The 57,671-nt window shown below is 32.7% G+C and carries 60 protein-coding genes, 1 other RNA gene and 1 riboswitch (1 of these 62 cut by a window edge); of the genes, 52 read left to right on the forward strand and 9 right to left on the reverse strand.

All coding sequences use genetic code 11. From position 1 onward, the window contains the following. Positions 1 to 55 precede the first annotated feature (55 nt). From JOC75_RS04090 to JOC75_RS04110, 5 genes are all read left to right on the forward strand, one after another. Positions 56 to 1,006, forward strand: coding sequence for an aldo/keto reductase (locus JOC75_RS04090; protein WP_204952822.1), 951 nt, complete (start codon positions 56 to 58; stop codon positions 1,004 to 1,006). A gap of 277 nt (positions 1,007 to 1,283) precedes the next feature. Next, on the forward strand, positions 1,284 to 2,720 hold the full coding sequence (locus JOC75_RS04095) for a PQQ-dependent sugar dehydrogenase (RefSeq protein WP_204952823.1): 1,437 nt from the start codon (positions 1,284 to 1,286) through the stop codon (positions 2,718 to 2,720). A gap of 12 nt (positions 2,721 to 2,732) precedes the next feature. Next, positions 2,733 to 3,278: a hypothetical protein gene (locus JOC75_RS04100; protein WP_204952824.1), complete on the forward strand. Its 546-nt coding sequence runs from the start codon at positions 2,733 to 2,735 to the stop codon at positions 3,276 to 3,278. Between the two features lie 63 nt (positions 3,279 to 3,341). Continuing rightward, a complete protein-coding gene (locus JOC75_RS04105; RefSeq protein WP_204952825.1) occupies positions 3,342 to 3,935 on the forward strand; it encodes a hypothetical protein in 594 nt (197 codons plus the stop codon). A 93-nt stretch (positions 3,936 to 4,028) separates the two neighbouring features. Beyond that, a complete protein-coding gene (locus tag JOC75_RS04110) occupies positions 4,029 to 4,364 on the forward strand; it encodes a hypothetical protein (protein ID WP_204952826.1) in 336 nt (111 codons plus the stop codon). A gap of 49 nt (positions 4,365 to 4,413) precedes the next feature. Here the strand turns inward: JOC75_RS04110 and JOC75_RS04115 are convergent, their stop codons facing one another. After that, positions 4,414 to 5,376 carry an NAD(P)-dependent oxidoreductase gene (locus JOC75_RS04115; protein ID WP_204953499.1) on the reverse strand — a complete coding sequence of 321 codons (963 nt, stop codon included), beginning with the start codon at positions 5,374 to 5,376 and terminating at the stop codon, positions 4,414 to 4,416. A gap of 330 nt (positions 5,377 to 5,706) precedes the next feature. On the opposite strand from JOC75_RS04115, the gene JOC75_RS04120 reads away from it, so the two are divergent. From JOC75_RS04120 to JOC75_RS04205, 18 genes are all read left to right on the forward strand, one after another. Further along, positions 5,707 to 5,934 carry a DUF2187 family protein gene (locus JOC75_RS04120; protein ID WP_239589273.1) on the forward strand — a complete coding sequence of 76 codons (228 nt, stop codon included), beginning with the start codon at positions 5,707 to 5,709 and terminating at the stop codon, positions 5,932 to 5,934. A 661-nt stretch (positions 5,935 to 6,595) separates the two neighbouring features. After that, complete coding sequence (locus JOC75_RS04125) at positions 6,596 to 6,862, forward strand: hypothetical protein (RefSeq protein WP_204952827.1); 267 nt, start codon at positions 6,596 to 6,598, stop codon at positions 6,860 to 6,862. 272 nt (positions 6,863 to 7,134) lie between these two features. Then, complete coding sequence (locus JOC75_RS04130; RefSeq protein ID WP_204952828.1) at positions 7,135 to 7,485, forward strand: hypothetical protein; 351 nt, start codon at positions 7,135 to 7,137, stop codon at positions 7,483 to 7,485. Positions 7,486 to 7,528: 43 nt separating this feature from the next. Continuing rightward, positions 7,529 to 8,362: an SPL family radical SAM protein gene (locus JOC75_RS04135; protein ID WP_204952829.1), complete on the forward strand. Its 834-nt coding sequence runs from the start codon at positions 7,529 to 7,531 to the stop codon at positions 8,360 to 8,362. Positions 8,363 to 8,397: 35 nt separating this feature from the next. After that, on the forward strand, positions 8,398 to 9,282 hold the full coding sequence (locus JOC75_RS04140) for a hypothetical protein (RefSeq protein ID WP_204952830.1): 885 nt from the start codon (positions 8,398 to 8,400) through the stop codon (positions 9,280 to 9,282). A 299-nt stretch (positions 9,283 to 9,581) separates the two neighbouring features. After that, complete coding sequence (locus JOC75_RS04145; protein ID WP_239589274.1) at positions 9,582 to 10,424, forward strand: pentapeptide repeat-containing protein; 843 nt, start codon at positions 9,582 to 9,584, stop codon at positions 10,422 to 10,424. 168 nt (positions 10,425 to 10,592) lie between these two features. Beyond that, positions 10,593 to 10,916 carry a hypothetical protein gene (locus tag JOC75_RS04150; protein WP_204952832.1) on the forward strand — a complete coding sequence of 108 codons (324 nt, stop codon included), beginning with the start codon at positions 10,593 to 10,595 and terminating at the stop codon, positions 10,914 to 10,916. A 68-nt stretch (positions 10,917 to 10,984) separates the two neighbouring features. Next, a complete protein-coding gene (locus JOC75_RS04155) occupies positions 10,985 to 11,140 on the forward strand; it encodes a hypothetical protein (protein ID WP_204952833.1) in 156 nt (51 codons plus the stop codon). 173 nt (positions 11,141 to 11,313) lie between these two features. Then, positions 11,314 to 11,901 (forward strand): hypothetical protein, encoded by a 588-nt coding sequence (locus tag JOC75_RS04160; protein WP_204952834.1) that lies wholly within the window; start codon positions 11,314 to 11,316, stop codon positions 11,899 to 11,901. A 29-nt stretch (positions 11,902 to 11,930) separates the two neighbouring features. Continuing rightward, positions 11,931 to 12,107 carry a hypothetical protein gene (locus JOC75_RS04165; protein ID WP_168714502.1) on the forward strand — a complete coding sequence of 59 codons (177 nt, stop codon included), beginning with the start codon at positions 11,931 to 11,933 and terminating at the stop codon, positions 12,105 to 12,107. A 473-nt stretch (positions 12,108 to 12,580) separates the two neighbouring features. Further along, the gene (gene nikA / locus JOC75_RS04170) at positions 12,581 to 14,134 is read left to right on the forward strand and encodes a nickel ABC transporter substrate-binding protein (RefSeq protein ID WP_204952835.1); all 1,554 of its coding nucleotides are present in this window, start codon (positions 12,581 to 12,583) and stop codon (positions 14,132 to 14,134) included. A 108-nt stretch (positions 14,135 to 14,242) separates the two neighbouring features. Next, positions 14,243 to 15,193 carry a nickel ABC transporter permease gene (gene nikB, locus JOC75_RS04175; RefSeq protein ID WP_204952836.1) on the forward strand — a complete coding sequence of 317 codons (951 nt, stop codon included), beginning with the start codon at positions 14,243 to 14,245 and terminating at the stop codon, positions 15,191 to 15,193. Continuing rightward, positions 15,193 to 16,044, forward strand: coding sequence for a nickel transporter permease (gene nikC, locus JOC75_RS04180; RefSeq protein ID WP_204952837.1), 852 nt, complete (start codon positions 15,193 to 15,195; stop codon positions 16,042 to 16,044). The genes nikB and nikC overlap by 1 nt, the downstream gene beginning before the upstream one ends. Next, positions 16,041 to 16,877: an ATP-binding cassette domain-containing protein gene (locus tag JOC75_RS04185; protein WP_204952838.1), complete on the forward strand. Its 837-nt coding sequence runs from the start codon at positions 16,041 to 16,043 to the stop codon at positions 16,875 to 16,877. Before nikC ends, JOC75_RS04185 begins: the two co-directional genes overlap by 4 nt. After that, complete coding sequence (locus JOC75_RS04190; RefSeq protein WP_204952839.1) at positions 16,874 to 17,644, forward strand: ABC transporter ATP-binding protein; 771 nt, start codon at positions 16,874 to 16,876, stop codon at positions 17,642 to 17,644. The genes JOC75_RS04185 and JOC75_RS04190 overlap by 4 nt, the downstream gene beginning before the upstream one ends. A 24-nt stretch (positions 17,645 to 17,668) precedes the next feature. After that, the gene (locus JOC75_RS04195) at positions 17,669 to 18,163 is read left to right on the forward strand and encodes a GNAT family N-acetyltransferase (protein ID WP_204952840.1); all 495 of its coding nucleotides are present in this window, start codon (positions 17,669 to 17,671) and stop codon (positions 18,161 to 18,163) included. A gap of 151 nt (positions 18,164 to 18,314) precedes the next feature. Next, positions 18,315 to 19,658, forward strand: a complete 1,344-nt coding sequence (locus JOC75_RS04200; RefSeq protein WP_204952841.1) for an MATE family efflux transporter — start codon at positions 18,315 to 18,317, stop codon at positions 19,656 to 19,658. A gap of 425 nt (positions 19,659 to 20,083) precedes the next feature. Then, complete coding sequence (locus JOC75_RS04205) at positions 20,084 to 20,962, forward strand: SMP-30/gluconolactonase/LRE family protein (RefSeq protein ID WP_204952842.1); 879 nt, start codon at positions 20,084 to 20,086, stop codon at positions 20,960 to 20,962. Positions 20,963 to 21,125: 163 nt separating this feature from the next. Here the strand turns inward: JOC75_RS04205 and JOC75_RS04210 are convergent, their stop codons facing one another. Beyond that, positions 21,126 to 21,854, reverse strand: coding sequence for a MurR/RpiR family transcriptional regulator (locus JOC75_RS04210; protein ID WP_204952843.1), 729 nt, complete (start codon positions 21,852 to 21,854; stop codon positions 21,126 to 21,128). 344 nt (positions 21,855 to 22,198) lie between these two features. Here JOC75_RS04210 and JOC75_RS04215 point away from each other — a divergent pair, with 344 nt between their 5' ends. Next, positions 22,199 to 23,635 carry a glycoside hydrolase family 1 protein gene (locus JOC75_RS04215; protein ID WP_204952844.1) on the forward strand — a complete coding sequence of 479 codons (1,437 nt, stop codon included), beginning with the start codon at positions 22,199 to 22,201 and terminating at the stop codon, positions 23,633 to 23,635. 71 nt (positions 23,636 to 23,706) lie between these two features. Here the strand turns inward: JOC75_RS04215 and JOC75_RS04220 are convergent, their stop codons facing one another. After that, a complete protein-coding gene (locus JOC75_RS04220; RefSeq protein ID WP_204952845.1) occupies positions 23,707 to 24,147 on the reverse strand; it encodes a cell wall hydrolase in 441 nt (146 codons plus the stop codon). A 110-nt stretch (positions 24,148 to 24,257) separates the two neighbouring features. Further along, positions 24,258 to 24,713, reverse strand: a complete 456-nt coding sequence (locus tag JOC75_RS04225) for a hypothetical protein (protein WP_204952846.1) — start codon at positions 24,711 to 24,713, stop codon at positions 24,258 to 24,260. Positions 24,714 to 24,986: 273 nt separating this feature from the next. Between JOC75_RS04225 and JOC75_RS04230 the strand changes: the two genes are divergently transcribed. The 14 genes from JOC75_RS04230 (at position 24,987) to JOC75_RS04295 (ending at position 40,801) form a co-directional block, all read left to right on the forward strand. Next, the gene (locus JOC75_RS04230) at positions 24,987 to 25,187 is read left to right on the forward strand and encodes a cold-shock protein (RefSeq protein WP_060671790.1); all 201 of its coding nucleotides are present in this window, start codon (positions 24,987 to 24,989) and stop codon (positions 25,185 to 25,187) included. Positions 25,188 to 25,665: 478 nt separating this feature from the next. Continuing rightward, positions 25,666 to 26,619: a TRM11 family SAM-dependent methyltransferase gene (locus tag JOC75_RS04235; RefSeq protein ID WP_239589275.1), complete on the forward strand. Its 954-nt coding sequence runs from the start codon at positions 25,666 to 25,668 to the stop codon at positions 26,617 to 26,619. A gap of 266 nt (positions 26,620 to 26,885) precedes the next feature. Then, positions 26,886 to 27,032, forward strand: coding sequence for a lmo0937 family membrane protein (locus JOC75_RS04240; RefSeq protein WP_146950852.1), 147 nt, complete (start codon positions 26,886 to 26,888; stop codon positions 27,030 to 27,032). A gap of 82 nt (positions 27,033 to 27,114) precedes the next feature. Next, a complete protein-coding gene (gene cls, locus JOC75_RS04245) occupies positions 27,115 to 28,620 on the forward strand; it encodes a cardiolipin synthase (RefSeq protein WP_204952847.1) in 1,506 nt (501 codons plus the stop codon). A 168-nt stretch (positions 28,621 to 28,788) separates the two neighbouring features. Beyond that, positions 28,789 to 29,054, forward strand: an RNA gene (gene ffs / locus JOC75_RS04250) — signal recognition particle sRNA large type. A 169-nt stretch (positions 29,055 to 29,223) separates the two neighbouring features. Next, positions 29,224 to 29,502 carry a DnaA N-terminal domain-containing protein gene (locus JOC75_RS04255; RefSeq protein ID WP_204952848.1) on the forward strand — a complete coding sequence of 93 codons (279 nt, stop codon included), beginning with the start codon at positions 29,224 to 29,226 and terminating at the stop codon, positions 29,500 to 29,502. Positions 29,503 to 29,857: 355 nt separating this feature from the next. Beyond that, positions 29,858 to 34,939, forward strand: a complete 5,082-nt coding sequence (locus JOC75_RS24175) for a rhamnogalacturonan lyase family protein (protein WP_204952849.1) — start codon at positions 29,858 to 29,860, stop codon at positions 34,937 to 34,939. Positions 34,940 to 35,094: 155 nt separating this feature from the next. Next, the gene (locus JOC75_RS04265) at positions 35,095 to 36,264 is read left to right on the forward strand and encodes a serine hydrolase domain-containing protein (RefSeq protein WP_239589276.1); all 1,170 of its coding nucleotides are present in this window, start codon (positions 35,095 to 35,097) and stop codon (positions 36,262 to 36,264) included. 212 nt (positions 36,265 to 36,476) lie between these two features. After that, on the forward strand, positions 36,477 to 36,731 hold the full coding sequence (locus JOC75_RS04270) for a hypothetical protein (protein WP_204952851.1): 255 nt from the start codon (positions 36,477 to 36,479) through the stop codon (positions 36,729 to 36,731). Positions 36,732 to 36,831: 100 nt separating this feature from the next. Next, entirely contained in the window at positions 36,832 to 37,278 is a 447-nt protein-coding gene (locus tag JOC75_RS04275) for a DUF6376 family protein (protein WP_239589277.1), read from the forward strand. A gap of 249 nt (positions 37,279 to 37,527) precedes the next feature. Then, positions 37,528 to 38,061, forward strand: coding sequence for a small multi-drug export protein (locus JOC75_RS04280; protein WP_204952852.1), 534 nt, complete (start codon positions 37,528 to 37,530; stop codon positions 38,059 to 38,061). Positions 38,062 to 38,195: 134 nt separating this feature from the next. Beyond that, positions 38,196 to 38,753 (forward strand): sigma-70 family RNA polymerase sigma factor, encoded by a 558-nt coding sequence (locus JOC75_RS04285; protein ID WP_239589278.1) that lies wholly within the window; start codon positions 38,196 to 38,198, stop codon positions 38,751 to 38,753. Then, positions 38,746 to 40,236: a helix-turn-helix domain-containing protein gene (locus tag JOC75_RS04290; protein WP_204952853.1), complete on the forward strand. Its 1,491-nt coding sequence runs from the start codon at positions 38,746 to 38,748 to the stop codon at positions 40,234 to 40,236. Before JOC75_RS04285 ends, JOC75_RS04290 begins: the two co-directional genes overlap by 8 nt. A gap of 211 nt (positions 40,237 to 40,447) precedes the next feature. Then, on the forward strand, positions 40,448 to 40,801 hold the full coding sequence (locus JOC75_RS04295; protein ID WP_204952854.1) for a DUF6054 family protein: 354 nt from the start codon (positions 40,448 to 40,450) through the stop codon (positions 40,799 to 40,801). 57 nt (positions 40,802 to 40,858) lie between these two features. On the opposite strand, the gene JOC75_RS04300 is transcribed toward JOC75_RS04295, so the two are convergent. Continuing rightward, positions 40,859 to 41,149, reverse strand: a complete 291-nt coding sequence (locus JOC75_RS04300; RefSeq protein WP_204952855.1) for a sensor histidine kinase — start codon at positions 41,147 to 41,149, stop codon at positions 40,859 to 40,861. A 441-nt stretch (positions 41,150 to 41,590) separates the two neighbouring features. Continuing rightward, positions 41,591 to 42,781, reverse strand: a complete 1,191-nt coding sequence (locus JOC75_RS04305) for an MFS transporter (RefSeq protein WP_204952856.1) — start codon at positions 42,779 to 42,781, stop codon at positions 41,591 to 41,593. 60 nt (positions 42,782 to 42,841) lie between these two features. Then, positions 42,842 to 42,941, reverse strand: a riboswitch (purine riboswitch). Between the two features lie 149 nt (positions 42,942 to 43,090). Here JOC75_RS04305 and JOC75_RS04310 point away from each other — a divergent pair. From JOC75_RS04310 to JOC75_RS04320, 3 genes are all read left to right on the forward strand, one after another. Then, a complete protein-coding gene (locus tag JOC75_RS04310) occupies positions 43,091 to 43,675 on the forward strand; it encodes a hypothetical protein (protein ID WP_204952857.1) in 585 nt (194 codons plus the stop codon). A 111-nt stretch (positions 43,676 to 43,786) separates the two neighbouring features. After that, complete coding sequence (locus tag JOC75_RS04315) at positions 43,787 to 44,278, forward strand: GNAT family N-acetyltransferase (protein ID WP_204952858.1); 492 nt, start codon at positions 43,787 to 43,789, stop codon at positions 44,276 to 44,278. A 238-nt stretch (positions 44,279 to 44,516) separates the two neighbouring features. Further along, positions 44,517 to 45,845: a hemolysin family protein gene (locus JOC75_RS04320; RefSeq protein WP_204952859.1), complete on the forward strand. Its 1,329-nt coding sequence runs from the start codon at positions 44,517 to 44,519 to the stop codon at positions 45,843 to 45,845. A 215-nt stretch (positions 45,846 to 46,060) separates the two neighbouring features. Here the strand turns inward: JOC75_RS04320 and JOC75_RS04325 are convergent, their stop codons facing one another. Then, positions 46,061 to 47,338 (reverse strand): aspartate aminotransferase type Ic, encoded by a 1,278-nt coding sequence (locus JOC75_RS04325; RefSeq protein WP_420828000.1) that lies wholly within the window; start codon positions 47,336 to 47,338, stop codon positions 46,061 to 46,063. 324 nt (positions 47,339 to 47,662) lie between these two features. Between JOC75_RS04325 and JOC75_RS04330 the strand changes: the two genes are divergently transcribed. The 9 genes from JOC75_RS04330 (at position 47,663) to JOC75_RS04370 (ending at position 55,263) form a co-directional block, all read left to right on the forward strand. Further along, on the forward strand, positions 47,663 to 48,166 hold the full coding sequence (locus JOC75_RS04330; RefSeq protein ID WP_204952860.1) for a hypothetical protein: 504 nt from the start codon (positions 47,663 to 47,665) through the stop codon (positions 48,164 to 48,166). Positions 48,167 to 48,216: 50 nt separating this feature from the next. Then, positions 48,217 to 49,137: a WD40/YVTN/BNR-like repeat-containing protein gene (locus JOC75_RS04335; RefSeq protein ID WP_204952861.1), complete on the forward strand. Its 921-nt coding sequence runs from the start codon at positions 48,217 to 48,219 to the stop codon at positions 49,135 to 49,137. Next, entirely contained in the window at positions 49,124 to 49,984 is an 861-nt protein-coding gene (locus JOC75_RS04340; protein ID WP_204952862.1) for a hypothetical protein, read from the forward strand. Before JOC75_RS04335 ends, JOC75_RS04340 begins: the two co-directional genes overlap by 14 nt. Before the next feature lie 59 nt (positions 49,985 to 50,043). Beyond that, on the forward strand, positions 50,044 to 50,496 hold the full coding sequence (locus JOC75_RS04345; RefSeq protein ID WP_204952863.1) for a hypothetical protein: 453 nt from the start codon (positions 50,044 to 50,046) through the stop codon (positions 50,494 to 50,496). 133 nt (positions 50,497 to 50,629) lie between these two features. Then, complete coding sequence (locus tag JOC75_RS04350; RefSeq protein ID WP_146950146.1) at positions 50,630 to 51,589, forward strand: ribose-phosphate diphosphokinase; 960 nt, start codon at positions 50,630 to 50,632, stop codon at positions 51,587 to 51,589. Between the two features lie 203 nt (positions 51,590 to 51,792). Continuing rightward, positions 51,793 to 52,116 carry an avidin-fold protein gene (locus JOC75_RS04355; RefSeq protein WP_338036546.1) on the forward strand — a complete coding sequence of 108 codons (324 nt, stop codon included), beginning with the start codon at positions 51,793 to 51,795 and terminating at the stop codon, positions 52,114 to 52,116. Positions 52,117 to 52,290: 174 nt separating this feature from the next. Then, a complete protein-coding gene (locus JOC75_RS04360; protein WP_204953505.1) occupies positions 52,291 to 52,452 on the forward strand; it encodes a DUF3934 family protein in 162 nt (53 codons plus the stop codon). A 555-nt stretch (positions 52,453 to 53,007) separates the two neighbouring features. Next, positions 53,008 to 53,925, forward strand: coding sequence for a cupin domain-containing protein (locus JOC75_RS04365; RefSeq protein WP_204952864.1), 918 nt, complete (start codon positions 53,008 to 53,010; stop codon positions 53,923 to 53,925). 756 nt (positions 53,926 to 54,681) lie between these two features. After that, complete coding sequence (locus JOC75_RS04370; protein WP_420828010.1) at positions 54,682 to 55,263, forward strand: GNAT family N-acetyltransferase; 582 nt, start codon at positions 54,682 to 54,684, stop codon at positions 55,261 to 55,263. Positions 55,264 to 55,356: 93 nt separating this feature from the next. Here JOC75_RS04370 and JOC75_RS04375 read toward each other — a convergent pair whose 3' ends face one another. Both JOC75_RS04375 and JOC75_RS04380 read right to left on the reverse strand, forming a co-directional pair. Further along, positions 55,357 to 55,836, reverse strand: a complete 480-nt coding sequence (locus JOC75_RS04375) for a DUF2798 domain-containing protein (RefSeq protein ID WP_204952866.1) — start codon at positions 55,834 to 55,836, stop codon at positions 55,357 to 55,359. A gap of 255 nt (positions 55,837 to 56,091) precedes the next feature. Beyond that, the gene (locus JOC75_RS04380; RefSeq protein ID WP_204952867.1) at positions 56,092 to 56,508 is read right to left on the reverse strand and encodes a DUF1284 domain-containing protein; all 417 of its coding nucleotides are present in this window, start codon (positions 56,506 to 56,508) and stop codon (positions 56,092 to 56,094) included. Between the two features lie 195 nt (positions 56,509 to 56,703). On the opposite strand from JOC75_RS04380, the gene JOC75_RS04385 reads away from it, so the two are divergent. Then, positions 56,704 to 57,159, forward strand: a complete 456-nt coding sequence (locus JOC75_RS04385) for an NUDIX hydrolase (RefSeq protein ID WP_204952868.1) — start codon at positions 56,704 to 56,706, stop codon at positions 57,157 to 57,159. A 33-nt stretch (positions 57,160 to 57,192) separates the two neighbouring features. After that, positions 57,193 to 57,671, forward strand: partial view of a hypothetical protein gene (locus tag JOC75_RS04390; RefSeq protein WP_204952869.1) — the 5' portion only. It continues 52 nt past the right edge of the window; only the first 479 of its 531 coding nucleotides appear in the window; its start codon is at positions 57,193 to 57,195; its stop codon lies off the right edge, out of view.

Below are 57,671 nucleotides of genomic sequence, written 5' to 3' on the forward strand. Positions count from 1 at the left end.
CTGAAATTTCCATTTAATACTATTGAACTACTAAGCAAAAAAGGAGAATAGAATAATGAAATTTAATATTTTGAAAAAAACAAACATAAGTATTTCTGAAATAGGACTTGGTACAAATGCTGTTGGAGGCCATAATTTGTTTACTAATTTAAATGAAGAAGGAGGTAAGCAAATGGTGGCCAAGGCGCTAGACCTTGGTATCACTTTTATCGATACAGCTGATATTTATGGAAAAGGTCGTTCTGAGGAATTAGTTGGAGAAGTACTATCTGGCTTCAACAGAGAAGATTACATTATTGCAACTAAGGGAGCCAACCATTGGTATGAAGATGGTACAGTAAAAATTGATAATAATCCAGCTTATCTTCGCCAAGCGTTTGAAAATAGCTTGAAGAGATTAAAAATGGATTATGTTGATTTATATTATCTTCATTTTCCCGATAATGTTACACCTTTAGCTGAAAGCATTGGTGAACTATCAAAGCTAAAACGGGAAGGGAAAATAAAAGCTATTGGAGTTTCAAACCTAACTTTAGATCAGTTAAAGGAAGCAAACGCTCATAACGACATTTCAGCATTGCAATCAGCCTATAATATGCTTGATCGATCTGCTGAGGAAGATTTACTTCCATATTGTGTTGAAAATAATATATCGTTTATTCCTTATGGACCACTTGCATTCGGTCTACTTGGTGGACATTACACAAACAATTTTCAACTATCAGAAGGGGATTGGAGACAATCTGTGCCATTATTTAATGAAGAGAATTTTGGAGGCGTATTGAAAAAAGTTGATCTTCTAAAAGAATTTGCCGCTAAAAAAGAAACAAACGTGTCTAATCTTGCATTAGCATGGTTATTAGCACAAGAAGGGATAGATTCAGTCATCCCAGGTGGTAAACGAAAGGAACAAGTCGAAGAAAATCTGAAAGCAACTGATGTATCCTTATCTCAACATGATTTAAAAGAGCTTGAAGAAATTTTAAAGTCATCAATGATTATATAGAGATAGCTTTTACTCAATACGATTCAAAACATCTACCCTTTACTTTAATGGTAGATGTTTTTTATGTCTAAAAATTATTCTATTTACTTTTCAATTAACTAACAATATCTGCCGTTTTCTCACGAAATCCCTTCCTTTATAATAGCACTCGTTCCTAGTTCTTTTTAGTTTTCTTTTGTTCAATATAAGAGAATAGTTCCTCCATTATTAGCCGATACTGAAATTGATATTTTCCATAATAGTAAAAAATTGGGTTTTGTAAAAGGAGCTAATAAAGATGAAGATCTCAACTAAAAAAATAAAGGAACAGGTTCTACATTTGCCTACAAGTGCTAGACCGTATATTAATCCTGACGATATTAATGTCCCTGAAGGATATAAAGTTGAAGTTGTAGCTGCAGGATTATCTTTTCCAACTGGAATGGGATTTGATGATAATGGATCATTATACATATTAGAAGGTGGAAGTACTTGGCCAACTCGACCAGCTTTACCCCCACGGATTTTAAAATTAGATACCGATAAAAAAGAGCTTGAAGTATTTGCTGTTGAAACACTTGGTGGTCCAAGAGGAGTTACATATAAAGATGGTTATTTATATGTTTCTTGTAAAGGTGGTTATCTTGCAAGAGTTGTTCGATACGATGTGAAAACACGTGAACGAGAAGTGTTAATTGAGAAAATCCCAAGTGGTGGTTGGCATGAACCAGGCGGACCTGTTTTTAGCCCACACGATGGTTTAATGTATTTTGCTAATGGCTCTGTTTCACAAAATGGTGTGTGCTTGCCAGCTGGTTTTACTGTTGATTTTGCAAAACACCCAGAAGTACATGATATTCCAGGTGTTGATATTACATTAACAGGTAATAATGTGACATCAAGAAACCCACTTATGCCGTTTCCATTTTTAACTGAAACAGGTGCTTTTAAGCCATTTGGTACACCTGCCAAAAAGGGAGAAAAAATTAAAGGAGAGTTGTGGTGTTCAACAGGTCTATGGCGCTCTAAGCCAGATGGCTCTGAGGTTGAGCTCATAGCATGGGGCTTACGAAATCCGTATGGTTTAGCATTTAGTGAAGACGGTGAATTATATGCTTCTGATAATTGTCTCGAGGAAAAAGGCGAACGAGCAATAGCTGGAGATCCTGATCGTATTTGGCATATTCGTAATGCAAAGACTTCACATGGATCAGTAAAAACGCCCGATTGGTATGGTTTCCCAGAGATGCGAGCTGATGGTGTGCCTGTTTGGGATGAAAAATGTAAACCAGCAAAAGGTAAAGCAGCAGAGCAATTAATCGAAAATCTACCAGAATGGGCAGGTCCTCCTGTTTATTTGGAAAAACCACATTCAGCTATGACAAAAATGGACTTTTGTAAATCAGACTTCTTTGGACACAGAGGCGAATTGTTTGTAACAGAATGGGGTACATATGCACCACTAAATTCACCACATGAGAAAGATCTTGATAACGGATTTCAAATTGTAAGAGTAAATGTTAAAAATGGAAAATCAGAAGTCTTTTTACGAAATAAACATTCTGGGCCAGCTTCCTATCATCAAAATGGAGGAATTGAAAGACCTGTTGATTGTAAGTTCCATCCTGATGGGAAAAGCTTATATATTCTAGATTTTGGTCATTCTCCAATTACTGAAGGTTATATTCATGCATATGGTCATACAGGTGTACTTTGGAAAGTGACAAAACAATAGGTGGTGGAATTCATGAATGAAGTATTATTAATCGAAATTGATGACAAGACAATAAATAAACAATTAAATGAAGTTGAACGTTGGTTTGAACATGTTTTAACAACACAAATGGCTTTTGAATCCCAATTAAAACAGTCGATAGCTAAAATAAAAGAGCCTCATATTAGGGAAGCTTTAGTGAGAATGTCTTCTTCTACAGAACAACATACAAAAACGGCTGAACAGCTTTTTCAAGTTATTAATAGATCAGCTGATGAGAAAAAAGATAAAATATTAGCAATTAGCTCAGCAACTATCGAAAAAGGATTAATGATCTTTCAAGAAACACTTGCTGGTGCAGTTGGATCCTGGCGAGAATTACATCATCTGCTCTTATTAAATCAACAAGCTATGGGTGCTTTCGCTGTTGCTGAGCAATTGGGTCTTTCACTTGGAATAAAAGAAATTGTTCTTTTAACGTTTAAGGTGGCACACGATAAAACAATGCACCAGCTGTTATTACAAGAATACATGCTAGAAATGGCTCCAATATCAATTCTTTATAAAGAAAGTATCTAAAAGTATTAATTCATGGTCTAAAAAGGAGCAAAATAGCATTTATTAAAAGGGGGTGGTGAAGCAATGGAGTGGGTAAAAAGCTTGTTAGACGATCGAGATGAAATTAAATCCATGAAAAGCAATATGTATACAGGCACAACAAAATTAATTTTAGGAGCAGTATTAGCTTCTCTTGCTTGTATTTTCCAGTCGGCAGGTATATTTGTAGGTATTGGCTATGTATTAAGTATATTAGCAACTCTACCGATTGTTGTTGCATCAGTTATATCGTTGAAGATTGGATTTCTGACTTATATGCTTACGATCTTTTTGTTAGCAATCACCCAACCAAGTGAGTTGCTGATTTTTCCATTTACAACTGGCTTACTTGGACTTTCATTAGGAATTGGTTTGAAAATTCTCCGAAATTCGGTTTTGATTACTGTGTTTTCTAGCTTTTGCTTGACCTTAGGTATTACATGCTTGCTTTATGTTATTCAATTTCCTATTCTTGGGCCAGCTGTTACGACAAATTTTGATAGTAAAATATTGCTTTATATATTTGCTTTTTCCATCTTGTATAGCTGGATTTGGCTTAAGTTAAGTTTAATAACGTTGAAGGTTGTTAATCGTTTTGTGTTTAGAAAAGTAGCGATCCTTTATAGTGAAAAAGGATAATTTAAGCTTGTCATATAAAATCCACAAATTTTTGTATAAATGTGAAACTTCAGTTCATACAAAACCGTCTAATATGAGGCTAGGAGGGATTATATGACAAAGTTTTCCGTTTTGCCGTTACTGTTTCTACTAAACATGATGTTAACTGGCTGTATGAGTTATGAATCTAAATCATCTCTACCAATTGAGATGATTGCCTTTAATAGCCTTACAAAGGAAGAACAGAATTCCATTCCTGTCAGTCCAAAGGATTCAACAGTAGAAAAAATAAATGTTGATGAAAAGAACAGGTTATTATTTCACAAGGATTATAACAAAGAACAAGTGTACTCTGTTACATTTAATAATCTCGAAAATGCAGATAAACTTCAAGTTTTTATTGATTTAGACAAAGAAACTGTTATTGGAAAAGTATTTCTTACTAAATAGACTCATAAAAAAAGGAAACCATATTAGTATTTAGTTTCCTTTTTTAATATCAATATCCCTTATCAAAATTGAGTAGGTTTACAGATGGTTTTTTCCCATTAAGATAATCATGGAGGTTAGGAATAAAGATATTTTCTATAACTCTTTGGTTGTAATATTCTGTACTACCGGATGTATGAGGCGTGATAATGACATTTTCCATCTTCCATAATGGGCTTTCCTTAGGAAGAGGCTCGATTTCAAAAACATCTAAACCAGCTCCGGCAATTTGTTTTGATTCAAGTGCTTCAATTAGATCAGTTTCTTTTACAATTGCTCCACGTCCAATATTAACAAAGATAGAGGAAGACTTCATTAGTTCGAATTCCGCTTTTCCAAATAAACCTTTAGTTTCAGGTGTTAAAGGCAATGTAACAATTACAAAATCACACTTTGGAAGAACCTTATGTAAATCAAAAGAAGTGTGCATTTCATCAACAAATTCTTCCTGCCCACCAGAGTTTCTAATTCCTAAAACTCTCATCCCAAACGCTTTAGCAATTTTAGCAGTTTCTCTTCCAATATGGCCAACACCAATGATTCCCACAGTTTTTTCATGAAGCTCTTGATTCATATTAGCGTGATGCCAAGTTTGTTGTATTTGCTGACGAACGTATGTATGAAGTTTTCTTGTGAATGATAACATATATGCGAAGATCGTTTCAGAAATAGGATACCCGTGAACACCGTTCGCAGATGTAAGATGGATCTTTTTTTCACGAAAATAATCTAAGGGAACCTTATTTACACCAGCACTCCAGGTTTGAAGCCATTTCAAGTTGATATCTTCATTTAAAATGGTTTCCTCCATCTGTTTTTTCCAGCCTGCGATTATCTCCGCATCTTTTATATGTGGTTCCCATTTTGAAGGATCACTTCCAGTAATAATGGTCCAATCTGGAAGAATGTTATTAACTTTATGTAATAAGTGTTCGTTAAGATTTTGTGTGATAACAAGCTTTCTTTTCATAATATTAAGAAGCCCCCTTTCAAAGTGAATTTCTAACTGGGTTGTTAACTATTGATATATTCAAGAAATTACAGCTCCAACTAATAATAACTGAATACTCTTTTAATTATATCATGATCATTTAAAGAGATGAAAAACGTTGAATGAATATTTAGCAGAATAAGATTTCTATAAGACTGAAATTGGTTCAAAAGCAGGGCAGAAGAGGACATTGAGCTGAAGCTAAAAACGTATTAAATTTGCAAAAGCAAAGCTTAATTTAAAATAAAGTCAGTTTCTATATTATTTTCTGAAAAAGAAGGTAATATTACAAATATGAAGTAGCAAAATAGTATGTATCGTGCTATTTTGGGACAATCTAAATGGCGAGGTGATGGGATGGACATTGCAAAAATTGGCGATGTAATTTCCTTTAAACGGGATGATATATCTCATGAAGGTGTAGTAACAGGCATAAGAGATAATTCTGTAATGGTTCAATATGGTCGATCAAAAGAAAAAGACGAACCATTAAAAACAGTTGTTAATCATAAAAATTACAAAATTATGAAACAAAGCTGATTTAAGTGAGGGTGGCAGGAATTATCCTGCCACAAATGTAAAAGTGATGAAACAGAACTTACATATTGTAAATGGAATACTCATTATTCATTTAATCTATAATTAAACCCTAAAAATCCACCATTACTTTAGTCAGCGATTAACCTACTTCAACCTATTATCCAATTTTAAAAACCATAATATCATCATCAAATATAGTTTAAAAGGAACAATGTTTCTAATTCTATATTTCTCCTTTTTCTATACAGTTACTATCAACAGTTAACAAAAATTGGTATTGTATATATATTACTATACTGTTTTCTTTATATGGAGGTTTATGTTTGAAAAAAGAGTAAAACAAGAGTAAAAGAAATATAGATAATTAATGTATGTTTATTCTTTTAACATTCATAGTTTTCACTAAGAAAATGAACTTGTTTTACTTACTTCCATTAACCTTTTTCGTTACAGCTTTAGTATTTGAAAAGCTACAATAGAAAACATGCTCAAGGAATTCGTTTTACTTACAATATTGCTAATACTCGTATATGCTGCTAATGTTTTCTTACCAAAAGTTTAATTATCAGTCTCAGTCATTTCAACAAAAAGGGGGAGAAGCATATCCACTATATTAAGAAAAAGAAACGACCAGGACAATCGAATTTTCCAAAGAAAACTGATGATCATGATTCATCCACAGAGCCTTCAAGCGGTAAATTTCATTGATAATAAACCAATGCTGGAGATGTTTGATTCATTTCAAGCTCCTGATAAAATAACCTTTACAAAAGAAGAAGCGTATGAAAAAATGAAGCAATTGTTTGAATTAAAGCCTTACTATGTATATGATTTTGAGCAAAAGCAATATGTTTTATGTGGCAAATTTGATTGTCAATATGGGGTAAATGCTTCAAACGGTGTAGTCACTTTATTAAGTGACTTATAGTTTTTAATTCATAAATATAAATTAATTATGATTTTGGGATTATTTCACCTTTAAAACAAATTGATTCACAATAGATTATACTTAGCTGTAAAGTAGACAGTTCACTTATCTATAAATATTAGTGAACTAATCTTTAAATTGGGGTGTTTTATATAGATCTTTTAGAATTATACTTCAAAAAATATACACGTGTTGTGAGAGCATCAGATTATGTAGATTGGGCTTACAACAATATAGATAGTGATATAATTGAAGTGAAAAAGTTAGCGAGTATGAGTATAAAGAAACCATTAAATATATTTGAAATCGAAGAGATGTTTGCGGGTGTTATGAAAGCATTGCAAAAAAATGAACCTAGTAAAGAAGAATGCTTTGATTATCATATTAATCAGCTTCAATCACAATTGTTATTGCCAGATAGTAATGTCATATCAATTGTGAAAGAGATCTACACGTTTACAATTCAACATGAGTTATTTGAGGAACAGATGAATTGGCAGGAAATTAGTGATGTGATTGATGAGTATCAATATGGTGATAATTATAATGATTATACCAAGTGCAACATCAATGAAATGATTGTTGATCATGCGCGTAGAATTTGGACACAAAAAAAGAAGTAGTTATTAATTACTAGCAAGTGTAATAGAAAACGAGGTAATCTACATGAAAATACAGCTTAAAGATATTGTCTCAAAAAGTATTTTAACTCCTGCAAAAGGTGCAATAGATGATTTTACCCATTCTTTAAATCCTTATGTTGGTTGTGTTTTCGGGTGTAAATACTGTTATGTAAGACAGCTTCCTGTATCCTTATTTCGTGAACAAGAATGGGGAACATGGATTGATATCAAGGGTAATGCGGCAGAGCTTTTGAAAAAGGATATGCTTAAAGCTAAGAGAAAAGGACCTGTAATGATTTTTATGTCCTCTTCTACAGATCCGTATCAACCAATTGAAGTAAAAACTAAGTTAACAAGAAGTTTATTAGAAGTCATGCTAGAGGCACAGCCTGATTTCATTCATGTTCAAACAAGGTCTCCATTAGTAAAGCGAGACATTGATTTATTCAAGAAGTTCGGGGATAAAATAAGAATTTCTATGACAATCGAAACAGATAAAGAAGAGGTGAGAAAGGCTTTTTCACCAACTGCGCCACCTATTCCTGCAAGAATAGCTGCTTTAAAAGAAATTACAGATGCAGGTATTATGACACAAGCAACAATTGCACCATTGCTTCCTTGTTCAAGAGATTTTCCTCAAAAATTAAAACACATTGCTAAGCGAGTAACGATAGATGATTTTTGGATGGGTGATGGAAGTGGAGGGAAAAGAACTGACAAACTCGGAGTTTATAAAATTTACGAACAAATGGGATTAGAGAAGTGGTACAATCCATCCGCTTATAAAGTAGTGCTTAAGATGTTGCAGGAAGAACTACAGAATTCTGAAGTTGAACTAATGATTTCAAAAAAAGGATTTAGCCCAAATGGAAATTAGATTTTACCTGATTATTAAAAATAAGGAGGGATTTCTTGAAAAATAAAAAAGACAAGATTTTATTTACTATTATCGGAATTCTTCTTATTTATAACATACTAAGCTACAACAAAATAAGTCAACTAGAAGAACGGCTGCAAATAGTTGATTCTATGCAAAATGAACTATCGAATGTAAATTATTCAGTTCAAGATATTTCTTCTCAAATAGATTTGAAACTTACAGAATTCGTACAAAATCAGCTGTGGATTCAAAAGAAAGATTATCATATAAAATCTGTAGATATTGAAGGAAATCTAATTGATGTTGTAATTGATTGGAATTTAAGAGAATTAGCTGAAGGTGAAAAAGTTACGTTACTGTACGGTGAAAAAACGGAGAAAAATTGGACTGAGCTACAACCTACTCAAGCTAATGGGCTAAATTATAAGATTGAAACCTCTTTTCACCTTGATAGTAATTATGAAACACAGGTAGTGGCCACTTCAAGTTCAGGGCAAAGATCTGAAAGTTTATTAGAACTGCCTTTTAAAGAACATTTGAATCAACGAATAACAACAGACGCATTTGTTCACCAAGCTGGTGAAGGCCAGATGGATATTAATATCTACATTCAAAATACCTTTAAGAATGAATTTTTCGAATTTAAAAAAAATGATAAGTTGAAAATAAAAAGTGCTAAAGCTCAGTTATTTTTTGATGGTAAAAGTATAAAGCAATGGGATTTATTAAAAGAACAAGAAAATCTTCATTATATATCAGATTCTTATAATGAAAGTATAAATTATGATACTTTCATTGATCTTAAAGAGAAGGTCGGCAAAGAAATAGGCGATGTTAAGCTTCTTGTTACAGTGAAGGATGGATATGGAATCACATATGAAACAGAAGGTATTTCTGAAGGCTCTGTTAATTGGTAGATCTATTATTATATAGTAGCAATTCTTCAGATATGATAACTACACTAAACATATTTACCATGGTACTATTTTAAAACCCTAACCTTAGATTACGAAATAAAGGTTAGGGTTTTTTCTATTGAAATGAACCAAGCATTTTTTTAATAAATATTTTAGATCAGCGTAGAAAAGTACTGATAAATAATAGCTTTATCAAAGATACTTTAAATCAAAATTCCATATACGGAATGTGGATATATATGGTAATATATGAAATATTCATATTAAATCAGCACCTATTAAAAAAGGAAGTGTTAATATTGTCTAACCAAACACAAACAATAGATGATATTCAAAATAATTTAAGAGCAAACTGTGAAAAATGCTTTAGTTTATGCTGTGTGGCATTACCATATGCGAAATCAACAGATTTTGCTATAAATAAAGATGCTGGCATACCATGTAGTCATTTACAATCGAATTTTCGTTGTAGCATACATACTAAACTTAGAAAAAATGGCTACAAAGGCTGTACGGTATATGAGTGCTTTGGTGCTGGTCAGAAGGTTTCTCAAATAACCTTTAAAGGAAAAGATTGGCGAAGTTATCCAGATACTACTAATGAAATGTTTGCTGTTTTTCCAATTATGCAGCAATTACATGAAATGCTTCTTTATTTACATGAAGCTCTTCATAGGGAAGAGACCAAATCAATTTATCATGAACTAAAAATGGCTTTTGATAAAACAGAAGCTTTAACACATTTAGATAGTGAATTAATTCTAGCACTAGATCTACCAATACACCGAAACATGGTTAATAACTTATTACTTCAAACAAGTGAACTAGTCCGTTCAAGATTTACATACGATAATAAACAGAAATTGATCAATAGAAGCAGTGACCTTATTGGAGCAAAGCTAAAAGGAGCGAACCTTAAAGGAAGTAATTTAAGAGGAGCTTTGCTAATTGCGGCAGATCTTAGAGAAGCTGATATGGTAATGACAGATCTCATCGGTGCGGATTTAAGAGATGCTAATTTAAAAGGCGCAAACCTTCGTGGAAGTATTTTTCTAACACAAGCCCAAATCAATTCTGCAAATGGTGATTCAACGACAAAATTACCAGCAGGCTTAACTACTCCACAACACTGGTTAAAGTAAGATTACCTATGGAATTTAAACTAGAAATCCATAGTAAACAAAGGAGGGAGATCTTGAAATCTACTAATATAAGAATACTTTTGTACGCTACAATAATCTTGGTGATTTTTCTAGGAGGATATTATACAGGGAAAATCACATCCTCTGAAACAACAAGGGAAATCACGATTGGTTATGAAAATCAAGAACATCCAAATAGACTTTACAAAAATTATTAAAGATAATGAAGACCAGTCAGCTATAGATAATTTCACAGTGATTTATAGTAACAAAAGTAAAATAATAATAGAAGAGGATATGGGTAAACCAGACGTTTATCTTTCAATAAGAAGTCCAAAGCAATTTACAAATTTAATTGATTCAAAGATATGGTTTACAAAAGAAGGAGCAACAATCGGAATTCGCTCTGGCGAAACTTGGAAGGAAATTGACTATTTTAGTATAAACAAAGATGATGCAGATTATATTCGTGAAAAGATTGATTATGATTGAGTGATATATATCACAAGTAAGCTGAAACATACTACTTTTTAATTTAGGAAGAAGGGAGATACAAATAAATGGAAGTGATTTTATTAGCTCTCGCTTTCTTCTTTGGTTTTATTTATTTAATTTCAAGAATTGCCCATTATTTTTATAACTTGAAGAAGAAGCTAGATGACATAGATGAAAAGTTGAGTGATATTAGGGATCATTTAGGTAAGAAGGATATGTGACACAATTTAGCTGTCGTAGAATGTGTATTTTTTCGTCACGAAAAGGGTCGAATGATCGCTTTCCCATTAGAGTTGTAGGATTAATGAAAAAGTTGACGGATTATCAGCAAGAGTAAAAATTGACTTCAGGTATGTTTTTTATTACTAATAAAAGAAGGACCGGAGGAATACATGTGAAATATAGTACACCTTTAGCTATAGTAAGTAGCTCTTCCTTAATTTTGCTCCTGTTTTTTCAATGGACCTTGGTTGATCTTTTAACTCCATTTATACTGCCGTTTCTTTGGTTATTAGTAATCGGTTTCTTTTTTGTTGTTATTGCGTTCTCATTAATTAGTTTATTTAAAAAAAGAAAATGGTCACCACTATTAATTCAAATTACAACAGTTACCATCGTAATTTTCATACCATTTAATACTATTGTATTACAGCTTAACTTTTCAAATCATTTTAAAGAAAGAACAGAAGTGATATCAAAAATTCAAAATGGTACGTTACAACCTAATGTGACCTATAACACGTCGGTTATTCATCTGCCAAGGGAGTATGACCAATTATCTAAAGGGGGAGGCGATATCATCATTGAAGAAACTAATGGTGAGACTTTAGTGTTTTTCTACACTTTAAGAGGGATATTGGGTAATTTTTCCGGCTTTATATATTCCCCACATAACCGTAAACCACATGAAAATTCATTTGGAGGAGATTTTAAAGAAATAGTAAAAATGGCGGAGAATTGGTATTTTGTTTCTTCTTCTTAAAATCTACTATGAAAAATGAGGTGAAAGCATTGGATTTATGGTTTTATATTACTGTTATTGTTGGCATGTCCTTACTTTATTATGGTTATGAAAATAAGAAAAAATATAATTTGAAAGAAAAAGAACTAGAATTAGAACATAAAAAAATTGACTTAGAGATAAAGAAGTTGGAAAAAGAGACGTTTAAGCACAATGAAAAGAATTGATTCATTTGCTTTTTACTAAATAGTTTTAAAACTCATGAATCTATCAGTTCATGTGTATTTTTTATTGCTTTTTCAGAACTTCAGCTTACATAATTTGCTACTTTATACCTAATAATCGAAAAGGTTACGATTTGGTATTGACGAATGCTATATTTTTATATATAGTAATCTAGTGCAAATCATAACGATTACGTTTTAATTTCGATCACCTAAAAAGGAGTGCCTATTTATTATTATAAATTATAATAGATTTTAATAGAAAATCGGTTATACATACCTTGTTGAAGTTGTGAGATACATAGGAATTTTTTTTATGTGATGTAGTGCTTTATCTTTTGGTAAAAGGTTTGTGGAATACTGATTATCGGTGCTTCCATTATACTGACGATGCTTAAACGCAAATCAGAGAGTTCTGAAAAACAACAACCAGCTTTATCAAAATACTGAGAAATGTAGGAGTGAAAATATCTAAAATGAAAAAACATCTTTCTTTATACATACTTGTTGTAATGTTACTAGCGATTGCTGCTGGTTGTACAAATTCTGATAGTAATGTTAGTAAAAGTGGTACTGGTGAAAATGCTTCATCAGAGCTAAATGACAAATCTTTAACACTACTATTCAGCTTTTCTTCTAAAACAATTGATCCTCATCAGGATTGGATGGGTGTTCGTGCTGGAATAGCAGAGACACTAGTAAAAATTGATGAAAACTTAGAAATTCAACCATGGCTAGCGGAGTCTTGGGTGCAAAACGATGAGAAAACATGGACTTTTAAAATTAGAGATGGTGTAACCTTTCATGATGGAACAGCAGTTGATGCTCAAGCCGTGAAAGCTTCTTTTGAAAGATTACTAAAAGTGAATGAGACGATTGGATCAAGCTTAAAAATTGAATCCATTAATGCAGATGGACAGGATGTTACATTTGTTACTACAGAAGTATATCCTGCATTTTTATCTGAACTTGTTCATACAAATGCGTCAATCGTAAAAGTTGATGAAGAGAATATTGACAGTAAGCCGATTGCAACAGGGCCATTTTTAGTAACTGAATTCACACCTGAATCAGAATTTAAGCTTGAAAGATACAATGATTATTGGGACGGAGCTGCAAAGCTAGAAAATGTGACAGTTAAGTTTAATTCTGATGGAAATGTTCGTGCACTAGCACTCCAATCAGGAGAAGCAGATATTGCTTATCATCTTCCTCCAGAAACGCTAGATCCGATTGAAGCAAGTGATCAGCTTCGTGTTGAGTCTGTTCCAAGCTTACGAGTTCATTTTATGTTATATAATAATGCTAAGCCTGCTTTACAAGATGTAAATGTTCGAAAGGCTTTAGATTTATTAGTTAATCGTGAGGTTGCAGTAAATGAGATTATGAATGGCTATGCAACAGCTGCAAATGGACCTTTTAATCAAGAATTTGCTTTTGCAAGTAAGGAACAGCCTGTAGCTCATGATCAAGCAAAAGCGGAAGCCTTACTAAAAGAATCAGGTTATGAAAAAAATGCCGATGATTTATTAGAAAAAGATGGTAAAGTGCTGGAATTAACATTAGCAACTTACCAAGGTAGACCAGAATTACCTCTAATTGCACAATATTACCAAGCAGAAGCAGCAAAGGTTGGTATAAAGATTAATATTGTAACAATAGAAAATATTGATAGTTATTTATGGGAGCAACAAAATGAGTGGGATTTAGCGACATATTCTAATCTTTCTGCACCAAGAGGAGATGGTGGATATTTCTTCAACGTAGCTTATTTACCTGATGGTGCTCTTAACCCAGGACAAATTAACATCGCAGAATTAAATGACCTAACAAAACAACTAAATGGTACAGCAGATCTTAATGAACGAATTGAATTACAAAAGAAAGCTGTTGCTATTGCCCAAGAACAGGTTCCACAATCGTTTATTCTTCATCCTCATGTTATTGTCGGAGTGAATGATCGAGTAAAGAATTGGAAACCAGGCTCTGAAGAATATTATCTTATTACAAATAAGATGGATGTAGAATAGTTACCAAGTGAAAGAGGGAGTATCAGTAGATACAATCTCTTTCACTTTTGTGATTTTATGAATGATGAGTAACTTGGATTTTAATATAAAGTTTGGCAGGTGGAAATAATGCGGAGAGTTTTATCGATTATCGGTTCAAGGCTGATTCAGTTGATTATCATGGTGTTGGTCCTTTCTTTTGTGACATTTTTGTTGATGAAAATCACCCCAGGAGATCCAATTAGAGCGATTCTAAAAGTTGATGATGTTGCTTCAACAACAGTTGATGAAGAGAAATTAAGGAAAGAATATGGTTTTGATGAACCAATTTTAAGTCAATATAGTAATTGGCTTTTAAATGTTGCTCAACTGGACCTTGGAGAATCCGTTATTTCCAAAAAACCTGTTTTCGAGATGATTAGTGATCGTCTACCAGCAACAGTGTCCTTAGCTATAGGTGGATTGATTGTGTTGTTTATCATTGCGATTCCACTTGGAGTCATAGGTGCTGTTTATGAAGATCGTTGGCCAGATTATGTAAGTAGATTTATTGCAATGATTGGAGCTTCGATACCAAGTTTTTGGCTTGGTTTACTATTAATCTATTTCTTTTCTTTACAATTAAATTTATTACCCGTTATGGGGAAGGGCTCTTTTGCACATTATATTTTACCTTCTGTTACCTTAGGAATAGCGATGGCTCCGATCTATATTCGATTATTAAGAGAACGCCTAATTTCCACCTTACAAAGCCCGTATATTGAAGCTGCAAAAGCAAGAGGATTACGAAAGGAAAGAGTGCTATTTTTTCATGCATTAAGAGGAAGTTTGATTCCTTTAGTCACAATGTTTGGATTAAGTATTGGAAGTTTACTTGGTGGGATTATGGTTATAGAAATTCTTTTTTCATGGCCTGGTATGGGAGACTTAATTGTCCAGGCAGTATTACAACGTGATTATCCTGTTATACAAGGTTATATTTTGATTATTGGTATTCTTGTTGTTATGACAAATTTACTTGTTGATTTGCTTTATTTATTAATTAATCCACAAATTAAACAAGGAAAGGAGGTAGTGTAATGGAGGTTGTTTTAACTAAAAGGACAAGCCGCTTATTTCGCAATCCAACGTTGATCATTGGACTGTTTCTATGTATGATAATTGCAATTATCATTTTTGCAGGAAGTCTGATTTCTACTCATGATCCCTTTGAGATTGATATGGGAAACAGATTACAAGCTTCTTCATCAACACATTGGTTTGGAACAGATCAATTAGGTAGAGATGTTTTTTCTAGGATTGTGTACGGAGCAAAGATAACAGTTGGGTTAGGTTTATTTGCTATTATCTTATCTGTTTTAATAGGTGTTCCTATCGGACTTGTTTCAGGTTATGTTGGTGGGAAAATTGATGCTATTTTTATGAGAATCATCGATGGAATCCTTTCTTTTCCAGACGTGATTTTAGCTATTGCAATTGCTGGAATATTGGGACCAAGTTTAACAAATATCATTATTGCCATCATATTGGTACGTTGGATTGTATATGCGCGAGTTGTTCGAGGCCTGGTTTTGGCTGAAAAAGAGAAAGAATATGTGTTAGTTTCAAAGGTTTCATACTCTAGCACGTTCAAAACAATCCGAATGCACTTATTACCACAAGTAATGCCTGATATTATTGTCATGGCAGCAATTGATGTTGGTAAAGTGATTTTACTTATCTCTGCTTTATCATATATTGGACTAGGTGCACAGCCTCCAATACCTGAATGGGGTGCAATGCTTAACGAAGGTAGAGCCTACTTCCAAGTAATTCCTTCTCTCATGATCTATCCTGGACTTGCCATTATGCTTACAGTATTAGGATGCAATCTATTAGGTGACGGATTAAAAAATCACTTTGATATTCGTAAAGGGAGGGAATATATGTGAGTGATCATTTACTATCAATTGAAGATCTCAATATCACGGTAAAAAATCATCGTCAAGTAACAACTTTACTAGAAAATGTAAGCTTACATGTGAATCGCGGAGAAATTGTTGGACTTATCGGTGAAAGTGGAAGTGGTAAAAGCTTAACTGCAAAAACGATCATGAATTTACTCCCATCAAATATGCAACTACAAGAAAGTAAGGTTATGTATAATGATAAAAACCTGCTAAAACTATCAGCTAAAGATCATCGTAAGCTACTAGGAAAAGAGATTGGTATGATTTTTCAAGATTACCGAGGTAGCTTTACTCCTTTTATTCGTATTGGGAAGCAAATGATTGAAACAATTTCTACTCATTACTCAATTAAGAATAAAGAAGCGAAGTTTATGGCATTGGAAGTTTTAGAGGAAATGGGGTTAGATTCAGAGCGTGCTTATCGTAGCTACCCATTTCAATTAAGTGGCGGGCAGGTACAAAGATGTGCAATAGCCATGACACTTGCTTTGAAGCCTTCTTTGCTTATTTGTGATGAAGTTACAACAGCACTTGATGTGATGAGTGGGGAAAAGGTATTAGATTATATTGACTTAGTGAGGCAAGAAACAGGCTGTGCAGTTCTTATGATTACCCATGACCTAGCTCAAGCCTATAAACGAACAGACAGAATGTATGTAATGCATCAAGGTGTAGTTGTTGAGGAAGGCTTACCAGAACAAATCCGCTGTCATCACAAGCATCCATATACAAAAAAACTATGTTCGTGTTTACTTTCTCTTCCAAATGAGACCGAGTTAACTGTACATGAAAGAGAAAGAGTTGTAACACTATGAGTTTATTAACGATTGATGAACTATCAAAAAGCTATGATAAACGTGTAAAAGCACTTAATCAGATTTCCTTTGATGTAACTGAAGGAGAATGTGTCGGAATTGTTGGCGAAAGTGGAAGTGGTAAAAGCACTTTAGCTAGAATGCTTTTAGGACTTGAAACATATAAAGAGGGCAAAATTTTATTTAATAACCAAAAAATCCCCCCAAAAAAAAGATCCCAAGTTCGTCAATATCGTAAAGATATCCAAATGATTTTTCAAGATGCTACAAGTACGCTAAATCCGAAATTACCAATTTGGAAGAGCTTGATCGAGCCACTTGATAATTTTAAGGAAATCACTCCTTCCTTTATCACAGAAGGTATTTCACGCAAACAAGTAGCCGAAGAGCTGTTAGAAATGGTTGGATTAGAAAAAGAAATGGCTGATCGCTATCCAGGAGAACTTAGTGGTGGACAAAAGCAAAGAGTTAGTATAGCTAGAGCGATAAGTATAGAGCCATCGTTACTTGTGTGTGATGAACCTACAGCAAGCCTAGATGTAACTGTACAAGTACAAATCCTACAATTACTAAAAGAGCTACAGAAAAAAACAAATATGACCATTCTCTTTATTTCTCATGATATAAGAGCTGTAACATATTTATGTGAAAAAATGATCGTCTTAAAAAACGGTTATATCGTTGATTCATTCAGGCTTGAAGAGTTGTATCAGGAGGAGCGTCATTCTTACACAAAAGCACTTATTAAAGCAGCAGCAATTGAGTAGGTGAAAAAGAGAGGGTTAAAATATATGGAAATTCGTAAAGTGAAAAAAGAAGAAATCCAGCAAGTTGGACAGTTTTTAGAAGAAACGATGGGAGCTGTCTTTCCGTTTCCACTAAGTGAAGCATCTAAAAGAGATATTACAGAAATGGAAGAGCTATATTTAACAAAAGAAAAAACAACTCTTTTAGCTGCTTTTAAAAATGGAAAAGTAGTCGGTACGATCGGTGTTCGACCATATGATGATCGAATCGCATCTATTAAGGGTCGATACGAGCTTGAAACAACATGTGAAATTATTAAATGTTATGTTGATCAAAATTTACGAAGAGCAGGAATTGGTTCAGAACTTTTTTCAAGTATTGAACAATATTGTCAAGAAGCAGGCTATAAAACGTTGTATTTACATACGCAAAAATTTCTGCCAGGAGGATACTCTTTTTGGCAGAAAAAAGAGTTTTCGATGGTATTAGATGAACAAGATGAATTTGAAACAGTTCATTTTGAAAAAGTTGTTTTTTAAGAAGAATAAGGTATTTAAGTCATCTTAGTTGCTCTTTATAACTCCAAGCAACTAGATATAATGGTACCTTTTCTTCTTAGAGAGGTCCTATTCGTGTTAAATTCAGAAATTTCAATAGTTAAATAGATTCGTTAGAAAAAGGGAGAAAAAAATGAAGGTAGAAGCCTCTTCTTTAAACATCAGTAAAAAGCCTTCCTTATACCAAAAGGAATACCTACACCTGGCAATACCACTTATCATTTCTGGTATTTCGACTCCTATTCTTGGTGCAGTTGATACAGCAGTGGTCGGAAGAATTCCAGAACCAGCTTCAATTGGAGGAGTTGCAATTGGAGCACTTATTTTTAATACAATGTATTGGTTGTTAGGCTTCCTTCGAGTGAGTACAAGTGGATTTACGTCACAAGCTCAAGGAGCAAATAATGAAAAAGAAACAATATTGTCATTATTAAGACCTATGATTATAGCAGTAATTGTTGGTTTACTTTTCGTAATCCTCCAATATCCAATTCTCAAAATTTCCCTACAGGTAATAGGTGCAAGTGAAGCAGTAACGAATTATGCAGCAACTTATTTTTCTATAAGAATTTGGGGAGCACCATTTATTCTCCTAAGCTATGTGATGATCGGCTGGCTCATGGGCCTTGGGAAGGTAAAGTTATCATTAGCAACTCAAATTGTAATGAATGTGTTAAATATTATACTGGATCTTGTGTTTGTGTTAGGATTCAATATGGGTGTTGCAGGTGTTGCTTATGCAACGCTAATTGCAGAAATTAGTGCTGTCTTGTTTGGAGCATATATCATTTTTAAGTTAAATAAAGTTACTTTATCACAGCTAAAGCTTTCAACGATCATAGAATCTGAGCCTATGCTTAAAATGTTAAATGTAAACAAAGACTTTTTTCTCCGTACTGTCTGCTTACTCACGATGACAGGCATTTTTACGTCAAAAGGAGCTAGTATGGGTGAAGTCACACTAGCAGCAAATGCTATTATTCTTCAAATCCATTATATAATGGCATATCTTTTCGGTGGCTTTGCAAATGCATCAAGCATTTTAGTAGGTAGATCTATTGGAGGAAAAAACCAAGAACTTTACAAAAAAGCCTATTTCCTTTCAGGACAATGGGGTTTTATCGCAGCATTCTTTTTATCTTTGCTAATCTTTTTCTTCGGAGACATTGTTGTGTCTTTATTCACCACAATTTCAGTAGTTAAAGAAACAGCAAGCGAGCTATTAATTTGGATGATTATCTTCCCATTTGTCGGCTACTGGGGCTTACAATTAGAAGGAATCTTCTCAGGTGCAACAGATGCAAAATCAGTTAGAAATTCTATTGTTTTGGCATTAGGCGTCTTTCTTCTTGCACTATGGCTACTATCTCCTTATGAAAATATCGGACTTTGGCTAGCCTTTGTATTATTTAGTGCATCACGATCATTCTTTTTATCGTTATATATTCCAAAGTTGACGAGAAGTCGATTTGGATGATAGTTGGAGCACCTTTTCCTTTGTGTTTGGAAGAGGTGTTTTTTTTGTTGTTTTTCTACATGACATGATGCAAGAGTGTGATAGGGTGCTTGAGGTATTTTGTCGTTTGCTGTCTAATCGCTGATAAATTCTGAAAATCGCTGATAAATCTTCATAATCGACGATAAATTCGAAAAATCACTGATAAATCTGCCGAATCGCTGATAAATGATTAAACTAGTAAAAATGTATTCTCCTAACCTTACCTTTTTTATGATTAACATCATAAAAATAACCAAAATTGTGGCTATAAGTGAAAAATACTCTTTTTTCTTCACAAAACATCTTTATTTTATACAATAATCGCAATTTCCCGTAAAAATATATACTATAATATGAATGTGATTACTTTTATATAAAAAATAAATTGAAAATAGGTGAGTTAATTGTCAATAGAGTTAGTGATTGATAGCAAATCTACTCTAGGTGAAGGTCCTAGCTGGGATGAAAAAGAAAAACTACTATATTGGGTAGATATTTTGCAGAAAAAGATAAACCAATTCAATCCCGTATCCAACGAAAACAAGGAAGTACTTCTAGATAAGTTAGTTGGTGCGATAGCCCCTAAACAAGATGGAGGAGTTGTTCTTGCGTTACAAGATGGTTTGTATAGCTATAACTTTCTCACCGAAATTTTGAAGGAAATACATAAACCTGAAGAACATCTTCAGAACAACCGTTTTAATGATGGTAAATGTGATCCTGCTGGCCGATTTTGGGCAGGAACGATGGACATTGATGCTAAAGAAGGCGCTGGATCTTTATACATGCTAGATAAGCAACATAATATCAGCAAAAAATTAGACAATCTATCCATTTCTAATGGAATAGCTTGGTCACCTGATTATAGGTTTATGTATTTTATTGATACACCAACTAAACAGGTTGTTAGATATGATTTCGACAATACATCAGGTACCATTTCGAATCCAAAAGCTGTCATTACATTTTCTGAAGAAAACGGTCATCCTGATGGTATGACAATTGATCAAGAAGGGATGTTATGGGTCGCACAATGGGGTGGATATGGAGTCTCAAGATGGGATCCTACTAAAAGTAAGCTCATAGATTTTATTAAAGTTCCTGCTGCAAATGTAACTTCTTGTGTTTTTGGTGGAGACAATTTAAGCGACCTTTATATTACAACAGCAAGGATTGGTACAAGTGAGGAGGATCTTGAAAAGTATCCAAATGCAGGTGGATTGTTTAAGCTGAAAACTAATATAAAAGGTGGTACGACATACCAATTTGCTAGTGTGAAATGACCTTTTGATATAGAAAATTATAATTTCTATAATAGTTCGTACATTCATTCTTAAAAACAATGTTTACTTCTATTTAAAAAAAACTAAAAATGTATGCCTTACATAACAATAACATTTATTCTTCAAACTTCACTAACGGCTCGTGATGAGAAACAAAACAGTTTTAATCTTGATTCAATTTATAAATTTCACGAGCCATTGTTTCTAAAATATACACTACAGGAACTTGTGTTGTAATATTTGCTTCTTCAAAAAATTCCTCTGATACATAGTAGGAAATGTTAATATCTGATATTTTAGCTATTGTCGATAGTTTAGAGTTTGTAATACTAACTATTTTGCTTCCTTCTTGCTTTAGTTGGTTTAGATGATTAATTGTAAAATTAGTTTCTCCAGAGACAGACAGTGCAATGGTTACACTGTTTACCATCATTTTGGAATGAATCGGAAAATGAGGATCTTTAATATACAATGAAAATTTACCTAAGCTAGAAAAATACCTCGCCCCATATTCAGCAAGAATGCCTGAGCTACCTATCCCAATAAAAATAACATTTTCTGCTTTTCCAATGAGATCTGCAGCTTGTTTCATATTTTCTTCAATATCACCTTTTAAAGTGCGCTCAAAAAACTCTAACATAGAATGCTGAGAGCTCTTTATCTTCGTTTTTTTATTCTCATTTAAATGAATTTTAAGCTTCACCTTAAATTCCGAAAAACCTTCACAATTTAGTTTTCTACAAAAACGTAGAATGGTTGCAGTTGATACATGTGTTTCATCTGCAAGTTCACGAATTCGCATGTAAGGCACTTTATCTCCATTTTGCACAATATAGTTGTATAAAGAGGCTTCTAAATGATTAAAAGAAGCAATTATGTCGTTAGAAAACATTTATGTTAAATTCTCCTTACTGTCCATTAAAATAGTAAATTAACCATTCTAATTTTATCATAATCAAGTACTGAAACACAGTGTTACACATTTGTAACAAATAACTAAAGTCGTTATTACACACTTAATCCTCTTTGCTTGTTTACTGTTATACATTATATCGCTATTATTCATTTGTGGTGCTTTACTTTTTAGCTACGTTCTTGAATTATTTGAGAAAGAGAATACTACTTTTCGATTAAATAGGCTATATCCAATTCTTTCTTTGATAAACAAAAAAAGGATTATATTTACAACTAGACAAATACTAATTAAATGATTATTGAATTATAGGAGGCTTACTGATGAAAAAACATACATTTCCAAAAGGTTTTTTGTGGGGAGGTGCTACTGCTGCTAATCAAATAGAAGGAGGGTTCTTCGAAGGTAATAAAGGCTTGAATATTGCGGATGTTTTACCAGGAGGAAAAGAGAGATTAGATATTTTGCAAACGCCTGGTTTCGATTTTGAAATTGATCGTGAAAAATATAGCTATCCGAATCATGAAGCCATTGACTTTTATCATCGCTATAAAGAAGATATTGCATTATTTGCAGAAATGGGTTTTAAAGTCTTTCGTATGTCAATTGCTTGGACAAGAATTTTCCCAACAGGAACTGAGCTTGAAGCTAATGAAGAAGGATTAGCTTTCTATGATCGTGTTTTTGATGAATTGCATAAATATGGTATAGAGCCCGTTGTTACAATTTCTCACTATGAAATGCCATTAACTCTTGTAAAGGAATATGGTGGGTGGAGAAGTCGTGAAGTTGTGACTTTTTTCGAAAGATATGTGAATGCTATTTTCAATAGATATCAAAATAAAGTGAAATATTGGATGACATTTAATGAAATTAATAGTGGGTTTATTATGCCGATTCAAGGACTTGGCTTCTCCATTCAAAAGGAAGAAGACAAATACCAAGCAACATTCCAAGCGTATCATCATCAATTTGTGGCAAGTGCGATGGCAGTGAAAGCATGTCATAAAATTATTCCTGACGCTCAAATAGGCTGTATGATTTTATATGCACCAGTGTATCCATATGATTCGAATCCGCAAAATGTAATGTTTGCTTTACAAGAAGAACGATTGTTTAATTATTTCTGTGCAGATGTTCAAGTGAGAGGAGAATATCCTGCTTTTATTCAACGTTATTTTGAGGAGCATAATATTGATTTAGATATGCATGAAAATGATCTCGATATAATAAAGGAAGGCACTGTTGACTATATAGGATTTAGCTATTATATGTCTAGAACAGAAAAAAGAGATAAAACGAAGTTAGAAGAATCACAAGGAAATTTAATTGGTGGAGTTAAAAATCCATTTTTACGTGCAAGCGATTGGGGTTGGGAAATTGATCCAGAAGGCCTGCGTATTAGTTTAAATCGATTGTATGACCGTTATCAAGTTCCATTATTCGTAGTAGAAAATGGCTTAGGTGCGTATGATAAAGTAGAAGAAGATGGCTCGATTAATGATGATTATCGAATTGATTTTCTAGGTAGTCATATTAAAGCAATTGGTGAGGCTATTAAAGATGGTGTTCAATTAATTGGGTATACAAGCTGGGGCTGTATTGACTTAGTTAGTGCTTCTTCAGGTGAATTCTCTAAGAGATATGGTTATATTTACGTTGATAAACATGACGATGGAAGTGGCACTTTAGAAAGAAAAAAGAAAAAGTCATTCTACTGGTATAAAGAAGTTATTGCAACTAATGGAGAAGCTTTATAATCAGAGAAGATGAGCGGATTCATTAAATCTTGCCTTACAAACAAAAACCCCACTTAACGTGGGATTTTTGTTTACCATAAATATGCACCTTCACATGTATTAGCTACTGGTTCATAATAACAATGCTGTTTATATTGCCCTGTTATTGGTTGACCGTACCATGTTGGTGGACATTCAGCATAAGGGTTAAAATACCAAAGAGCAAACTTAGATGGGTGATCACGCCAATAATCTAATGTTTGTTTAGCTAATTTTTTTTCTACACCTCTTGCTCTGTTATAAAAAACATTACCCTTTTGTACAGCTTCAAACGAGTAATTTCCACCTTGAACCTGATAAATAACTTGTCGAATTGATCTTAAGTCTTTAAAATCTAAACAGTTTGCTTTTCTGCGATTGACAATAACATTACCAACCATAAGCATCCCTAGTTTTCCTTCACCTTCAGCTTCAGCTCTCATCATCCTAGCCATTAAATCAACGTCACTGTCTGTATATTTAACTCTTGGCATTTTTCATCACCTCTATTTGAATTGTATTAAGATAAAAGCATAAAAATGTTAATTGAAGTAAAATTAACGATTGTTGACAATTAAAAGTATTCTAAGTGCTAATTTACATATTACTTTCTAGTTGTATCTTGAAACAAATTCTTAGAAACACTGTTTAATTTAGTTAAAAAACGATTAAAGCCAAAGCCTACAAAGAAAGCGAAACTGATTTGACCATATGGAGCATTTTCGAAATCAGTGAATTCTATGAGGAATAACCCACTTTGTATTAATGTGACACTAACAACTGCTGTACCTGTAGCAAAGATAGGATAAAAAATATACATAATCCATTCGCGGTAATCAAGAAGTTCTCCTTTCATATAATGAGAACAAAACATATATAAATGACGCAAAGAACCACCGATTGAACCTGCGAAAAAATAATACAAAAAAATTTCTAATTCAGAAATGAAGGGGAAAGTTGCTTCAAATGCTCCAACCCATAATGCACCGACTGCTAAAAAGCTACCAAAGAAGAGGATTGATAAGTATAGTAAAATCAAGGCTTTTAGACTTCGATTCAAACAATCACCCCAAAAGCAGTTATAGATAACCTATCTTATGAAAGCTACTGGGTAGGCGTGAAAGTACAAGAATCATAAAATAAATAGTGGGTTTTTAAATTTATTTTCAATAACCATTTGCAATTTCCAAATTTATCTGTTATTCTAAGGAAGAATTATTTTTGTTCGGTATGTGAGGAAAGAATAAGTTTTTAAGCTTTTCGCCTTTGATATCTAATTGAGCAACTATAGTAATATAACGTGGTTAATAGCCACAAATAGGAGGAAACAAACATGCAAGAAGGTACAGTAAAATGGTTTAACGCAGAAAAAGGTTTCGGTTTCATCGAAATCGAAGGTGGAGAAGATGTATTCGTACATTTCTCAGCTATCCAAGGCGAAGGATTTAAATCTTTAGACGAAGGTCAAAAAGTAACGTTTGACACTGAGCAAGGTCAACGTGGACTTCAAGCTACTAACGTTAACAAAGCATAATTATTAAAGGACTCTTTCATTAGAGTCCTTTTTTGCGTTTACATATATTGATAGATAGTTTACATAACATTTTTATCGTTATATCTAAGGAAGAAAAATGATAGTAAGCTTTCAAAATATAGATCATCAAGAGTGAAGTGCTAAACCAATTATGGCTGAAGTCGTATTAAACAGAAAAAAACTATACATAAAAATAGAGACTGATCAGTGAGTGCCTACATCTTTAAAAAGATGTGGGCATTCTCTTTTGATCAGTCTCGGAGACAACATGCTACAAGTGTTAAAATGGTTAAGTAAAGCATAACACACTATTTCTAAAACACCTAAACAATCTTTTGAAATTATCGAAGAATTAGGATATTTGTGATATGACATTATATTTTGTCGAATATTCTTGAATTAACAATTGCTTTTATAGACTATTATCGATATTGTTTGTAGATAGGAACAAATAGACATTAAAAGGAATGGTCTTAATTTGAACATTATTAGCCCAAAGCAGGAATTTATATATACATATGCGTTTACTGAGGATGAACGCTCTTTATGTTATATGGAGATGCGTGCATTTTTTGGAACTGAGACAAAACGCAATATTTTAAAAAGCTCTATAAAAATTGATCCTAGTAGAAGTCCCTTCATTAAAGAACGAATTGATGTATTGTATGAAGGTGATAGCATAACAGATCTTATCAAACAAGCTAGTCAAATTGAGTTGGAGAATTCAACCTTTAAGGTTATTTTAGTTAAAATTAATGATCTTGAAGATTCTGAGAAATTTGGTCATGACAGTAGACGAAAAATTGAGCGGGATATTGGAATGGAGATCGAAGCTGAAGCAGACTTTCATAACCCAGACTTTACATTTGGAGTTATTACGCTTGGTGGACGCTGGTATTTTGGATACTATCATAAAAGTGAAGCAATATGGCTGCATCATTTGAACAAGCCTCGAGAATACTCAACAGCACTTAGTACCCGTGTAGCAAGATCTGTAGCAAATATTGCTGTACCAAACCCCAATGGAATTAAAGCCATTGATCCTTGCTGCGGAATAGGCACAGTTTTAGTTGAAGCTCTATCAATGGGCATTAACATTATTGGACGTGATATAAATCCATCTGTTGTATATGGAGCGATTGAGAATATTGCCCATTTTGGTTTAGAAGGAAGTGTAACTAAAGGACCAATAGAAGAGGTAACAGATACCTACGATGTAGCGATCATAGATATGCCATACAATTTATTTACTCATAGTACGCCAGATGCTCAACTATCAATTCTAAAGAATGCCCGCCGAATTGCCAAAAAAGTTATTGTTATTACAATTGATCCTATCGATTTTATGATTAAAGAAGCTGACTTTATCATTTTAGATCGTTGTGTTGCGAAAAAAGGTTTGTTTGTAAGAGAAGTTTTAGTTTGTGAATGATCTTATTCTGTTGCTAGTAAAACTGTTGTTTATCAAACGGTATTCTTTCACCAAATAAAGTAACTGATTCTAACATTTATGGATAATAAACTACTACTATCCTACAAAATAAAGCTAGACTAAAGACCAATTTTTATGTGGTCTTTTTTTGTGTCTTTTTAATCATTTTTGTTTTTATATTATGATGATAAGTTTATTTTTAAAATATCAGGGGTAACTAGCTACTAACACATTAGACTTTCATGAATAATAGAGGAGGAATTAGCATGCTTTGGACAATCATATTAGTATTACTAGCACTTTGGTTAATAGGTGCGGTTGTTGGATTTTTAGGTAATATCATACATATTCTTTTGGCAGTCGCTTTAATTTTAGTTATTATCCGACTGGTACAAGGTAAAAAAATTCTTTAGTTATTTCATTTATAGTTTAGAGAAGAAGCACCTACTCATGGTGCTTTTCTTTAAATGATCTAAAAGAATCGAGGAGCTTAAGATGAAGAATACCCGACAAATTCTGTTATTAGTTTTGCTTTCAGTTACATTTACAATAGCAGTATTTTTAAATATAACAAACACTATTAAGTTTCTTTCTATCATAACTTATTTAGTAACTCTTTTTTCAATCATCTTTGTAATGATGCTAGAAAATCGATCACCACATAAATCACTCCTCTGGATTTATGCGTTAATTTTCTTTCCGATTATTGGTTATATTTTCTTTATCTTCTCTGGTCAATTAGAAGTCAAAGGCCATCTTTTTCGAAATAAACGAAAATATGATAGTGAATTGCTGAAAAACAAAAAAACATTTCAAGAATCATCAAATTTCAAGAAACTTAGTATCACTCAACAAAGCATTGCTAACTTAGTGGAGAAATATAGCGATAATCAAGTGAGTTTTTATAGCAATACATCAGTATTAAAAAATGGAGATGCTACATTTACTTCTATTAAACAGTCAATAAAAAATGCTAGAGAGTATATTCACTTAGAATACTATACATTCAAATCAGATAAAATCGGACAAGAAATTATCGATTTATTGTGTGAAAAAGCTAACGAAGATGTTGAAATCCGGTTGATTTACGATGCTGTTGGTAGTCTTTCGCTTTCAAATAAAGCAATAAAACAAATGAAGAATGCTGGTATAGAAGTACATTGTTTCTTACCTCTAAAGCATGGATTTTACAATCAGAAAGTAAACTTTAGAAATCATCGAAAAATAATCGTCATTGATGGGAAAGTAGGATTTGTTGGAGGATTAAATATCGGTGATGAATATTTAGGGAGAAATAAACGTTATGGATTTTGGAGGGATACCCATCTACAAGTAGAAGGTGAAGCGATTATAACACTTCAAGAAATATTCCTGTTAGATTGGGCTTACGTTTCAGGAGAGAGGCTTATAGATGAGAAGTATTTTAAAGTGAAGTTAATTAAAGATCAATTAGGTGGTACACAAATTATCTCAAGTGGACCTGATTCATCTCTTCAAGGAATAATGAGTGATATCTATTACGAATTATTGGCTTCAGCTAAAAAATCAATTTACATCGCAACACCTTATTTTGTACCAAATAAAGCAATTCGAACAGTATTATCAATGGCAGCCAAAAAAGGTATTGATATCAAAATAATCGTCCCTGAGAAAAATGATGGTTATTTAACGCAATATGCAACAAGATCTTATTTCTCAGAAATGCTAGAAAATGATATTGAGGTATACATGTATGCAAAAGGGTTTTTACATGAAAAAGTGATCATCATTGATGAAAAATTTGCTTCTGTTGGAACAGCTAACCTAGACTTAAGAAGCCTACATTTAAACTTTGAAGTAAACGCCCTACTATACGAAACCGAAAGTATAAAAGACCTGGTAAAACACTATCAAGAGGATATCCAGGAAAGTACGAAAGTAAATAAAACCACATATAAAAATCGAGGACTTACCGTCAGAACAAAAGAATCCTTTGCGAGGCTCTTTTCACCGGTATTGTAAATGGTGCCTGTCACCACCCGGATTTTGTCGAATTATATTAATATCCATTCCTGACATTATTTGCTTCTTCAAATCACTCAATTTCCATGATAAAGTATATTTATACGAGGAACACAATAGTGTTTTCGTTCCTATCACTAACATTAGTAGAAACAACAACTATACATACCGTGCTAGATGGGGAGATGGCGGTGCCCTGTAACCTGCAATCCGCCTTAGCGGGGTTGAATTCCTTTCTAGCGGTACGGTTTATGTAAGGTTAGACTTATGCAAGCGGTGATGACCATCGGGGTCTTCGCAACAGAAATCTATGAACTTGGTCAGGCCTGGAAGGGAGCAGCCATAAGTAGAATTCTCTGTGTGCCGAAGGTAGCCCTGATTTAGCTGGCTATATGAGTAGCACTTATGTGATCGTATCAAAGAAAGGTGCACGGTTTAATAACTTAATATGATACTAACTAAACCCTCTTCCGAATAGAGGGTTTTATTTTTGTTTAAAACTTCTTGGAAAAACATATATAGAAATACAATAACTAGTAGGTTACTATATGATAAAATGGTAAAATAATGTAGAGAATAGTTATTTTTAGAGGAGGAAATTTAGTGAACAATACACTTCATGACGATATATTCGAAGCTATTAAGTCAGAAATCAGTCCTAAAGCATTTAAAACTTGGTTTAGCGGGGCAAACATAGCCTTAAACGAAGAAAAATTAATAATAGTTACTGCAGAAAATGAATTTGCATCAGATTGGATAAAGCAACATTATTCATCTTTAATAAAAACTACTGCTAAAAAGATACTAAACAAAGAAGTTGAAGTGAAGATTATTTCTAAAAATGATGAAGAAGTTTCTAATACAATAAGTTCTTTGTTATAAGAAATAAGTAAAAAACGAAGTTTCTATTGGAAACTTTGTTTTTTCTCCTAATAGGAGTTCATATTGTTTGCTACCAATTCTCCTAATCTATCACACCCTCATACAAAAGCATTAAATAATCCCTCTTCAAAATATATTACTCAATCTATTTACCTATTTGCAACCTAGTTACAAAGAATCAATTATGCTCAGCCTCTGTTTTTTAAACATTCATCTCTGATTTCTGTATATGAAATCCAGTGAAAAATAGAATACTATTAAAAATGTAAGCGTTTACCAATATATTTATGGAGGTGCTTTAAAGTAGATTTCTTTAACAGTTTTAAAAACTAAATCAAGAAAGGGAGTAAACTTATTGAAAACAAAGGGGAAGAAAAACTGGAGAAAATTCTTTGCAACTTCACTTAGCCTTGTTGTACTACTAGCTTCAGCACCAGTTATACCGAATCAAGCTTCTGCAGCAGAAGAGTTGGTTGTAAAGAAATATGATTTTGGTACAAATGAAAGTGCAGTCATGGAGGGCTTTACAAAAGTAACCAATGGTAGTTCATATTCAACTAAACAGAAATTTGGTTTTGCAGATATTACGAAGGTTACAGCAACTGATCGTGGTACATCTGATGCATTAAAATCTGATTTTACAATAACAACTGAAACATCTTTTAACGTTGATCTTCCTAATGGAGATTATTCGGTAACAGTTGTTGCTGGAGATGAAGCAGAAGCAACAGCTATAGGGGTAAAAGCTGAAACGATTCAAAAAGTACAAGATACAACGATGAATAAGGGAGAATTTATTGAACGATCTTTTGACATAGCTCTTATTGATGGACAACTTACACTGGAATTTACGGGTACATCACCAAAGATTAATGGACTAGTTATCGAACAGCTTCCTGAGAGAACAGCCGGAGAAAAACCAACAGTTTTTATTGCAGGGGATTCTACTGTCCAAACTTATGATGAATATTGGAAGCCTGAAGCTGGATGGGGACAAATGATTCCTAAATTTTTCACTTCTGATATTATATTTGACAACCAATCAATAGGTGGAAGAAGCTCAAAATCATTTATTTTTGAAGGTAGACTTGATAATATTTTACGAGAAATTAAGCCAAATGACTTTTTTCTTATTCAATTTGGACATAATGATGCTACGATAAGCCGTCCAGAGCGTTATGCATCTGTTCCAGATTACAAAAACTATTTAAAAACTTATATTAATGGTGCACGTCAGCGTGGAGCAGAACCGATTTTAGTTACTCCTGTAGGACGAAGAGATTTTAATGCTGATACAGGAAAATTTAATGTCAGCTTTCCTGAATATGTAAAGGGCATGAAGGAGGTTGCTGAAGAACTTGAAGTTCCTTTAGTAGATCTTAGCTCATTAAGTGTTGCTTATTATGACACGATTGGACCAGAGGGAACACTTTCTGTCTTTTTACACACTGAACCAGGCATTTACACAGCGTTTCCTAATGGATCAAAAGATGATACTCATTTCCAAGAATATGGTGCGATTCAAATTGCTCGATTATTATCTGGAGGAATAAAAGAACTAAATAATACTTTATCTTCTTACGTAGCTGATATTGAACCACCAGCTAATGTTCCTGCAAAACCAACTGGTGTTGTAGCAAGCAGTATTAGCAATGCTGGAGCTACAATAACATGGAATGATGTTGAAGCAACAGATATTTATAAAGTGTATCGCAAGCTTTCAACTGAAAGTGAATATGCTTTAATTGGAACATCAACAATTCCTAGATTAAGCATAACAGGAATGGAAGAAGGTACTTCATATGATGTTGTTGTAACAGCTATTAATGGTAAAGGTGAATCAGAGCAATCTGATGCAATAAAAATTGTAACAAAAAAAGCAACAACAAAATTTGATTTTGGCTTAGCTGGCAATCCTGTTGCTGAAGGGTATACAGAAGTTAATTTATCAACAGTGTATTCTGCTGAAAGAGGCTATGGAATTGTCGACCCAACAGGAATGATTGGACGAGATCGCGGAACAGGTGGAGATCTTCTACGTGATTGGTTAGGTTACTTTAGTGTTGGTTGGAAATTTAATGCTGATGTCCCGAATGGACTATATGCTGTTAAAGTATATGTTGGCGATTTCTTAGGTAGTGCACGTTCAACAGTTGCTATTGAAAATATAGATTATGGACAAATCTCTGCTCCAAGAAGCAATTATACATCAAAAGTAATACCACAAGTTTCTGTAAAAGATGGTCAAATGAACTTTGAATTCGGAGGATCAACAGGAATTATAAATGGTGTAGAATTAACACCAATTTTATTAGCTCCATCTGAACTTAAAGTTGAAGAAAAAGTGATAAATGCAACAAATTCATCTTTAACTTTATCATGGAAAGCTGTAGATGATGCGGTAAAATATAATGTTTATCGTAAAATAGCTGGAGCAAATTCTAGTGAATTAATCGGAAGTTCAACAACAAATTCATTTACTGATACTTCTGTAGATGTAGGTATGGATTATGAATATACAGCAACAACGATTGATTCGGTAAAAGTAGAAACTGTACCATCATTGCCTTTAGAAGTTACAATGATTGATGATTCAAAACCAATTCCAAATGCTCCTGAAAATCTTCAAGTCGGAAAAGTGAATAAAAACGATTTGACGATAAGTTGGGATAAAGTTGAGGAAGCGATCACTTACAATGTTTATCGCGCAAAAAAGAAAGATGGAAAATTTGATTTCATTGGTAAATCAGCAAAAACAAGTTATAAAGATGAAACTGTTTTAACAACAATTCCATATTTTTATAAAGTTGCTGCTGTGAGTGCTGGAGGCGTATCAGAACTATCTTCAAGTGTGGAAACTCCTGCTGTTACAGTACTTAATAAACAAATGGAAGACTTACATCGTTCACCAGTATCAGTTAAAACAGAAGAAGGCATATTCGTTAGTTGGAGAATGCTGGGTACTGACCCAGAAAACATTAGCTTTAATGTATATCGTGATGGTGAAAAAATCAATTCCAAACCAATTGCAAAGAGCACAAATTATGTTGATAAAGATGGAAAAGAGAATTCTGTCTATGAAATTCGTACAATTTTAGATGGAAAAGAACAAAAAAACCACGAAGATACAACAGTTTTAAGTGAAAACTATTTTGATATACCGCTTCAAAAACCTGAAGATGGAAAAACACCACTTGGAGATCCATATTCGTATCGTGCAAATGATGCTAGTGTTGGAGATCTTGATGGTGATGGAGAATATGAGCTTGTATTAAAATGGGATCCAACGAACTCAAAGGATAATTCTCAAGCAGGTTATACAGGAAATGTATTTATCGATGCATATGAGCTTGATGGAACATTAAAGTGGCGTATTGATTTAGGCAAGAACATACGTGCTGGAGCACATTATACACAGTTTTTAGTGTATGATTTTGACGGAAACGGTGCAGCAGAAATCGCAATGAAAACAGCAGACGGTACAAAAGATGGCCAAGGAAATGTTATTGGTCGAGATGATGCTGATCATCGAAATAGTTCAGGCTATGTATTACAAGGTGATGAATTTTTAACGATTTTTGAAGGGAAAACAGGTAAAGCTCTTGAAACAACAAGCTATGATCCTCCACGAGGGGATGTAGGTTCATGGGGAGACACCTACGGAAACCGTGTTGATCGTTTCTTAGCAGGAGTTGCTTATCTTGATGGTGAAAAGCCAAGTATTATCATGGCTCGTGGTTATTACACTAGAACGGTAGTCGCTGCATATAACTGGAGAGATGGAAAGCTTACGAAACAGTGGACATTTGATACGACTAATGAAGGATATCGAGATTATGCAGGACAAGGATATCACTCATTAAGTGTTGCAGACGTTGATAAAGATGGAAAAGATGAAGTTGTTTATGGTGCAATGACAATCGACGATGATGGAACAGGTTTGTATAATACAAAATTAGGTCATGGTGATGCACTTCATGTAAGTGATTTGATCCCTGATCGACCTGGCCTAGAAGTGTTTGCTGTCCAAGAAAATAAAAATGCAGAATATGGCTATGATCTTCGTGACGCTGAAACTGGTGAAGTGTTGTGGGGCCAAAAAACGGGAGAAGATACAGGTCGTGGTTTAGCAGCAGATATTGACCCTAGACATAGTGGTGCTGAAGCATGGGCAATCTCCGGTGGCTGGAACAGTAAAGTTGGCGGACTACACACAGCAAAAGGTGAAAAGATTTCAGAGTCAATTCCATCTTCTAATTTTGCCATCTGGTGGGATGGAGATCTTCTTCGTGAACTTGCTGACCATAATTTTGATCAAGAAAAAGGTGCTGGTGTTGGCACAATTGACAAATGGGATTATGAAAATGGAAAGCTTGTAAACTTATTAACAGCTGAAGGTACTCAGTCTAATAACTCTACTAAAGGAACACCAGTTCTACAAGCTGATATCTTAGGAGATTGGCGTGAGGAAATTATTTGGAGAACCGATGATAGCAGTGGATTAAGAGTTTATATCCCAACAGAAGAAACAGAACATAAAATTTTCACTTTAATGCATGATCCACAATACAGAGTGGCGATTGCATGGCAAAATGTTGGTTATAATCAACCACCACATCCAAGCTTCTATATTGGCGAAGGAATGGAAACTCCACCAACACCTAATATAGATATTGTGAAAATTAAAAGACCTGATAAAACAGCACCAGTCACAAAACATGAAATTGAAGCTAAAGAGAATAATGGCTGGTATCGTGAACAAGTTACTGTGAAGTTATCTTCAGAAGACGATGATTCTGGTATTGAAACAACACACTTTATCTTAGATGAAGAAAAAGAACAAAAAGGAAATTCAGTAAGTATTACAGAAGACGGAAAACACTCTCTATCCTATTGGAGTGTTGACAAAGCAGGAAATAAAGAAGAGAAAAATTCAGTGGAAATTAACATTGATCAAACGGTACCTACGATTACTTTTTCTCTCGCAGATCAAACAGAATTTTCTGTTGATCAAGAAGTAAATATTACATGTGTAGCTGAAGATGAGCTATCAGGTATTGATAGTTCAACATGTGAAGATTTAAAATCTCCAGCCTATCAATTAGGAATTGGAGAACAAACAATAGAAGCAGCTGCAACAGATTTAGCAGGAAATCAAACAAACAAATCAATTACGATTTCCATCACAGTTGATTATGGCAGTTTAGGTCGTTTAACAGAGCAGTTCTTAGCAAAAAGTGAAGGAAAGAACAAAAATCCTAAACCATATCTTAGTAAATTACAAGCAGCTAAAAAATCTCATGCTAAAGGAAATATGAAAGCAAGAGATGGACAAATCGGTGCATATATGAACCAAGTAAAAGCTAAAGCTGGTAAGGATTTTACTACAGAGCAAGCAGAAATATTGATTAATCTTGCTACAATTTTAAAGAAGTAAAAAAGAGTCTACCTTAGTTGAAACACCAGTATGATTTTTCATGCTGGTGTTTTTTTTTACATTTACGGAAACTTAAAATAAAGGAAAAAGTGTGGAAGAAAACGAAATAATACATATACGATAGGATGAAAATTGTAAACGAGAGGAAGATTTGTTTGAATTTATTGCATGATCGATTACACAGCTTACTAAAAGGCTTTGTGAAAAATGGTCCAGCAGGCTGTTCACTACAAGTTATGCACAACAATGAGACCGTTTTCAGGGAATTTATAGGCTTTGCAGATATAGAAACAGAAACAATCGTGAAAGAGGATACGATTTTTCGGATTTATTCTATGACAAAGGTTGTTACTTGTGTTGCAGCTCTGATGTTATATGAACGAGGATTATTTTTATTAAATGACCAGCTTAGTGACTATTTACCAGAATTCAAGGATTCCATAGTGTATGCAACAAATGAAAATGGCAATGTAAAAGTTGTAACAGCAAGTCGTCCTATTTTAGTAAAAGATTTATTTACAATGACCTCAGGAATTACTTATGGTGGTAATGAAAATGAAACACAAATTCAGGTTGTTAAAGAATTCGAGAAATTAGTAAAAAGTCGTGAATCACTAACAAATCGACGTTTATCAGAAATTCTTGCGAGTATTCCACTTGCTTTTCACCCTGGAGAGCAATGGCACTATGGCTTAAGTCATGATGTTTTAGGAACATTGATTGAAGTAATATCTGGGAAAAAGCTTGGTGAGTTTTTTCAAGAAGAAATTTTCTCTCCACTTGGTATGGATGACACATTTTTCAGAATTCCAGATGAAAAGCTTCATAGGTTAGCTTCTTTATATAACCGAGAAGAAGACGGTACATTGATAAAAAATAAAAACGAACAAATGGATATGCAATTTCACATTTTTCCTGAGTACGAATCAGGGGGAGCAGGTCTTTTATCAACACTAAAGGATTATAGTCGTTTCGCACATATGCTTGCTAACGGCGGAAAATTTCACGGCAAAAGAATCATTGGTGAAAATACAATAAAACTGATGACAACAAATCATTTAATAAAACAACAAACTCCATATTATAACTGGGATTATCTTAAAGGATATGGGTATGGACTAGGTGTACGAACATTAATTGACAAAGCAGAGGGCGGAATAAATAGTTCAATTGGCGAATTTGGATGGTCAGGCTTAGCTGGAACTTGGGTATTAATTGATCCAAAGGAAAAAATATCTGCTGTTTATATGCAGCAAATGCTACCAAATTTTGAAGCATTTCATCAGCCACGGTTGCGTTCGGTTATTTATGGGGCATTAAAGTAAATTAGTGTTGTTAAAAGTTAATTCTTTTATGTTTGTTAAATGAAGGCTATTGTTAGCACAAGCATGAATCTTCATTTTAAATGAGGAGGATAGGATTGAAACACTTTTTATTTCTTACGTGTGCGCTATTGTCACTTACTTTATTTGGATGTAGTTCAATGGGAAGTTATTCACTATCAAATTTTGAAGAGAAATCTTGGGGATAAGAATTCGTGATTGTAAATAATACTACATACGAATTAACAGGTGAAAAAGTTGATGAAGCTTTAAAAGGAGAGAAAATCGGGGAAGTTAAACGAAATATTGTAGATATGGATGCAGAGGCGAATTTAGTAGAATTAAATTTTGATAGCAATGCCTTAGATATAGGTACCAAGTTGTATTTGTTTAAAGCAGATGGAGATAGTATCTTATTTGAGAAACATAGGGAGTTTTTTGTAGCAGTCAACAGAAATTCTGAACAATAACTTACTCAATATCATTATTAATATATCTAATTTGAAACTATTTAAGATGAACAACGTATATAATATAGAGGAAAAGGTTAACTATACGGAGGTTATTTAATTGAAAATAAAGCTAATGATTTTTTCAATCATGACAGTGTTGTTTCTTGGAGGTTGTTCATTGCTTGAGGATGTGAACAATTCTGTTAATTATGTGAATGAAGCAACTGATTATGTGGGTGAAGTGAATACATTTGTACAAGAAGTGCCCACATTAGCAGAACAGGCAGTAAGTGATGAACAAGCACGACTTGATTTAGAAACAAAGCTAACTGATATGAAGGAAGATATTAAGGCCTTTAATGAGCTTCAAGCTCCTGATCTTGCCAATGATCTTCATCAACAAATAATCACTCATAATAACACAGCACTAGAAGGTATTGATTTGTATTTAAACAATATTAAGGACGGAAAGTTTGATGCAGCACTACTTGAAAATAGTGAATTCTTCACAGCTATGCAGGAAATAACAGATACTGTAGATCAGATTAAACAGCTTGGGTTATAAATAACAAAGGTGGACTAATATATAAATTGTAGTTTCACACTTTACTACCATCAAAAAGATGGTAGTTTTTTATTTATTTACCATGTATGAATAGAAAACCATAAATAATGTGAAACTTTTACGATTTCTTTTCGTAATAATTACTAGTAAATGACTAAATATGGAATGTTACTCGGAATTTCGGTCATTTTAATCAATTATTATGATAAAGTTATATTTTCATAATAATTAAATTGAAGGGAGAACTACATGTTTATATCTTATTTATTAGTATTTGTTTTGGCTGCCGTTCCACTATTTGAACTTATTGCTGTTATTCCATTAGCGATTATTGGGGGTTTATCTCCTATACCAGTTGCAATACTAGCTTTTCTAGGAAATGCTTTAACAATTCTTTTATTGATTTTGTTTGTTGACAAAATTAAAACATGGCGGAAAAAGAAAAAACAAAAACGAATGGCTGTAAGCGGGCAGGAAGCAGCTACTTTGGAGAATGCAGCTGAAGTAGAAAATGACTCGAAAAAGGCTAAACGTGCTAGAGTGTTATTTGACAAATATGGATTGCCAGGATTAGCGATTATCGGACCATTCTTTGTTGGTTCACATATATCGGCCTTTATGGGTATGAGTTTTGGCTCGAAAAGATCTTTAGTGACAACGTGGATGCTTATTAGTTTAGGTTTATGGACAATTGTAACAGCTGTAGCTTCAAGCTATGGTGTTTCTTATTTTATTCCAAATGTAGGAGAAGACGGTTTTATTACTAGAATATTTCAGCAATAATAAAAATGAAAAATAATGTTTCATGAAAAGACCTTTATAAGTAGGGTCTTTTTGTGTTTTACTTACTTTTTATAAACATTCATACAACCATTAAAGCTTTATGTCGTCTAATAAAAAGAAAGGAGTAGAACATATTGATTGAACGAGAAAAAACAAACGAGAAATACAAGAAAGATGAACTGAGTAAAGATCAAAGATTGGAGTGGTTAATGAATGAGTACGGTCAAAGCATAACTCGTTTAGCCTTTACCTACACAAAACAGCAACAGTTTGCTGAAGATATTGCTCAGGAAGTTTTTATTAAATGTTATGAAAACTTAGATCAGTTTCGGTATGAGTCATCTTATAAAACATGGTTATACAGGATCACGATTAATTTATGTAAAGATCGGTTAAAAAGCTGGAGCTTCCGCAATGTTTTTTTTACTGAATTTTTTGCGAAGTGGAGTACGTCAGTAGTTTCTCCTGAAGCAGAATTGATGAAGAATGAAAGTAGTCTGTTTATTTCAGAGAAAATCATCAGTTTACCAATTAAATATCGAGAGGTTATTATTTTTTACTATTATGAAGAACTTACATATCAACAAATCTCTGAGTTACTTAATTTAAGTTTACCTACAGTTAAATCTAGATTATATCGTGCTCGCCTTTTACTTAAAGAGAAACTTGAGGGGGGTAGTATGGATGAATGATAAGCTTGATAATTTAAAAGAGAAAATGAATGAAACAGTTCTTAAGGATATTGACTTTAGTGAAGAAAGTAAAAAGAAAGTATTGCGTACAGTTTATAAAAAGCATAATAGAAAACATCCACTATTTAATTCAAAAGCAAAATACATAGTTAATTTTAGTATAAGTTGCATCTTAATTTTTGGATTAGGGTATTTTGGATTAAAAGAACTTAATTTAACATCTAACAGCAAGCCTTCATTGCCAATACCAATAGAGGAACAGGATCAAAATCAAAGAGGCACAAAATCCACTTCAATTTATACTCCTCCTGAAAAGGAAGAAATGTATGAAGACATGTCAAAAAATGAAGTTTTCGCAAAAATGTTAAATTCAATTGATCATTTTCATACAGCACGTGGAAAATTTGAGATATTTACTACTTATTATGATCAATCAACTAGCACTTCGATAGAAGAATTTGAGATAAGTACTAAGGAACAAATAGGAGGAAGTTCCGTTTCAACTGATATATATCCTGAAAATGATGATAAACACATTAATAAAATTATTTATAATAATAGCAAGTTATGGCATTTGGATGAAGCAAGAAAAACATTTATTGAATCTGATTACCAACTGATTACAACACAAAACACCTTCACAGTTGAAGAAGCAAGTAGTATTGATCCATCAGAAATATACAATGCAGAATATCGGGAACGTCCACCGATTGGAACGGTTACATTGTTTCCATATGAAAAAGCAACAAGTTATTTGAGAAATGAGAATTTATGGGATATTGAAAAGCAAAATGAAGAAATTGCTGATCAAAATACAATTGTTTTAAAGGGAACTGTTGATCAAGAAATAAATAAAATGATTCCAGAAGAAAGTTTCCGTTTTTGGGTTGATAAAGATTCAGGAATTCTTGTTCAATTTGAAGCTTATGATTCTAATGGAGAAATTATTAGCTACATATATCCAGAAAAGCTACAAATTAACAGCCCTATAGACACAAAGGTATTCACACCAAATCTAGAAGGCTACTCAGCATATAATGAACACAATAGGAGTTTGACTTTGACAGCAGAAGAACAAAATCAATTAGAAAGAATGGATCAAGGAATGTTGGTATATGGTGAAGCGGTTAAAGGAGGTTATTATGGAACAACAGTTGAATCTGCTTTTGTAGAAGAATTATCAGAGAATAAACACTTAATAATAATTAACGTGAATGTAAAAAATGTGCGAGATGATGGAGAACCAATTACTCCTTCCGAGTTTAAATTTGAGCTAAAGGAAGAAAAAGAAGACAAAAAATACAGAGGGGAAATCCGCTCAATAAATAATCCTCAAGAGGTTCTTATTCAATCTAAAGACTCAATAACATTTGAAGTATCCTTTGAAGTTGAAAAACTAAGTGATGAATATAAATTTTATATAGAAAGTAATTTAGATCCCATACCAACACACTGGTTGATCGATGATTTAGGAAAAAAATAATTCTTTCACTTAACAGACTAACTCACTATGATTTGGTCTGTTTCTTTCAAATAAATCATGTGAATTATATAAGTATAGCCTTGATCTTCTAATTTATTTTTTAAAAAGGAAGTAAAATCGAAACTTACTATGATTTGTTTCGTATATAAATTTATACATTTTTTAATTTATTATAAATTTATTTATCATATTAAATTTAGGAGCGTTACACATGAAAAAGTATTCTGAATTCAAATTAACAATAGAACCTTTTGAAGCAGCAATGCTACTTACAGAAAATAGTGAAGTTAAGGAACTAATCGTGTTTTATGATTACAAGGTTGCGGGTGATGATAAACGGATTTGTATATTTGTGCTAGAAAAGTTTTTTCTGAGAAATAGTAGTACAGCCTCGTTAACAGTAACGATTGACAATTTTGAAGGAGAAACAATAATGAAATGTGTGTCTACCGGAAACGGTGAAGGCTTTCTTGATATTGGTTGGGGAGCAGGTAAGAGCTTTATAAATTCAGTTCGTAATCCTTTGGAAGAATATATAATTGATGTGATTCAGGAAAATGAATAATTATTTGGATAAACAATATTAAGTATAAAAAGGGCAATCGATAAAGATTGCCTTATCTTACATTTCATCAAGCTTGAAAGGTAATTCAATTATAAATGTAGTTCCTATATTTAGTTTACTATCAATTGAAATTTGTCCTTGATGATTATTTTTAATGATGCTTTCGATCATCATAATCCCCAAGCCTGTGCCATTTTCCTTTGTAGTATGAAACGGGGTACCTAACCTATGTAATTCATCTTCAGACATACCCTTACCATTATCATTAACGGTAAGTATTAATGCTTCATCTTTGTTTTGAACATTGATCCTAATTTGTCCACTAGATTTAATAGCCTTCCAATGCATTTTTTATTAAATTAATAACCACCTGTTTAATTTGATGTGGTATACAATAAAGACTTAGATTTTCATCTTGGAATTGAAAAGTGATCTCAATATTATGAATGGTTGCTTGAGGTTGCATAAGAAAAATAACTTGTTCAATCAATTCTTCGATATTACATTCATAGTAATTTTAGGTTAACATTATTTTAATAGCATTACCATTTTCATTTTCACCTTATTAACTATCTTAAAAATCATCATTAGAGAGCTATATAGTTTTTAGCCTTTAGAATTTTAAACTCTCAAAAGAATTAAATCTAAAATTGTAATTCTTTTTCTGAGTTTGAAGAAGATGATTATATAACAAAAGAGCACCAAACTGAAAATAATAATGAGAAATTAATAAAATAAGAGAGTGCAGTTGTATAATGCACTCTCAGTTAAAACTTATTTTCCTTTTGATTAGTTAGTACTTTGTACCTTTGAAACGGAAATTGTTTTTTCTCTTTTTATCGTTTTTCTTGTTATAGAAAAGACTGCAAATAATAAAGAGATAATCACAATAACTCCACCAAACCACGCAGTTTTGGAGACAGTTCCTGTTTGGCTTAACACAATACCGCCAATACCAGATCCTAGTGCGATACCAATTTGCAATGCTGAATTATTAAAGCTTTGCTGTATATCAGATGTAGCAGGATCTGTTTCTATCAAATAACTTTGCTGAGGTGGTGCTAGACCCCAGCTTAATGCTGCCCAAATCATCATAGCAGGTATGAATAGGATAAGCGAAAAAGTCGTAAAAGGTAATAAAAATAGAACAACAGCAAATGAACTAATCACGACGATGATACTTTTACGAGATCCAATAGAATCCGAGAGAATGCCTCCGAAAGCTCCACCACTAACAGCTGCAATACCAAATAATAAATAAAAAATACTAATCCAATTCGAGTTTAATTGAAGCTCCGTTTCTAAAAATGGAGTGAAATAGGCATAAAGTGTATAATGCCCTGCTAACATAAACATCGTTGCAAGATGTGCACTACCGATTTTCGCACTGGCGATTGCTTTTATTTGTTGTGAAAGAGGAACCATGTTTTCTCCAGGAACCTTCTCCAAAAAGATTGAAATAAGAACAAGAGATCCAATAGACAATATGGCAATTCCTAAAAAGATGACACGCCAGCCTAAGGTATTTGAAATCAATATACCAAGAGGAACACCCATTACAAGTGATGAACTTATCCCCATGTAAATTAAACCTAAAGCTTTTGCCCTATGTGCTGGAGCGACAATCTTCGCTGCTATAGTTAAAGACAAGACAACAATAAGTGCTGTACTCATTGAAGTTAAAATTCTAGCAAACATCATAAATGAAAAACTAGTACTAAAATAAGTCATAATATTGCCGGTAAAAAAAACAAATAGAGAAATAATATACAACTTTTTCCGTTCAACTTTGCTTGTCATAACTAGTAAAACAGGACCGGCAATAGCATAAATAAGAGCAAAAACAGAAATTAGCTGTCCAGCCGAGCTTAATGAAATGTTAAAATCTTTAGCAATTGTAGGTAGGATGCCTCCTACGATTAATTCAACCAACCCAACTGCAACAGTTGATAACGCAAGTATAAAAACTTTTATATTCATAACTTATTTTTCATCCTTTCAAATTTTTCACAAGATAACAAAAAAATCCTGATTACAGAAAACGATGAGGTCATTTTCTGTAATCAGGATTTTAAGGCTCCTGGTAGAGACCCTCTAGCCATATTCTAGAGGTTATACAGGTAATATATATCTAGTTTTTAAAGTACTTATAAGATTATACTAGATTTCATTCCTATTTTCAAGTGTTTATTAGCAATTATAAAATTGTGATTAAATTAACCAACTATATCAGTTGAAAATTATGGTAATATTAACCTTGTTAACTACTACTAGTGGGTGGAGATGAAATTGTTCAATAAAGAAAATAAAATGGCCGTTGCGCTAAGTATAATTGGATGGGTCGAAATTGTAGTTGGGATATTTTGTGCCCTTACTTTTTCAAGTGTTCATGATGGTTATGAAGAAGTATTTTTGCTGTCAACATTTATTAAGTGGGCAGCTGCAGGCATTATTTCCGGCGTTTTTTTCTTAGGTTTAGCAGAAATTGTTGAGCTTTTACATCACATAAAAGATAACTTAAGTGAAAGAAAAGCTAAAACTCATAAAATTGATGAACCAATAAATTCAAATGAACTAGCTCAAAGAAGTATGATTAATAGTGAATCATTAGACAGCACTCCTGCAAAAGAAAATTGGTCAATCACTGAAGAACAAAAAGATGCCATTAATGCTTTATTTAATAGCAAAGCCGATATAGTAGTGATTCCTTCACCATATACGAATTTTTGTATTGTTGATTTTGGAGTAGACCAAATTGAGATCATAGAAATCAAACAAAACGGTTTTCCATTCATTTTAGCTGACTTTCATTGGAAAGAGATTCAAGCTGAAATTCATCAGTGGTATAAAGAATATAAAAATAATCATAACTAGACTAGTATTTTTCTGGTACATATGGAAGGGGAGGAGAGATAAAAAGGAGAAATTTAAATATAGGTAGTATTTTTATTCAAGATTGTTAGGTAAAGTCAGGAGGATAACTTTATGGATCATAACAAAGAAGTCACATTGACACACTTTTCAACAGAGCATTTAGATCATTTAAACTCTTTTCAGCTACCTACAGAACAAGAAAAATTCACTGCATTACCTAAAAATGCAATAGAAGTAACAAGAAATCAATATCGAATGGTCCTATTGAGCAATGAAAAACCAGTTGGATATTTTCTTTTGCATTCAACTGAAAGAGTAATGGAGTATACAGATAATCCGCATGCCATGCTATTAACAGCATTTTCTATTAATTATCCATATCAAGGTAAAGGGATTGCGAAAAAAGGAATGCTATTATTAGAAGATTTCGTCAAGAAGGAGTTTTCTACCTGTAATGAAATTATTTTAGCTGTAAACCATAAAAATATACCTGCACAAAAGCTATATGCTAAAGTTGGATTTCAAGATACAGGTAGAAGGAAAGTAGGTCTTATTGGTGAACAATTTATTATGAGCTTAGAAATAAATGAAGATCTTTCTTAGCTTTAAAAACTAGTGCTGTTCAAACAGTTGATTTATACCTATTTATCAGTTCTCCAATAAATGAAGTTTATATTTAAATTTCAAAACTGTGGACATACTATTGCTGGTGAATTATATTTATTTACTTATATAAAAAAATTACTAAAAAAGACATAAATTATGCATTTTCTGCTATGATATTCAGTTACAATATAATCTTAAGAATATAAATTTAACTAATTAATTGGAGGAACATTGCTTGTCCATAGAAGTTTTTTTTCTTATTGTTTTAATTATTTTGAATGCCTTTTTTGCTGCTTCTGAAATAGCCTTAATTTCTTTAAATGATAATAAGGTAAGAATGTTAGCAGAATCGGGTGACAAGAAAGCCATTTTGTTACAAAAATTATTATCAGAGCCTAGTAGGTTTTTAGCCACTATTCAGGTTGGTATTACACTTGCCGGTTTCCTTGCAAGTGCATTTGCTGCAGGAAGCTTTTCAGGTCAGCTTGCTTCTCTACTTTCAAGCTTAGGTGTACCTTTATCAGATAAATGGCTTGAATCAATATCTGTAGTACTGATTACATTAGTATTATCATATTTTACGTTAGTTGTTGGTGAGCTTGTACCAAAAAGAATCGCGATGCAAAAAGCTGAGCCGATTTCTATGTTTGTCGCTAGACCATTAACAATTCTTTCGAAAATCACATCACCATTTGTTAAATTATTAACGTTATCAACTAATGGTTTAGTTCGATTATTCGGTGTTGATCCTCATGCAAATGATGAACAAGTGACAGAGGAAGAAATTAGAATGATGGTTGATGTTGGAGAAGAAAGAGGAGCCATTCAGGATACAGAAAAGATGATGATTAACAATATATTTGAGTTTGATAATACTATTGTTTCAAATATCATGATTCATCGAACAAATATTATAGGAATACCAGCAGATGCTTCACTAAAAGAAGTCCTCCGCTTTATAAATATAGAAAAATATACAAGGTTTCCTGTCTATGAAGACAATTTTGATAATATTATTGGAATTCTCCATGTTAAAGATATCCTTCAATATATGGAAAGTGGAGATGCGGAAACATTTCTTCTGAAAAAAATCATTAGAAAACCATATTTTGTTCCTGAATCTATGGTAACCGACGACTTATTTAGTGATCTCCAGAAAAATAAAGTACACTTGGCCGTTGTGATTGATGAATTTGGTGGCACAGCAGGTATAGTCACACTTGAGGATTTATTAGAAGAAATAGTAGGGAACATTTTTGATGAGCATGATGAGGAAGAATTTGAATATGTCAAAGTAGATGATGATACCTTTTTGTTCAATGGAATTGTAAGTTTACATGAAGTTGATCGAATTATCGACATTAAGCTACCATCTGAAGATTATGACACATTAAGTGGATTTATAATCGGTCAACTTGGATATATTCCAAGAGTTTCTTCAGGGGATGTTACTGTGGAATTTAATGGTTATTTATTTACAGTTGAAGAAGTGAATGAAAAAAGAATTAATAAAATTCGAATAGTTAAAAATGAGTTAGAACCAGATAATGAAGCTGGTCATTAGGGATATTGAAAGCAAGCTAGGACATAATTAACGAAATCGTCAATAGAGACGATAAACACTAATTATATAGTGAATAATTCAGAAAACCCGAATTATTAGGCGCAAGATTGATTAACGTCACCTAATAATTCGGGTTTTTCATTAACTTTAACACTTAAGGCCCAATATCTACCTTCGCATAGATATATACCTTTTTTAAATTCTAAACCTGTTTCTCAGTTGTTTATCAGTTTTTTGATACTTGCCATCTTTATGCATACACAAAGAATCTCAATAGCTGTTTTTAATTCAGTTAAAGAAGGGAATGTAGGTGCAATTCTTATGTTTCGATCTCTAGGATCTTTACCATATGGAAATGTTGCTCCTGCATTTGTTAAGGTAACACCTGCTTCAGCTGCAAGTTTAACCGATTCTTTTGCACAATCATCAAGTGTATTTAAGCTGATAAAATATCCACCTTTAGGGTTACTCCAAGAAGCAATATTTAAATGACTTAATTGAGATTCTAGTATGGTAGTTACCATATCAAATTTAGGTTTAATGATTTCCGCTTGCTTTTTCATATGTTGTTCTATATTCTCCAAATCTTTTAGGAAATGAACATGTCGAAGCTGGTTAATTTTATCTGGGCCAATTGTTTGGATTGCGAGTTGTTTTTTTATGAATTTTATATTTTCTTCACTACTTGCCATAGCCGAAACACCTGATCCAGGGAAGGTAATTTTAGATGTTGAAGCAAATATATAGACCCTATTTGGGTTACCTGCATCCTTACAAGCTTGTAACATATTTTTTAATTGTGAGGGTTTATCAGTTAAATGGTGAACTGTATAAGCATCATCCCAAAAGATCTTAAAGTCAGGTGCTTTTGTCTTCATATTAGCAAGCCGTTCTACAACTTCGTCACTATAAGTTGTTCCATCAGGATTACTATATTTCGGAATACACCAAATACCTTTTATATATTTATCTTCTTTAACAAGCTCTTCAATTTTATCCATGTCAGGACCATCCTCTAACATATCGATTGTGATCATCTCAATATTTAATAATTCACAAATAGCAAAATGTCGATCATAACCAGGACTAGGACATAAAAATTTCACTTTCTCTTCTTTACTCCAAGGTATGTTACTGTCAATTACTCCATGTAATAAAGCTCTAGAAACAGTATCATACATCATATTCAGACTTGAATTCCCACCAATAATCACTTCAGATGTATTAACTTGCAAAATCTCAGTAAATAATTGCTTTGTTTCAAGCAGACCATCTAAAGAGCCATAATTACGAACATCGATTTCTTCTAAAACATGTAGTGAATCACTTGATATCGTAAGTAAATCTAAAGATAAATCAAGCTGCTCTGGACTTGGTTTGCCTCTGGACATATCAAGTGAAAGATTTTTATCCTTAATTCCCTGAAAATCTTTTTCTAATTTAGAGTAAAGCTCTATCAATTCCTCTTTACTCATTCTTCTTAAGTCACTCAAATCTACTACCTCCTATAAAATAAACACATTAAGTTACTATTCGCTTACTTTTATGATTTTCCTTTTAAGATATTCATTGTAAGTGATTAGTGATGCTTCATTATAAGAATAAATTGTATTACATTCATTTAACATAGTTAGTTTTAAAATTCATTGGATTTTTATGGTAAAATAAACTGAGTAAAGATTATATATTGCGATTTTAGAAGACTGAGAAAGCGCACAAAATGAGAGAATCAACATTTTATGACAAGAAATTAAACATAAATAGGAACGCAAATAAGAAAAAAATTAAAATGTGAAAAGTAGGAGATGAAAACCTTATTGAAATATTTTCTCTACGAGCTACATGTAGCTCAGAATACAGACAATATCAGTGAACAAGAATGCAATAAGTTTGAAACTCAATGGCAATTAAACATTGAAAAATATCAGGAAATTTATAAAGCCTTGAAAGATCGATTACCAATTGAAGTGTTCAAGCATTTCAATTCGTGGGGATTTCATGATTATCGTTTAATAAAAATGAAAATCGAACATAAAAGCCTACTACAGATAAATGTTCATTTTACTCTTTCTAATGATGAAGAGGAAGAAAATGAAGAACTTTGGATTTTAAGCTTTCACAATGTCTCAATCTTTAAATCTCAACATCATAATTTTGATAACGAAAAAAGTATTTTCAATAGAGACATTGATATTTGGTTGTATGAAGAGTTTCTACCAGTAAACGCTGCAACATTGTCATTTGAAGTCATTTTTTCATCAGGCGGAAATGTTTTAATCCACTTTTCAAACCATTCTGTATCCATTAAGAAAATCAAATAGACATACAACTTCTATGTAACTCTTATATTCATAGATAAGGAGTAACTTAAATGAAAATGTTGATAGGGGTAGTAACGTCCATTATGATAGTTGGTTTAATTGTTGCTACCATCTACTTTTATCAATCTAGTAACATTCCTTCTCCAGAACAAAATCAGTTATCTGGAAATATAAATAAAGAAAAAGTTGAGCAATTACAGCCTATTTCTAATACGAATATTAGTTATACCTTACAAAATGATGAACTAAGCATCACATTTAATAACGGATTAAGCTGGAGGAAAGTCCCTGTTGAAAAAGATCACTTATTTAAAGGTGAGTATAAGGGAAACAAACAAGAACTTATTGAGAAAAGCTATTTTTTAAGTGATGATATGGCAGCCTTTTTATATACAGAAGGTGAAAATGTGGATCATCAAAAAGTAATCGTAGCTTATTCAAAAGATAAAGGTGCAACGTGGAAAAACTCAGTTGTAACTGAAAAGTTCTCGCCAATGAGGTATAGAAAGATAGATTTTCTAAATGAAAACTTCGGTTATGTCATTATATCTGGAGGAAGGACAATGTCTTTCGAATCATCGCATATTTTTGTCACGCATGATGGTGGGGTGAGTTGGAAGGAAACAGCTAATTCAGGTGTGACAAGCTTAATTTCAGATGGTGGATTTATTGATGAAACTACTGGATTTTTATCTTTTGGAACAATTAATCCAACAGCACCAGAGCTTTATTTTACACACAATACTGGAGAAACCTGGAGAAGAGCAACTATTTCTGTTCCAGAAAAATATCAGCAAATCTTTGTATCAGCAGAAATCCCCATTAAAGAAGGAAATCACTTAGCTATTTATGTTAATCAAGGACACCAAGGTGATTATGAAGGTGGCAAGATAAAAGGAAAATTCATTTCAGAGGATAAAGGCAAAACGTGGGAGTTTGAAAAGGAGGATCAAGCTATTGAAACGAAATAAATTGAATTATTTAATAGGCTTGACTTTATTCCTTATGTCAATTGTCTTCTTTTGTATGCAGATAGTATTCCTATACATAAATGCTAATTTTCAAGTGGAGTATATTGACAACCGGTTGTTTTATATAATCAATATGACACTTGCTATTTGTTTATTAATAAGCATCTACTTTTTAATTAAACAGTCTAAAAAGTTAAAAGTAACTTACAGCATTATTTTAATTATTTTCATTGTTAGCCAGATTATCATGGTCATCATAAGTGAACAGAAAATAAGCAATATGACGAGTATATCACCGGATTTTAAACATGTTTTTTCGATAAAAGAAAATGTTAAAACTGGAGAAAGCTTATATTATAGATCTTATTATGGAATTTTGGCGAAACCAAAAGAAAAATTACCATATCATAAAGTTGGTAATTTCAAGGTTGAATGGATAGAAAAAGATATTGCCGCTATTACATATAAAACAGCAGAAGAAACAATTCAACAATATATCGGAACCTATGGAGATCGCGGTGATGGAGTTTCTTATTATTATGTCGGAGCGGAAATTCATGGAGTTTGGTCAGGTGAAAATATTGAAGTTGTAAGTAATACTGAAGGAATTTCTGTAACTGAAAATGGGCATAAAGAATTATTTTCTTGGGACAGCATTGAACAGTTCGGAACACTTGCTATCGTCTTAAAGCGAGAAAATCAAGCGATTTGGACAATAGGGTTACATACAAATTTTGAAGTTCAATCTAATTCCACAAAACCTGCTGTTGGAAATATTAGCTTGTATAAAGCAACAATGAGTAAAATTGAACCTGTTCGTCTTCATTTTAAGACCTCAACTCAATAGTTGACTATACTTGAGTACATTTGAGCTTTCAGATCTTTACAAAGGTTGTGTTAAGTGGAATGAAAAAAATCATTTTATTTTTTTTATTAAATTTATTATTTACTGCTTCAGCACAAGGCTTAAGCTGGGCATATCCGTTTGTTGTATGGGAAGGAAACGTTTATGAAGTAACAGATGAAGAAGTCTCAAAGAATGATATCGAAAAAGAGATCGGCCAAGTAAAAACGATTCCGAACGATATGACAGGAGATTATTTCGGAAATGCTTCAAATGCATTTCCGAAAGGAACAAAATATTACAAGATAAATAATAGTAAGACAGATATAACGATTGCAGTTGAAGTAAAGAAAAATCACTGGAATAAAGCTATATATTCCCATGACGCACCATTTCATTGGATGAATTTATTAATGAAGCTACTACCTTTTTTAGGTGTAGGTTTAGTTGTTTTTCTACTATTTGTTTTCTTAGCTAAGTTAAAAAAGAAGGTAACGTTTAAAGCTAATATATAATGCGAATATTCAAACTACACAAGAAAAACATATTTTTTTACTTTTGATGCTATTGTACATTTTACGAATAGTGTAAAATAGAAATATGTCGAATGATAAAATATAAAAATTCCTTGGAGGTTTTCGCTTTATTATGTCTAATCAACATGAACATGAAGATTCTAATATGAAAATATTTTCGCTAAACTCTGATCCGGCTTTATCACAGAAAATTTGTGATATTCTTGGAATCGAATTAGGAAAGAATTCTGTTACTCGTTTTAGTGATGGAGAAATCCAAATAAATATAGAAGAAAGTATCCGTGGTTGTGATGTATACATTATTCAGTCAATCAGCAACCCTGTAAACGAGCATTTAATGGAACTTTTAATTATGGTTGATGCATTAAAGCGTGCTTCAGCAAATACAATCAACTTAGTCATTCCATACTATGGATATGCAAGACAAGATCGTAAAGCAAGAGCTCGAGAGCCAATTACAGCTAAACTAGTTGCAAACCTACTTCAAACGGCAGGTTCAACACGTGTTATTGCACTTGATCTTCATGCACCACAAATTCAAGGGTTTTTTGATATTCCAATAGACCATTTACTAGGAGTCCCAATTTTAGCAGATTATTTTGAAAGTAAGAATTTACAGGATATTGTGATCGTTTCACCAGATCATGGTGGGGTAACGCGTACTCGTAAATTAGCAGATAGATTAAAAGCTCCAATTGCCATTATAGATAAGAGACGACCAAAACCAAATGTTGTTGAAGTGATGAATATTGTTGGAAACATTGAAGGGAAAACAGCGATATTAATTGATGATATTATCGACACAGCAGGAACAATCACACTAGCAGCAAACGCACTTATAGAAAATGGTGCTAAAGAGGTTTACGCTTGCTGTACACACCCAGTATTATCTGGACCAGCAATAGAACGAATTCAAAACTCTAAAATCAAAGAACTTATCATTACAGATTCCGTTACTCTTCCAGAAGAAAACCGAATCGACAAAATTGTCGAACTCTCAGTTGCACCATTAATTAGCGAAGCAATCAAACGTGTACATAGAAAAGAATCTGTTGATGAATTAGTACAGTAAGTGCGGTGCCTGTCACGCCCCGAATTTTCTTGTTTCACAATTGTTTCACAGCACCCTAAATAAAACCGACTTATCCAATCAGAGCTTGTTCACTAAGCTCTGATTTTTTACTATAAAGATTTAGTAATTAGTACTTTTGTGAATTCTCAACTCAAGTTCAAACATGAAAAGAAACATTAATATGGAAGTGGAGTGAAGTTAAGATGATTCATTATCATAACCGAACATTTGTTGCGATAGAAAACTCAGAAAACGGCGAAGTTTCAGCAAAAACGATTTTTAACTATCAACAGGAAGGCTCCATTTTGTTTGCAACATATAGTGGTGGAGACATTATCAAAGGTTTTCTTATTGGACTTGTTGAAGAAAATGGTCAATTACATTTTCACTACAATCATATAAACATAAACAATGAAATTAGAGGTGGTCAGTGTTATTCTGTTCCTGAGATTCTTTCTGATGGAAGAATTGATTGCACGAAAAGTGGAAATGGAACGACAACGAGCAAAGTGAAGGAACCTCTATAGTAGAAGAAATTAAATAGAACCTAAAGCTATTTCGGCAATTAAATTGTTTTCTATTTTAATTAAGCTTTTATTGTTATATGATTAAACTTCATTCTTTTGTTTTTACCCAAATAAAATGGCTGAAACTAACTAATGATAATAATATATAAAGCAGAGAATATTGGAGTTGATAAAATGAGTAAAGCAAAAGGTAAGGGCGGGACAGGTCGCGGTACTGGCAAAAAAGGCTGGACACGTTGGCAAACAGGTGCAAACAAAGCAAAAAGTGCGAAGCCATACAAAAGCAAAGGTGTTAAACATGGTGATGCCAATAAAACTAGCGATAAAATCGATTAAAAAGTTATTAACTATATAAGAAAGAAAACGAGTGCAATTATCCTAGGTAATTGCATTTTTTTGTTCCTTCTTTTATATATTGACTCTGTTAAACTCGGTTGTTGGTTTCCGTTACAGGCATTCGCTTTCCGCGGGCGGTCCTGGAGCCCTCTCGTAAGCTGCGCGCCTGTGGGGTCTCCCTTTGACATGCTTCTCTAAAATGCTACTCGAAAACTTGGCAAATTCCCTGCTGAAATCAAGTTCAATTGAAGTTGAAGAATAGTGGAATTACTATTTATAAGACATGCTCAAGGTGAACATACTTTAGATCTTCCAAATAGCTTGTATCCGAAAGACTCGTCATTAACAGATAAAGGGATAACTTAAGCGCGTTACTTATAGAAGAATTTCCTTTACTGAATATTGATATTATCGTTAGTAGTTGTTAAGCTTTCTAGAAACGATTTACCTAAGGAAACTGGTGCATTAAAATTGAATATTAAGCTCTTGTTAAATGACATTATTTATAATTAGGCATATGATACAAGGAAAAAAACTCTGAAGGGAATGAGTTACATGTATTATGTGCCTAATGTCTATCAGTCACCTAAATATGCTCTTAATCACAAACAGATCTACAACTCAACATTTTCGATAAGAAATTCAATATCTGATGATCAAGATCTACTACAACCGATTATTTTGGGAATAAAAAAAGAGGCATCAGCTATACAACTATACAATCAGTTAGTTAAAGAAGCATATAATGAAAAGCATAAAAATGAAATTCATTATGTATTATCAAGAAAAAGAGCTCATTTAACAGCATTCACCAATTACTATACAACAATTACTGGAATGCAACCTGAGTACACAATTGATAAAATAACGTATCGTAGCTATCAAGAAGGTCTACAAAAAGCATTTAAAGCAGAATTAGATATATATGAAAATTTCCAAAAAAATTGTTATCGTACACAAGATTCCTACTATCAACATTTGTTTATATGGGCATTATCAGGTCAACAAGAAAATACCGCCCGAATCGGATTATTAAATGAAGACCTCTCAAACCAATTAACAGATTATGGAGCAAAACCTTTTGTTGTTAATATTGAAAAAGCAACTAAACAAAACGATAATTTCCGTACTGTATTATGGACAGGGAAGCATTTGCAACTTACCTTAATGAGTATAAATGTTGGTGAAGACATTGGATTAGAAATTCACCCAACACTTGATCAATTTTTGCGTGTTGAACAAGGGCAAGGAATTGTCCAAATGGGAGATAGGAAAAATCGTTTGGATTTCCAGAAAAAAGTTTATGAAGATTATGCAATAATCATACCAGCTGGAAAATGGCATAATTTAATAAATACAGGCAACAAACCACTTAAGCTATATTCAATTTATGCACCACCACAGCATCCATATGGAACAATTCACGAAACAAAGGCAATAGCAATGGCTGCTGAAGAGGGACATCATAATTAACTAAAAATAGCATAGTTAAGCAAATGAGAAAAAAGTCGAAAAACTTGATCATTAGTTTTATGACTTTTTTTCTTTAATTCTATACACAGCTATTGCAAGAGAAGTAGAGTGTATGGTCACTATAAGATTAGCTAAGTTAATTACTTTACAGGGATAGCTATGATTCATATCAATAGCTATCAATCTATATGTAAAGAAATCGTTGAACAAAAAATTTTTTATCGTTACATATGAATCGTCTATAAATCATCATAATCACCCTTTTTAGATAGATTAGTTTGTTGGCTCTATATCATTTTGATATAGAGCCTTTATTTGTTGAAAAAACAAGAACTATAGATCTTTAAAATGTTACAATAATTTACAGACACAAACACAAAAATACGGTAGGAATTTGGTGAATATTATTTCTAAACAATCTAACAAATTGGAGTCAGTAATTTCTTTGTTTTTTAAAGATAAACGAAATTCAAAAAAGATTATCCCTAAATTTATAGATGTGACCTTGCTAATATTTGCAATAATTGTTATTGTAATGGGTTTATTTAATGGGTTGACAAGCTTTTACTTTAGTATTTTACAAGTTATATTAGCGACAATATGTTTGTTAAGTGCTATAGAAAATTATCTATTGAAAGAGAGATTAGAGTACATTTTGTTAGAACTGGGTATTGCGATTATTTTAATCAGTTCTTCCTTTTATACCTTTTAAAAAATGATTCGCAAATGGTCAAAATTACAGAAGAGGGGGCTTGAATCATGTTGATGTTTGAAAAACTTGCAGGAAATACCGTTACAATAGTACCAATGGAATTTTCTCACACAAAAGAGTTATATGAAGCTGGTAAACACAAAGAAATTTGGGCACACTTACCAAAGTCAATTATGTCTTATCAGCAAATGGAATTCTTTGTAGAAGACGCTTTACGAAGAAAAGAGTTAGGAAATGAGATCCCATTTGTTATTAAATGTAGAGAAAGCAATAAGGTGATCGGGAGTACGAGATTCCTAGATATCTCGAAAATAAATCGAGGATTAGAAATTGGTTGGACTTGGTTAACCCCGACAGTTTGGGGAACAGATGCTAATTTAGAGTGTAAATATCTACTATTAAAATATACTTTTGAACACCTTAACTTCATACGAGTTCAATTTAAAACAGATGATCAAAATCTTAGATCTCAAAAAGCAATAGAAAAAATAGGAGGGAATAAAGAAGGAATATTACGAAATCACATGATCAGAAAAGACGGTACATATCGACATTCTGTTTATTACAGCATTATAGATAGTGAGTGGAAACAAGTTAAGATAAGTCTAGAAAATTCTCTCTACTAACTCAACTATAATCAACATAGTAGACCAAATCTTAAAAGCTTGGTCTACTATTGATGTTAAAGCTTATATTCACCATTATGAACTGAATGAATCTTATATGCTTACTTCTGGCTTTTGGCTCATGGGTTTAATGAATTTAGTTAGTAGTCCACGTGAAATTGGACCAACTATAAGTAATTGAGCTGGTAGAGCCACGATAAGGTTCAGCCCAACAGTTTTAAGATAAGCTGTGAAAATAGATCCTTCAATGCCTACCATAATTGAGGTTAAAATAAGACCATATACAGACATAATAAGCACCATCGCTGGAACCATACAAAATGATATGGCTAAAATAACATTCATTTGTTTAGATTTATCATAAGGGAAGGATAGCGCAAGTTTACGTGCTCTAGGCTCAACTAGTGATTCAACGATAAATGCAATGATGAAAGTTATAATTAATTGCAGTACCGCACTCCAAAATGTGATTGAAACTCCGTGTAATAGTGTGTTGTATAAGGTCATAATAAAAACCATTCCTGAACACATGAAAATTGCAAAGATAATTCCTTCTTTTTTATTACTAGGCAAACGAAAACATCCTTTCTTTAACGAGAATAACTGTTATTATATATAAATAAAAATTTCTTCATAAGTGAAAGTTTTGTGAACTTTTTCTGGTGATCTGTTTATACATATATGTAATTATTTTCTCTAAAAAGTTTATGAACCAAGGGAAGAATATAGATGACATACTTTAGATTGAAGGTCGGGGTCAATTATTAGTGATACAAAATGAGGAATTTGTTGGAGGCTATCATTTAGTAACAAAAGAAAGGAAAGGACTTACTTAACTTCTCTTAAGCCCTTTCCTTCAAGAACATCTCTTATTCCTTCTTCACATACACCATAAGAACGCCAGGAACAAGTTTCACAAACTGTTTGAATGTCAGAAGGTACAACATACTTCTGGATTTGCATCTCGATGTCCTTCCAAGATAAAATTTGCCCAATTGTAAGCCCTAATTTTTCTAAAATAGCTCGATCTCGCTCATAAATTGAATTGTTTTGACAATGATATTCACCTGAGTTTGGATATTTTTCACATAGCTGATCTGGACCATTAACAAGTTTAATTTTTGTAAAAGGATCGTTTTTTAATGTTTGATGAAGAATCGTCATATTTTCCACATATTCTTTGGAATACCCCATACCTCGATAACCCAGAAGGCAAAAGAGGTGATGTCCTCTTAGCTTATACATTGTTTTCCTCCTCGTAAAATATGTGTTAACTAAAATATCAATAAGTTAACATATTTTATTTTAACATATCGATAAGATGGTTTTCGTATATTCCATTTTGTATCAATAATAAAAAAATTGGACATTGCTAATCAGAACTAAAATCTTACATTAGGAATATATAAAAATTTAAAAATAATTGAAAGTGGAGAAATAATGAACCAGCAGAATATTGTTTTAGTTGTGAGTGTTACCATTTATAAGGATAGTAAAGTATTCATTATTCAAGAAACAAAACCAAAAGCATTTAAGAAATGGAATTTTCCAAGTGGACGTATTGAATATGGTGAAGACATTCTAAAAGCAGCACATAGAGAGGTAAAAGAAGAAACCGGGTATGATGTAAAGCTTATCAGCACTACGGGTATATATAACTTTAAAAGTCAAACTAATGATCACGTCATTCTCTTTCATTTTACTGCTGAAATCATTGGAGGTGCTTTTATACTTAGAGAAAATGAAATATCAGATAGTAAATGGATACGTCTAGAAGATCTATTAAAATTTAAAGATAACGATCTAAGAGAAAAAGAAGTGAATAGTCAGATTATTAATAATTTACTAAACAAAAATCTTCACAATATTGATCTTTTTAATAAGAAGTTATTTTAAAAAACATAAACGTAAGAAGATAGGGTGGTAATATTGAAATTTAAATATGATTTTATAGATCAATGGGTAGTAGATGGATTTATTGAAATAAATTCTCAGAAATTTTCGTTTAATGTTACATATGTGAGTGACTGCTTAGGTGACTTGTTATCTGCTCTTCTTTATTTAAACAGTACCTGTATATCAAGTGATTATGGCTTATCTAATAATACTAGCTGTGAATGGGATAGTGAACCATTTATTACTATGTGGAACTTTACACTGAAAAAAAATGGAATGTTACATATTATTGTAACTTTTGAAAATAAAATTAAAATTGATACTGAGTATCCTTATGATTCTTTTTTAGAAGTTATATTAAAAGAAGTGACTGCTTTGATTAAGAACTATGGCATTGTGGGGTATAGGGCAAACTGGGATTACGAATTCCCTATTGGTTCATATCTACTTTTAAAGAATTATCTCCTAACTAAAGAACCTTACTTCCTCGATGTGAAGAGGGATGAATATGG

Source organism: Metabacillus crassostreae, from assembly GCF_016908395.1.
GTDB classification, from domain to species: domain Bacteria; phylum Bacillota; class Bacilli; order Bacillales; family Bacillaceae; genus Metabacillus; species Metabacillus crassostreae.

Excerpts from the sequence above, each read along its gene's own strand:
- JOC75_RS04335 (WP_204952861.1), top strand. The coding sequence starts at position 48,217 with ATGAAAATGTTGATAGGGGTAGTAACGTCCATTATGATAGTTGGTTTA.
- JOC75_RS04215 (WP_204952844.1), top strand. The coding sequence starts at position 22,199 with ATGAAAAAACATACATTTCCAAAAGGTTTTTTGTGGGGAGGTGCTACT.
- JOC75_RS04385 (WP_204952868.1), top strand. The coding sequence starts at position 56,704 with ATGAACCAGCAGAATATTGTTTTAGTTGTGAGTGTTACCATTTATAAG.
- JOC75_RS04230 (WP_060671790.1), top strand. The coding sequence starts at position 24,987 with ATGCAAGAAGGTACAGTAAAATGGTTTAACGCAGAAAAAGGTTTCGGT.
- JOC75_RS04315 (WP_204952858.1), top strand. The coding sequence starts at position 43,787 with ATGGATCATAACAAAGAAGTCACATTGACACACTTTTCAACAGAGCAT.
- JOC75_RS04305 (WP_204952856.1), bottom strand. The coding sequence starts at position 42,781 with ATGAATATAAAAGTTTTTATACTTGCGTTATCAACTGTTGCAGTTGGG.
- JOC75_RS04240 (WP_146950852.1), top strand. The coding sequence starts at position 26,886 with ATGCTTTGGACAATCATATTAGTATTACTAGCACTTTGGTTAATAGGT.
- JOC75_RS04100 (WP_204952824.1), top strand. The coding sequence starts at position 2,733 with ATGAATGAAGTATTATTAATCGAAATTGATGACAAGACAATAAATAAA.
- JOC75_RS04365 (WP_204952864.1), top strand. The coding sequence starts at position 53,008 with ATGTATTATGTGCCTAATGTCTATCAGTCACCTAAATATGCTCTTAAT.
- JOC75_RS04130 (WP_204952828.1), top strand. The coding sequence starts at position 7,135 with ATGAGTATAAAGAAACCATTAAATATATTTGAAATCGAAGAGATGTTT.
- JOC75_RS04300 (WP_204952855.1), bottom strand. The coding sequence starts at position 41,149 with ATGCATTGGAAGGCTATTAAATCTAGTGGACAAATTAGGATCAATGTT.
- JOC75_RS04290 (WP_204952853.1), top strand. The coding sequence starts at position 38,746 with ATGAATGATAAGCTTGATAATTTAAAAGAGAAAATGAATGAAACAGTT.
- JOC75_RS04210 (WP_204952843.1), bottom strand. The coding sequence starts at position 21,854 with ATGTTTTCTAACGACATAATTGCTTCTTTTAATCATTTAGAAGCCTCT.
- JOC75_RS04125 (WP_204952827.1), top strand. The coding sequence starts at position 6,596 with ATGATCATGATTCATCCACAGAGCCTTCAAGCGGTAAATTTCATTGAT.
- JOC75_RS04110 (WP_204952826.1), top strand. The coding sequence starts at position 4,029 with ATGACAAAGTTTTCCGTTTTGCCGTTACTGTTTCTACTAAACATGATG.
- JOC75_RS04280 (WP_204952852.1), top strand. The coding sequence starts at position 37,528 with ATGTTTATATCTTATTTATTAGTATTTGTTTTGGCTGCCGTTCCACTA.
- JOC75_RS04190 (WP_204952839.1), top strand. The coding sequence starts at position 16,874 with ATGAGTTTATTAACGATTGATGAACTATCAAAAAGCTATGATAAACGT.
- nikA (WP_204952835.1), top strand. The coding sequence starts at position 12,581 with ATGAAAAAACATCTTTCTTTATACATACTTGTTGTAATGTTACTAGCG.
- JOC75_RS04350 (WP_146950146.1), top strand. The coding sequence starts at position 50,630 with ATGTCTAATCAACATGAACATGAAGATTCTAATATGAAAATATTTTCG.
- JOC75_RS04105 (WP_204952825.1), top strand. The coding sequence starts at position 3,342 with ATGGAGTGGGTAAAAAGCTTGTTAGACGATCGAGATGAAATTAAATCC.
- nikB (WP_204952836.1), top strand. The coding sequence starts at position 14,243 with ATGCGGAGAGTTTTATCGATTATCGGTTCAAGGCTGATTCAGTTGATT.
- JOC75_RS04380 (WP_204952867.1), bottom strand. The coding sequence starts at position 56,508 with ATGTATAAGCTAAGAGGACATCACCTCTTTTGCCTTCTGGGTTATCGA.
- JOC75_RS04345 (WP_204952863.1), top strand. The coding sequence starts at position 50,044 with ATGAAAAAAATCATTTTATTTTTTTTATTAAATTTATTATTTACTGCT.
- JOC75_RS04295 (WP_204952854.1), top strand. The coding sequence starts at position 40,448 with ATGAAAAAGTATTCTGAATTCAAATTAACAATAGAACCTTTTGAAGCA.
- JOC75_RS04095 (WP_204952823.1), top strand. The coding sequence starts at position 1,284 with ATGAAGATCTCAACTAAAAAAATAAAGGAACAGGTTCTACATTTGCCT.
- JOC75_RS04355 (WP_338036546.1), top strand. The coding sequence starts at position 51,793 with ATGATTCATTATCATAACCGAACATTTGTTGCGATAGAAAACTCAGAA.
- JOC75_RS04155 (WP_204952833.1), top strand. The coding sequence starts at position 10,985 with ATGGAAGTGATTTTATTAGCTCTCGCTTTCTTCTTTGGTTTTATTTAT.
- JOC75_RS04120 (WP_239589273.1), top strand. The coding sequence starts at position 5,707 with ATGTATCGTGCTATTTTGGGACAATCTAAATGGCGAGGTGATGGGATG.
- JOC75_RS04090 (WP_204952822.1), top strand. The coding sequence starts at position 56 with ATGAAATTTAATATTTTGAAAAAAACAAACATAAGTATTTCTGAAATA.
- JOC75_RS04135 (WP_204952829.1), top strand. The coding sequence starts at position 7,529 with ATGAAAATACAGCTTAAAGATATTGTCTCAAAAAGTATTTTAACTCCT.
- JOC75_RS04200 (WP_204952841.1), top strand. The coding sequence starts at position 18,315 with ATGAAGGTAGAAGCCTCTTCTTTAAACATCAGTAAAAAGCCTTCCTTA.
- JOC75_RS04195 (WP_204952840.1), top strand. The coding sequence starts at position 17,669 with ATGGAAATTCGTAAAGTGAAAAAAGAAGAAATCCAGCAAGTTGGACAG.
- cls (WP_204952847.1), top strand. The coding sequence starts at position 27,115 with ATGAAGAATACCCGACAAATTCTGTTATTAGTTTTGCTTTCAGTTACA.
- JOC75_RS04220 (WP_204952845.1), bottom strand. The coding sequence starts at position 24,147 with ATGCCAAGAGTTAAATATACAGACAGTGACGTTGATTTAATGGCTAGG.
- JOC75_RS04360 (WP_204953505.1), top strand. The coding sequence starts at position 52,291 with ATGAGTAAAGCAAAAGGTAAGGGCGGGACAGGTCGCGGTACTGGCAAA.
- nikC (WP_204952837.1), top strand. The coding sequence starts at position 15,193 with ATGGAGGTTGTTTTAACTAAAAGGACAAGCCGCTTATTTCGCAATCCA.